This window comes from Streptomyces neyagawaensis (genome assembly GCF_023516595.1).
Lineage (GTDB): Bacteria > Actinomycetota > Actinomycetes > Streptomycetales > Streptomycetaceae > Streptomyces > Streptomyces neyagawaensis.
Genome location: NZ_JAMGBG010000051.1, coordinates 1 through 55,900, shown reverse-complemented (window position 1 = coordinate 55,900; position 55,900 = coordinate 1). Strand labels below are relative to the sequence as shown.

At 72.0% G+C, this 55,900-nt stretch carries 53 protein-coding genes (1 of these 53 cut by a window edge); 26 read left to right on the top strand and 27 right to left on the bottom strand.

Translation table 11 applies throughout. The features are described 5' to 3' along the window. The 3 genes from M8J73_RS22775 to M8J73_RS22765 all read left to right on the top strand — a co-directional run. Window positions 1-218, top strand: the end of a protein-coding gene (locus tag M8J73_RS22775) for an SDR family NAD(P)-dependent oxidoreductase (RefSeq protein WP_055538591.1). It extends 475 nt beyond the left edge of the window; the window shows 218 of its 693 coding nt (coding positions 476-693); its start codon lies off the left edge, out of view; its stop codon occupies window positions 216-218. After that, window positions 218-1,297, top strand: a complete 1,080-nt coding sequence (locus M8J73_RS22770) for an S-adenosylmethionine:tRNA ribosyltransferase-isomerase (RefSeq protein WP_249828994.1) — start codon at window positions 218-220, stop codon at window positions 1,295-1,297. Before M8J73_RS22775 ends, M8J73_RS22770 begins: the two co-directional genes overlap by 1 nt. Window positions 1,298-1,601: 304 nt before the next feature. After that, a complete protein-coding gene (locus M8J73_RS22765; RefSeq protein WP_249828993.1) occupies window positions 1,602-2,315 on the top strand; it encodes a transglycosylase SLT domain-containing protein in 714 nt (237 codons plus the stop codon). A gap of 85 nt (window positions 2,316-2,400) precedes the next feature. On the opposite strand, the gene M8J73_RS22760 is transcribed toward M8J73_RS22765, so the two are convergent. Continuing rightward, a complete protein-coding gene (locus tag M8J73_RS22760; protein ID WP_055543282.1) occupies window positions 2,401-4,920 on the bottom strand; it encodes an ABC transporter ATP-binding protein/permease in 2,520 nt (839 codons plus the stop codon). Window positions 4,921-5,161: 241 nt separating this feature from the next. Here M8J73_RS22760 and M8J73_RS22755 point away from each other — a divergent pair, with 241 nt between their 5' ends. Then, window positions 5,162-7,321, top strand: coding sequence for a streptophobe family protein (locus M8J73_RS22755; protein WP_249828992.1), 2,160 nt, complete (start codon window positions 5,162-5,164; stop codon window positions 7,319-7,321). Between the two features lie 588 nt (window positions 7,322-7,909). Then, window positions 7,910-9,121 carry a phosphoserine phosphatase SerB gene (gene serB, locus M8J73_RS22750; RefSeq protein ID WP_055537679.1) on the top strand — a complete coding sequence of 404 codons (1,212 nt, stop codon included), beginning with the start codon at window positions 7,910-7,912 and terminating at the stop codon, window positions 9,119-9,121. A gap of 171 nt (window positions 9,122-9,292) precedes the next feature. On the opposite strand, the gene M8J73_RS22745 is transcribed toward serB, so the two are convergent. The 4 genes from M8J73_RS22745 to M8J73_RS22735 form a co-directional block, all read right to left on the bottom strand. Then, window positions 9,293-9,811, bottom strand: a complete 519-nt coding sequence (locus M8J73_RS22745) for a SixA phosphatase family protein (protein WP_055543430.1) — start codon at window positions 9,809-9,811, stop codon at window positions 9,293-9,295. Window positions 9,812-9,908: 97 nt separating this feature from the next. Next, window positions 9,909-10,133 (bottom strand): hypothetical protein, encoded by a 225-nt coding sequence (locus M8J73_RS22740; RefSeq protein WP_055543429.1) that lies wholly within the window; start codon window positions 10,131-10,133, stop codon window positions 9,909-9,911. A 239-nt stretch (window positions 10,134-10,372) separates the two neighbouring features. After that, complete coding sequence (locus M8J73_RS44875; RefSeq protein ID WP_099968646.1) at window positions 10,373-10,489, bottom strand: SGM_5486 family transporter-associated protein; 117 nt, start codon at window positions 10,487-10,489, stop codon at window positions 10,373-10,375. A 63-nt stretch (window positions 10,490-10,552) separates the two neighbouring features. Next, the gene (locus M8J73_RS22735) at window positions 10,553-12,064 is read right to left on the bottom strand and encodes a CynX/NimT family MFS transporter (RefSeq protein WP_249828991.1); all 1,512 of its coding nucleotides are present in this window, start codon (window positions 12,062-12,064) and stop codon (window positions 10,553-10,555) included. Between the two features lie 91 nt (window positions 12,065-12,155). Between M8J73_RS22735 and M8J73_RS22730 the strand changes: the two genes are divergently transcribed. Next, on the top strand, window positions 12,156-12,821 hold the full coding sequence (locus tag M8J73_RS22730) for a FadR/GntR family transcriptional regulator (RefSeq protein WP_055539937.1): 666 nt from the start codon (window positions 12,156-12,158) through the stop codon (window positions 12,819-12,821). 63 nt (window positions 12,822-12,884) lie between these two features. Here M8J73_RS22730 and M8J73_RS22725 read toward each other — a convergent pair whose 3' ends face one another. The 3 genes from M8J73_RS22725 to fabG all read right to left on the bottom strand — a co-directional run bounded on the left by M8J73_RS22725 (window position 12,885) and on the right by fabG (window position 14,921). Further along, window positions 12,885-13,268, bottom strand: a complete 384-nt coding sequence (locus M8J73_RS22725) for a hypothetical protein (RefSeq protein ID WP_055539938.1) — start codon at window positions 13,266-13,268, stop codon at window positions 12,885-12,887. 160 nt (window positions 13,269-13,428) lie between these two features. After that, the gene (fabI, locus tag M8J73_RS22720; protein ID WP_055539939.1) at window positions 13,429-14,196 is read right to left on the bottom strand and encodes an enoyl-ACP reductase FabI; all 768 of its coding nucleotides are present in this window, start codon (window positions 14,194-14,196) and stop codon (window positions 13,429-13,431) included. A gap of 5 nt (window positions 14,197-14,201) precedes the next feature. Continuing rightward, window positions 14,202-14,921, bottom strand: a complete 720-nt coding sequence (gene fabG / locus M8J73_RS22715) for a 3-oxoacyl-[acyl-carrier-protein] reductase (protein ID WP_055539940.1) — start codon at window positions 14,919-14,921, stop codon at window positions 14,202-14,204. Window positions 14,922-15,161: 240 nt separating this feature from the next. Between fabG and M8J73_RS22710 the strand changes: the two genes are divergently transcribed. From M8J73_RS22710 to tyrS, 3 genes are all read left to right on the top strand, one after another. Further along, on the top strand, window positions 15,162-16,685 hold the full coding sequence (locus M8J73_RS22710) for a TldD/PmbA family protein (RefSeq protein ID WP_055539941.1): 1,524 nt from the start codon (window positions 15,162-15,164) through the stop codon (window positions 16,683-16,685). Then, complete coding sequence (locus tag M8J73_RS22705; RefSeq protein ID WP_055539942.1) at window positions 16,682-18,085, top strand: TldD/PmbA family protein; 1,404 nt, start codon at window positions 16,682-16,684, stop codon at window positions 18,083-18,085. Before M8J73_RS22710 ends, M8J73_RS22705 begins: the two co-directional genes overlap by 4 nt. Window positions 18,086-18,161: 76 nt before the next feature. Next, the gene (tyrS, locus tag M8J73_RS22700; RefSeq protein ID WP_055539943.1) at window positions 18,162-19,430 is read left to right on the top strand and encodes a tyrosine--tRNA ligase; all 1,269 of its coding nucleotides are present in this window, start codon (window positions 18,162-18,164) and stop codon (window positions 19,428-19,430) included. 98 nt (window positions 19,431-19,528) lie between these two features. Here the strand turns inward: tyrS and M8J73_RS22695 are convergent, their stop codons facing one another. Beyond that, window positions 19,529-19,807 carry a GlsB/YeaQ/YmgE family stress response membrane protein gene (locus M8J73_RS22695; protein WP_055539944.1) on the bottom strand — a complete coding sequence of 93 codons (279 nt, stop codon included), beginning with the start codon at window positions 19,805-19,807 and terminating at the stop codon, window positions 19,529-19,531. Window positions 19,808-20,054: 247 nt separating this feature from the next. Between M8J73_RS22695 and M8J73_RS22690 the strand changes: the two genes are divergently transcribed. Both M8J73_RS22690 and M8J73_RS22685 read left to right on the top strand, forming a co-directional pair. Beyond that, window positions 20,055-20,441, top strand: a complete 387-nt coding sequence (locus M8J73_RS22690; RefSeq protein WP_055539945.1) for a DUF3099 domain-containing protein — start codon at window positions 20,055-20,057, stop codon at window positions 20,439-20,441. A 208-nt stretch (window positions 20,442-20,649) separates the two neighbouring features. Next, window positions 20,650-20,898 (top strand): hypothetical protein, encoded by a 249-nt coding sequence (locus M8J73_RS22685; protein ID WP_055539946.1) that lies wholly within the window; start codon window positions 20,650-20,652, stop codon window positions 20,896-20,898. A gap of 46 nt (window positions 20,899-20,944) precedes the next feature. Here the strand turns inward: M8J73_RS22685 and moaA are convergent, their stop codons facing one another. The 3 genes from moaA to M8J73_RS22670 all read right to left on the bottom strand — a co-directional run bounded on the left by moaA (window position 20,945) and on the right by M8J73_RS22670 (window position 24,105). Beyond that, complete coding sequence (gene moaA / locus M8J73_RS22680) at window positions 20,945-21,934, bottom strand: GTP 3',8-cyclase MoaA (protein ID WP_055539947.1); 990 nt, start codon at window positions 21,932-21,934, stop codon at window positions 20,945-20,947. Between the two features lie 192 nt (window positions 21,935-22,126). Beyond that, complete coding sequence (locus tag M8J73_RS22675; protein WP_055539948.1) at window positions 22,127-23,752, bottom strand: monocarboxylic acid transporter; 1,626 nt, start codon at window positions 23,750-23,752, stop codon at window positions 22,127-22,129. Beyond that, window positions 23,749-24,105 carry a DUF485 domain-containing protein gene (locus tag M8J73_RS22670; protein ID WP_055539949.1) on the bottom strand — a complete coding sequence of 119 codons (357 nt, stop codon included), beginning with the start codon at window positions 24,103-24,105 and terminating at the stop codon, window positions 23,749-23,751. The genes M8J73_RS22675 and M8J73_RS22670 overlap by 4 nt, the downstream gene beginning before the upstream one ends. Before the next feature lie 388 nt (window positions 24,106-24,493). Between M8J73_RS22670 and M8J73_RS22665 the strand changes: the two genes are divergently transcribed. From M8J73_RS22665 to M8J73_RS22650, 4 genes are all read left to right on the top strand, one after another. Further along, window positions 24,494-26,029, top strand: coding sequence for a S8 family serine peptidase (locus M8J73_RS22665; protein ID WP_055539950.1), 1,536 nt, complete (start codon window positions 24,494-24,496; stop codon window positions 26,027-26,029). Window positions 26,030-26,117: 88 nt separating this feature from the next. Continuing rightward, window positions 26,118-27,635, top strand: coding sequence for a S8 family peptidase (locus M8J73_RS22660; RefSeq protein ID WP_055539951.1), 1,518 nt, complete (start codon window positions 26,118-26,120; stop codon window positions 27,633-27,635). 179 nt (window positions 27,636-27,814) lie between these two features. Then, on the top strand, window positions 27,815-29,299 hold the full coding sequence (locus M8J73_RS22655) for a CoA transferase (RefSeq protein WP_249828990.1): 1,485 nt from the start codon (window positions 27,815-27,817) through the stop codon (window positions 29,297-29,299). Between the two features lie 217 nt (window positions 29,300-29,516). Beyond that, window positions 29,517-30,590: a CopD family protein gene (locus M8J73_RS22650; RefSeq protein ID WP_372503996.1), complete on the top strand. Its 1,074-nt coding sequence runs from the start codon at window positions 29,517-29,519 to the stop codon at window positions 30,588-30,590. Between the two features lie 113 nt (window positions 30,591-30,703). On the opposite strand, the gene M8J73_RS22645 is transcribed toward M8J73_RS22650, so the two are convergent. Together M8J73_RS22645 and M8J73_RS22640 are read right to left on the bottom strand one after the other, a co-directional pair. Further along, window positions 30,704-31,438 carry a lysoplasmalogenase gene (locus M8J73_RS22645; RefSeq protein WP_055542719.1) on the bottom strand — a complete coding sequence of 245 codons (735 nt, stop codon included), beginning with the start codon at window positions 31,436-31,438 and terminating at the stop codon, window positions 30,704-30,706. Beyond that, a complete protein-coding gene (locus M8J73_RS22640; protein ID WP_055542720.1) occupies window positions 31,435-32,403 on the bottom strand; it encodes a sterol desaturase family protein in 969 nt (322 codons plus the stop codon). Before M8J73_RS22640 ends, M8J73_RS22645 begins: the two co-directional genes overlap by 4 nt. A 187-nt stretch (window positions 32,404-32,590) precedes the next feature. On the opposite strand from M8J73_RS22640, the gene M8J73_RS22635 reads away from it, so the two are divergent. From M8J73_RS22635 to M8J73_RS22620, 4 genes are all read left to right on the top strand, one after another. Next, a complete protein-coding gene (locus M8J73_RS22635; protein ID WP_249828989.1) occupies window positions 32,591-35,671 on the top strand; it encodes an NACHT domain-containing protein in 3,081 nt (1,026 codons plus the stop codon). A 35-nt stretch (window positions 35,672-35,706) separates the two neighbouring features. Then, on the top strand, window positions 35,707-36,699 hold the full coding sequence (locus M8J73_RS22630; protein ID WP_055542432.1) for a DEDDh family exonuclease: 993 nt from the start codon (window positions 35,707-35,709) through the stop codon (window positions 36,697-36,699). 80 nt (window positions 36,700-36,779) lie between these two features. Then, a complete protein-coding gene (locus M8J73_RS22625; protein WP_079049939.1) occupies window positions 36,780-37,013 on the top strand; it encodes a metallothionein in 234 nt (77 codons plus the stop codon). A 106-nt stretch (window positions 37,014-37,119) separates the two neighbouring features. Then, window positions 37,120-37,935, top strand: a complete 816-nt coding sequence (locus M8J73_RS22620; protein ID WP_249828988.1) for an SURF1 family cytochrome oxidase biogenesis protein — start codon at window positions 37,120-37,122, stop codon at window positions 37,933-37,935. A 206-nt stretch (window positions 37,936-38,141) separates the two neighbouring features. Here the strand turns inward: M8J73_RS22620 and M8J73_RS22615 are convergent, their stop codons facing one another. The 3 genes from M8J73_RS22615 to M8J73_RS22605 form a co-directional block, all read right to left on the bottom strand. Beyond that, complete coding sequence (locus M8J73_RS22615; RefSeq protein WP_055542311.1) at window positions 38,142-38,339, bottom strand: CstA-like transporter-associated (seleno)protein; 198 nt, start codon at window positions 38,337-38,339, stop codon at window positions 38,142-38,144. Beyond that, a complete protein-coding gene (locus M8J73_RS22610; protein ID WP_055542310.1) occupies window positions 38,336-40,492 on the bottom strand; it encodes a carbon starvation CstA family protein in 2,157 nt (718 codons plus the stop codon). Before M8J73_RS22610 ends, M8J73_RS22615 begins: the two co-directional genes overlap by 4 nt. A 73-nt stretch (window positions 40,493-40,565) precedes the next feature. Next, on the bottom strand, window positions 40,566-40,826 hold the full coding sequence (locus M8J73_RS22605; RefSeq protein WP_055542309.1) for a DUF3311 domain-containing protein: 261 nt from the start codon (window positions 40,824-40,826) through the stop codon (window positions 40,566-40,568). A gap of 222 nt (window positions 40,827-41,048) precedes the next feature. Here M8J73_RS22605 and M8J73_RS22600 point away from each other — a divergent pair, with 222 nt between their 5' ends. From M8J73_RS22600 to M8J73_RS22580, 5 genes are all read left to right on the top strand, one after another. Beyond that, the gene (locus tag M8J73_RS22600) at window positions 41,049-42,590 is read left to right on the top strand and encodes a sodium:solute symporter family protein (protein ID WP_055542308.1); all 1,542 of its coding nucleotides are present in this window, start codon (window positions 41,049-41,051) and stop codon (window positions 42,588-42,590) included. Continuing rightward, window positions 42,587-43,240: a SigE family RNA polymerase sigma factor gene (locus tag M8J73_RS22595; protein WP_372503994.1), complete on the top strand. Its 654-nt coding sequence runs from the start codon at window positions 42,587-42,589 to the stop codon at window positions 43,238-43,240. The genes M8J73_RS22600 and M8J73_RS22595 overlap by 4 nt, the downstream gene beginning before the upstream one ends. Beyond that, a complete protein-coding gene (locus M8J73_RS22590) occupies window positions 43,237-43,530 on the top strand; it encodes a hypothetical protein (RefSeq protein WP_249828987.1) in 294 nt (97 codons plus the stop codon). Before M8J73_RS22595 ends, M8J73_RS22590 begins: the two co-directional genes overlap by 4 nt. 90 nt (window positions 43,531-43,620) lie before the next feature. After that, window positions 43,621-45,417 (top strand): glycoside hydrolase family 15 protein, encoded by a 1,797-nt coding sequence (locus M8J73_RS22585; protein WP_249828986.1) that lies wholly within the window; start codon window positions 43,621-43,623, stop codon window positions 45,415-45,417. A gap of 4 nt (window positions 45,418-45,421) precedes the next feature. After that, window positions 45,422-46,177, top strand: coding sequence for an SDR family oxidoreductase (locus M8J73_RS22580; protein ID WP_055543054.1), 756 nt, complete (start codon window positions 45,422-45,424; stop codon window positions 46,175-46,177). 56 nt (window positions 46,178-46,233) lie between these two features. Here M8J73_RS22580 and amaP read toward each other — a convergent pair whose 3' ends face one another. The 5 genes from amaP to M8J73_RS22555 are packed head-to-tail and all read right to left on the bottom strand — an operon-like array spanning window position 46,234 to window position 48,593. After that, window positions 46,234-46,812, bottom strand: coding sequence for an alkaline shock response membrane anchor protein AmaP (amaP, locus tag M8J73_RS22575; RefSeq protein ID WP_249828985.1), 579 nt, complete (start codon window positions 46,810-46,812; stop codon window positions 46,234-46,236). Between the two features lie 4 nt (window positions 46,813-46,816). After that, window positions 46,817-47,515, bottom strand: coding sequence for a DUF6286 domain-containing protein (locus tag M8J73_RS22570; RefSeq protein ID WP_055540849.1), 699 nt, complete (start codon window positions 47,513-47,515; stop codon window positions 46,817-46,819). Further along, window positions 47,512-47,886, bottom strand: coding sequence for an Asp23/Gls24 family envelope stress response protein (locus tag M8J73_RS22565; RefSeq protein ID WP_055540850.1), 375 nt, complete (start codon window positions 47,884-47,886; stop codon window positions 47,512-47,514). The genes M8J73_RS22570 and M8J73_RS22565 overlap by 4 nt, the downstream gene beginning before the upstream one ends. Continuing rightward, entirely contained in the window at window positions 47,883-48,068 is a 186-nt protein-coding gene (locus tag M8J73_RS22560; protein WP_055540851.1) for a hypothetical protein, read from the bottom strand. The genes M8J73_RS22565 and M8J73_RS22560 overlap by 4 nt, the downstream gene beginning before the upstream one ends. A 30-nt stretch (window positions 48,069-48,098) precedes the next feature. Next, entirely contained in the window at window positions 48,099-48,593 is a 495-nt protein-coding gene (locus tag M8J73_RS22555; RefSeq protein ID WP_055540852.1) for an Asp23/Gls24 family envelope stress response protein, read from the bottom strand. A gap of 85 nt (window positions 48,594-48,678) precedes the next feature. Between M8J73_RS22555 and M8J73_RS22550 the strand changes: the two genes are divergently transcribed. Continuing rightward, window positions 48,679-49,431 (top strand): hypothetical protein, encoded by a 753-nt coding sequence (locus M8J73_RS22550; protein WP_055540853.1) that lies wholly within the window; start codon window positions 48,679-48,681, stop codon window positions 49,429-49,431. 51 nt (window positions 49,432-49,482) lie between these two features. On the opposite strand, the gene M8J73_RS22545 is transcribed toward M8J73_RS22550, so the two are convergent. From M8J73_RS22545 to M8J73_RS22535, 3 genes are all read right to left on the bottom strand, one after another. Next, window positions 49,483-50,274 carry an enoyl-CoA hydratase/isomerase family protein gene (locus tag M8J73_RS22545; RefSeq protein ID WP_055540854.1) on the bottom strand — a complete coding sequence of 264 codons (792 nt, stop codon included), beginning with the start codon at window positions 50,272-50,274 and terminating at the stop codon, window positions 49,483-49,485. Window positions 50,275-50,391: 117 nt separating this feature from the next. After that, complete coding sequence (locus M8J73_RS22540) at window positions 50,392-50,613, bottom strand: helix-turn-helix domain-containing protein (RefSeq protein WP_006123601.1); 222 nt, start codon at window positions 50,611-50,613, stop codon at window positions 50,392-50,394. Between the two features lie 360 nt (window positions 50,614-50,973). Continuing rightward, window positions 50,974-52,572, bottom strand: coding sequence for an ABC-F family ATP-binding cassette domain-containing protein (locus tag M8J73_RS22535; RefSeq protein WP_055540855.1), 1,599 nt, complete (start codon window positions 52,570-52,572; stop codon window positions 50,974-50,976). 269 nt (window positions 52,573-52,841) lie between these two features. On the opposite strand from M8J73_RS22535, the gene M8J73_RS22530 reads away from it, so the two are divergent. Further along, window positions 52,842-53,255, top strand: coding sequence for a VOC family protein (locus M8J73_RS22530; RefSeq protein ID WP_099968682.1), 414 nt, complete (start codon window positions 52,842-52,844; stop codon window positions 53,253-53,255). 250 nt (window positions 53,256-53,505) lie between these two features. Here M8J73_RS22530 and M8J73_RS22525 read toward each other — a convergent pair whose 3' ends face one another. Next, on the bottom strand, window positions 53,506-54,912 hold the full coding sequence (locus tag M8J73_RS22525; protein WP_249828984.1) for a hypothetical protein: 1,407 nt from the start codon (window positions 54,910-54,912) through the stop codon (window positions 53,506-53,508). 219 nt (window positions 54,913-55,131) lie between these two features. Further along, window positions 55,132-55,900, bottom strand: a 769-nt coding sequence (locus tag M8J73_RS22520; RefSeq protein WP_249828983.1) for an alpha/beta hydrolase family protein, incomplete at its 5' end; no start/stop codon positions are given.

Below are 55,900 nucleotides of genomic sequence, written 5' to 3'. Positions count from 1 at the left end.
TGGACCATCTGTCGGCGGTGCTGGCCGTGGAGGAGCCGGGGCTGCGGGTGTGGGCGGTGGATCCCGGCGACATGGGGACCGATCTGTACGCGGCGGCCGTGCCGGACGACGGCGGTCCGCGGCCGCGTCCGGAGAGTGTGGTGCCGGCGTTCCTGCGGCTGGTCGAGGTGCGGCCGGCCAGCGGCCGGTACGGGGCGGCGTCCCTGCTGGGGGCGTGATGACGACGGCGCTGAAGGTGCCCGGCGACCGGTCTGCGCGGGTGCCGGTCGAGCAGCGTGGGCCGGGGCTGGACCGGGATTCCGTACGGCTGCTGGTGTCGCGCGGTACGGAGGTGTCGCACCACGCGTTCGTGGAGCTGCCGCGGCTGCTGCGGGCCGGGGACCTGCTGGTGGTGAACACGTCGTCGACGCTGGCGGCGGCCGTCGACGGCGTGATCGGGCACACGCGCGTGGTGGTGCATTTCTCCACGCGGGGCGATGACGGGCGGTGGGCCGTCGAGCTGCGGGACCCGGACGGCAGGGGCACCACACGCGCGCGTGCGGGTGGTCCCGCGGGGGCGGTGGTGCGGCTTCCCGGGGGTGCGGGGCTGGTTCTGGAGGAGCCGCTGAGCGGGCGGGGCGGGCGGCTGTGGTGGGCGCGGGTGTCGTCGCCGGACGTCCTGGGGCTGCTGCGGGAGCGCGGGCGGCCCATTCGGTACTCCTACACGGAGCGGGACCAGCCGCTGTCCGTGTACCAGACGGTGTTCGCGCTGCCGTCCGAGGACGGGGCGGGCAGTGCGGAGATGCCGAGTGCGGCGCGGCCCTTCACTCCGCAACTGGTGGCGGAGCTGGTGAGCCGGGGGGTGCAGTTCGCGCCCGTCACCCTGCACACGGGGGTCGCGTCGGCGGAGGCGCACGAGCCGCCGTACCCGGAGCGGTTCGCGGTGCCGGAGGCGTCGGCGCGGCTGATCAACGCGGTCGGGGCGGGCGACGGGCGGGTGGTCGCGGTGGGGACGACGGCCGTGCGGGCCGTGGAGTCCGCGGCCGGCGCCGACGGTGTCGTACGGGCCGGTGAGGGGTGGACGGATCTGGTGGTCACCCCGGAGCGGGGGGTGCGGGTGGTCGACGGGCTGGTGACCGGGCTGCACGAGCCGGAGGCGTCGCATCTGCTGATGCTGGAGGCGGTGGCGGGGCGGGCGGCGGTGGAGCGGGCGTACGAGGAGGCGCTGGCGGGGGACTACCTGTGGCACGAGTTCGGCGACGTGCATCTCATCCTCCCCCCGGAGATACCTCACCTTGCGCATTGCGCCAGCAACTGAACGTGAAGACGCCGCGTTGGCGATGTGAGGCCGCACATAGGGCCCACATCACGTACGAAGCTCCCTAGGAGATGGATACGCCCGGTTTGAGCGGGACAGACGGGTTATTCTGTCCCGTTTTGCCGCTTCCGCGTCCACTAAGCGGCATCGTAGGTCACACCTTTGCCACGCGATTTTGCGGCCGCTAAGAATTGCTTCCGTCGCTCGGCGCCGTGGGTTTCCGCCCACGGCGCTTGTGCTGGAAAAGCAATGTCCCCACCCGGCCGAGAGCGACCTCCGCGCTATTCGAAGAGGTCCATCACCCATGTCGCTGAACGCCAAGAACCCCGGTCACCGTCCCGTGCTGTCCAAGGCCCACAAGCTCTCGTTCGCCGGAGTGGCCGCCGTCGGCGCCGCCGCCGTCGCGTTCTCGCTGGTGCCGGCCGAGGCTCAGACCGCCACGAAGACGGTTTCCGCGGCGCCGGTGGCGTTCAGCCAGAGCCCGGCCCAGACGGTCAAGGCGAGCGTCGTCGACCAGGCGGCCGACGCCCAGAAGAAGGCCGCCGTGGTCGCCGCGCAGCAGAAGGCCGCACAGCAGAAGGCCGCGCAGCAGAAGGCCGCGCAGCAGAAGGCCGCGCAGGAGCGTGCGAAGAAGGAGGCCGCGAGCCGGTCCGCCAAGCGCGCCGCGCAGGTCAAGGCCGCCGCGGCCAAGAGCTACCCGAACAACCTCGACGGCTGGATCCGCGAGGCTCTCGACATCATGAAGAAGCACAAGATCCCGGGCACCTACCAGGGTCTGCACAAGAACATCATGCGGGAGTCCTCGGGCAACCCGCGGGCCATCAACAACTGGGACATCAACGCCCAGAACGGCGTCCCGTCGATCGGCCTGCTCCAGGTCATCAAGCCGACCTTCGACGCCTACCACGTCCCGGGCACCGCGTGGAGCCAGTACGACCCGGTCGCGAACCTGACGGCCGCCGCGAACTACGCGGCCGACCGCTACGGGTCGATCGACAACGTCAACAGCGCTTACTGAGGTCGGCGCGGACCCCGGTGAAGCGTCGAAGGGCGGCACCCCCTGGTGGGGTGCCGCCCTTCGGCGTGTGTGCCGGTGCCCTCGGTTACTTCCGCATGACCTCGGGCTCGTGGCGGCGCAGGAAGCGGGCCACGAGGATGCCGCAGACGACGCCGATCAGGACCAGGGCGATCATGTCGAAGGCGTAGACGCCGGCCGTGTGGTCCCACAGCGGGTCCGTGTCGCCGGCCTCCTTGGGCGGGCTGATGTTGTTGAAGTCCAGCGTGGCGCCGGCGGCGGCGACCGCCCAGCGCGACGGCATCAGGTACGAGAACTCGTTGACGCCGGGGCTGCCGTGCAGGGCGAAGAGGCAACCGGTGAAGACGACCTGGACGATCGCGAACATGACCAGCAGCGGCATGGTCTTCTCGGCGGTCTTCACCAGCGAGGAGATGACCAGGCCGAACATCATCGACGTGAAGCCGAGGCCCATGATCGGGATGGAGAGTTCGAGCATCACGGCGACCTTGCCCTCGCCGAGGATCAGGGCCTCGTCGGGGATGGTCCGGCTGGCGAAGCCGATCGCGCCGACCATGGCGCCCTGGAGCACGGTGACCGTGCCGAGGACGATGACCTTCGACATCAGGTACGCCGAGCGCGACAGACCGGTCGCCCGCTCCCGCTCGTAGATCACCCGTTCCTTGATCAGCTCACGGACGGAGTTGGCGGCGCCCGCGAAGCACGCGCCGACCGCGAGGATCAGCAGCACCGTGGTGGCGGTGCCGTTCGGGATGGGCAGGTTGGTCGCCGGGTTCACCTTCCTGACCAGCAGGTCCTTGTCCGGGTCGATGAGCAGGCTCACCGCGCCGAGGACGGCCGGCAGGATCACCGTCAGCGCCAGGAAGCCCTTGTCCGACACGATCACCGCGAGGTAGCGGCGGACGAGGGTGCCGAGCTGGGAGAACCAGCTCTGCGGCTTCGGCGGGCGCATCGACTGCGGCGGCGGCATGTGCACCGACTGCGGGGCGACGGCGTCGATGTCCGCGGCGTACATCTGGTAGTGCTGCGAGCCCTTCCAGCGGCCCGCCCAGTCGTAGTCGCGGTAGTTCTCGAAGGCGGAGAAGACGTCGGCCCAGGTCTCGTAGCCGAAGAAGTTCAGGGCCTCCTCGGGCGGGCCGAAGTACGCCACCGAGCCGCCCGGCGCCATCACCAGCAGCTTGTCGCAGATCGCGAGCTCGGCCACCGAGTGGGTGACCACGAGGACCGTGCGGCCGTCGTCGGCGAGGCCGCGCAGCAGCTGCATGACGTCGCGGTCCATGCCCGGGTCGAGGCCGGAGGTCGGCTCGTCCAGGAAGATCAGCGACGGCTTGGTCAGCAGCTCCAGGGCGACCGAAACGCGCTTGCGCTGGCCGCCGGAGAGGGACGTGACCTTCTTGTCCTTGTGGATGTCGAGCTTCAGCTCGCGCAGCACCTCGTCGATGCGGGCCTCGCGCTCGGCGGCCGTGGTGTCGGCCGGGAAGCGGAGCTTGGCCGCGTACTTGAGGGCCTTCTTGACGGTCAGCTCCTTGTGCAGGATGTCGTCCTGCGGGACCAGACCGATGCGCTGGCGCAGCTCGGCGAACTGCTTGTACAGGTTCCGGTTGTCGTAGAGGACGTCGCCCTGGTTGGCGGGGCGGTAGCCCGTGAGCGCCTTGAGCAGGGTGGACTTGCCGGAGCCGGAGGGGCCGATGACCGCGATGAGCGACTTCTCGGGGACGCCGAAGGAGACGTCCTTGAGGATCTGCTTGCCGCCGTCGACGGTGACCGTCAGATGACGGGCGGAGAAGGAGACCTCACCGGTGTCGACGAACTCCTCGAGACGGTCCCCGATGATGCGGAACGTCGAGTGGCCGACGCCCACGATGTCGTTCGGACCGAGGAGTGCCGTACCGCCCTTGGCGATCGGCATACCGTTGACGAACGTGCCGTTGTGGGACCCGAGATCGCGGATCTCGAAGCGGCCGTCGGGCGTCGCGTGGAACTCGGCGTGGTTCCGGGAGACCTGGAGGTCGGAGACGACCAGATCGTTCTCCAGGGCACGACCGATCCGCATCACCCGGCCGAGGGCCAGCTGGTGGAACGTGGTCGGGCTGCGGTCGCCGTACACCGGCGGCGCCCCCGCGCCACCACCGGGGCCCTGCTGCGGATGGCCCTGCTGATGCGGGACCTGGGGCTGCTGCGGCTGCTGCCAGCCCGCTTGTGGCGCCTGCTGCTGCGGCGCCTGCTGGGCGGCGTATCCGGCGCTCGCGCCCTGCGCGGCGTACGGCTGCTGCTGCGGCTGCGACACCGCCGCGGCCGTGCCGGAGAGGCTGACTCTCGGGCCGTCGGTCGCGTTGCCCAGGTGCACGGCCGAGCCGGGGCCGATCTCCAACTGGTGGATCCGCTGGCCCTGCACGAATGTGCCGTTGGTGCTGCCGTGGTCCTCGATCACCCAACTACGGCCGCTGAAGCTGATCGTGGCGTGGCGCCAGGAGACCCTGGCGTCGTCGAACACGATATCCCCCTGCGGATCACGTCCGAGGGTGTATGCCCTGGACGGATCGAGCGTCCAGGTTTGTCCGTTCAATTCCAGTACGAGTTCCGGCACTCCATGCCCCACTGAGTTGTCCCCCGAGTTACCCCCATCACAGGGAGTCTAGGGATGTCGAACATCGGGGGGAACTATTTCAGGCTCGACCCCTTGACCGAAAGTCGGGCCTTGTGAAGAGAACGTACGGGGGTGTCGCCCCGTCCCGTTGACGGGGTTGAAACCGGGCCGGAGAGTGGTAATCCCACGCGAGGGGGACATCAGCGGTGCAACGCCGCGATGCGGATCGGGGGGTCCGACCATGAGCAACCGGAGTGCCGGCCAGAGCGGGAGCGTGCGGTGGGGGGACGTCGTGTTCTCCGCGATCGCCGCCGTGAGCTGGTCGTTGATCGGGATGGCGGGCACGGCGGCACTCGGTCTGCATCTGCTGGAGGCCGACTCCGCGGGCGAACTCGGGCCCATGACCGCGGCGCTCGTGGCGCTCGGGGCGGGTGGGTCGGTGACCCCGTCCGGAGATGTGTCCGTCTTCGGCCTGGAAGGGGCCCAGGCCACGACCGCGATCGAGATCACGCCACTGGGTGTCGGCCTCGTGGGGGCGCTCCTGCTGGCCTGGTTCTTCCTGCGCTCGTTGCGCGGCGCGGGAGTTGTCGTCACCGCGGCCGAACTCCTCGCGCGCGTGGGCGCGGTGGTCGTCCTGTTCGCGGCGCTGATGGGCGGTCTGGCCTACGCCGGCCAGGCCGTGATCACCCTGGACGGCGGCGACCTCGGCCTCGACGAGCTGCCCGGCGGCGGTGACCTCGGCGGCGTCGAGATCCCCGGGCTCGGCGACATCGGGGACATCGGCGGCGGCCTGCTCCCGGACCGGCTCGGCGATCTCGCCGGCGCCGACGCGCAGGTGGGGTTCACCGTCGACGCGGCGCCCACGGTGCTGGGCGGCCTGCTGTGGTGCCTCGGGGTGCTGCTGGTCGCCCTGCTGGCCTCGCGCCGCACCCCCCTGCCGCGGGGCCTGGACGCCGTGCACCGGGTGGTACGGCCCGCCGTGTCCGCGGTGGTGACCGTACTGCTGGTGGCGGTCGCGGCGGGGCTCGCGGCGGCGGTGTACGCGGCGGCCGGGGACCCCCACCCGAGGCGGATCGCGGGCGCGGCCCTGCTCGGAGCGCCCAACGGCGTCTGGCTCGGCGTCCCCCTCGGCCTGTTCGTCCCCTGGGACGGCAGGGCCACGGGAGCGCTCGCGAACCTGCTGCCCGACCCGCTCGACGCGCTGCTGCGCGTCGACGCGCACGAACCCGTCACCCTTGGCCGCCTGGCCGAACTGGACTCCAGGGTGTGGCTGTTGGGCGTGGCGGCCGCCCTGATGATGCTGTACGCGGGGGCACTGACCGCCGTGCGTACGCCTTTCGCCGGGCAGGCGTCTCCTCCGACCGCAGGGGGTGCGGATGGTGCGGGTGCACGGGGCGGGGGCGCGCTCGGGTTCGCGGGGCTCTGCGCACTTCGGCTGGGCATCGCGACGGCGGTGGCGCTCCCCCTCCTTGTCCTGCTGACGGAGGTGTCGGTGGACGCGTCGCTGGCCGTGCTCGGCTTCGACGCGTTCGACGCGGGCATCGAGCTGCACGGGCGGGCGGCGACGGCCCTCGTGCTGGGCGCGGCGTGGGGTGCGGGCGCGGGCGCCGCGGGGGCGCTGCTGGCGTGCGCCACGGGGGCGGCGGGGCGCCGGGCCGCTCCCCTGGCCCTCGGTGCGTTTTGTGCGGCACCGGCTGCCGGGTCCTCCCCCTCGCTGGTCTCCCCGTCGGGCCCGTACACGCCGGGTACGCCGTACCGGCCGCCGAACCCGGACACCAACCCCTATCTACGGGTGCCGGAGGGGCTGCTGGGGGCCGGGCAGGGTGAGGGGCGACGGGGCCTAGGTGAGGGGCGAGGAGATGGGCGGGGGGCTTCGGAGGCGTCGGGACCTGGTGGGAGCGGGCGGGGCGTGACCGGGCGGGGCGGGGAGAACCGGGGGACGGGGAGCGGGCGAGGAGCGGCAGGGGCAGACCGGGGTCCAGCGGGGGAGCAAGGGGAGCAAGGGGCTGCCGGGCGGGGTGGGGAGAACCGGGGTGCGGGGAGCAGGCAAGGAGCGGGCGGGGCGGACCGGGGTACGGGCAGCGGCGGTCCGGGGCCCGAGGAGCGACGGCCGCCCGATGTGCACGGCGCGCCCACGGTGGCGAGGCGGTTCACGCCGCCGCCTCGACGGCCGGGGCAGCGGCCGGGCACGGGTACGGGTACGGCTACGGGTACGGGGGCAGGGCGGCCACCGTCGGGCGCGGGGTCAGGGTCAGGGGCAGGGGCCGGTAGCGGGTCGGGGTCGGGTAGCGGTTCGGGGGCCGGGCGGTGGCCTGCTCCGCCGCCGCCACCGGACGACGGGCCGCCGCCTCCACCTCCACCGCCCCCTCCGGCGCCGGGGGCCGGGCCGCGGGGCCGGTGAGGGGCTCGGTCCGGAGGCCGCCGGGGGCAGAGCCGCGCTCGTCGAGGAGCCCTGCGCGGAGGGCGCCGGGGCACGGCCGTAAGTTCGTCGAGAGGCTCTGCGCGGAGAACGCCGGGGGCAGGGCCACAAGGTCATTGAGGGGCTCGGCACGGAGGGCGCCGGGGCCAGAGCCGCAGGCTCGTCGAGAAGCTCGGCACGGAGGGCGCCGGAGCAGGGCCGCAGGCTCGTCGAGAAGCCCCGCGCGGAGAACACCGGGGCCAGGGCCACAAGGTCATTGAGGGGCTCGACGCGGACGGCGCCGGGGCAGAGCCGCAGGCTCGTCGAGAAGCTCTGCGCGGAGAACGCCCGGGTCAGGGCCGCAAGGTCATTGAGGGGCTCGACGCGGAGGGCGCCGGGGCAGAGCCGCAGGCTCGTCGAGAAGCTCTGCGCGGAGGGGGTCCGCGCCGGTGGAACGGGGCATTCCGGTGTCGCCCCGGCGCTTCGTACACGATCCGGGTCCCTTTCAGTCATTGGTAACCCAGAGTTCTCCGTCCGCTGGGCGGACCTCTGGGGCGCGGGGCGCGGGGTGCCGGATACGGTTGGACCATCATGAGCGCTTCGCAGACCTCCTCTGACGTCCCCACTCTCCTCGTCAAGATCTTCGGCAAGGACAGGCCGGGCATCACCGCCGGGCTGTTCGACACCCTTGCCGCGTACTCCGTCGACGTGGTCGACATCGAGCAGGTCGTCACCCGTGGCCGGATCGTGCTGTGCGCCCTGGTGACCGTGCCTCCGGCCGGTCAGGAGGGCGATCTGCGGGCCACCGTCCACGGCTGGGCGGAGTCCATGAAGATGCAGGCGGAGATCATCTCCGGCCTGGGCGACAACCGGCCCCGCGGTCTCGGCCGCTCGCACGTCACCGTGCTGGGGCACCCGCTGACCGCCGAGTCCACGGCCCGGATCGCCGCGCGGATCACCGCGACCGGCGGCAACATCGACCGTATCTTCCGGCTCGCCAAGTACCCGGTGACGGCGGTGGAGTTCGCCGTGTCGGGCACCGAGCCGGAGAGGCTGCGCACGGCGCTGGTGACCGAGTCGGTGGCGCTCGGCGTGGATGTGGCCGTGGTCGCGGCGGGGCTGCACCGGCGGGCCCAGCGGCTGGTGGTCATGGACGTGGACTCCACGCTCATCCAGGACGAGGTGATCGAGCTCTTCGCGGCGCACGCCGGGTGCGAGAAGGAGGTCGCCGAGGTGACGGCCGCCGCGATGCGCGGCGAGCTGGACTTCGAGCAGTCGCTGCACGCGCGTGTGGCCCTGCTGGAGGGGCTCGACGCCTCGGTGGTGGACAAGGTGCGCAGCGAGGTGCGGCTCACGCCGGGGGCCCGCACACTGATCCGCACGCTGAAGCGGCTCGGTTTCCAGGTCGGTGTCGTCTCGGGTGGCTTCACCCAGGTCACGGACGATCTGAAGGACCGGCTGGGGCTGGACTTCGCGCAGGCCAACACCTTGGAGATCGTCGACGGCAAGCTGACCGGCAGGGTCGTCGGGGAGATCGTGGACCGCGCGGGCAAGGCCCGGCTGCTGCGCCGGTTCGCCGCCGAGGCGGGGGTGCCGCTGGCGCAGACCGTGGCGATCGGCGACGGCGCGAACGACCTCGACATGCTCAACGCGGCCGGTCTGGGCGTCGCCTTCAACGCCAAGCCGGTCGTACGGGAGGCCGCGCACACCGCGGTGAACTTCCCGTTCCTCGACACCGTGCTCTACCTCCTCGGCGTCACGCGGGAAGAGGTCGAGGCGGCGGACACGCACGACGAGCAGTGAGCGTCGGCGACGGCGGGTTGGCGACGCGGGACGGCGTGTGACGGCACGACGAAGGCCCGGCAGCGCAGCGCTGCCGGGCCTTCGTCGTGCCGTAGCCGTAAGCCGTATGCCGTGAGCCTGGGTCCAGGGGCGTGCCCGGGGTGCCCCGGGTGCCGGGGTGGCCCGGGCCGGTTACTCCGTGGGGGCCCAGTAGTCGACGAGGGTGCCGACGCCCGGCTCCAGACTCTTCCAGGAACCCTCGAAGGTGATGACGGCGTAGGCGGCAGCCGGGAAGTCCCGACGGCTCATGCGCTCGCGGGCGTCGCCCTCGGCCTTGCCCGCGAGGATCTCGGCGAGCGCGTGGACGCCGGGGTTGTGGCCGACCAGGAGGACGGTCTGCGCGTCGTCCGGGGTCTCGTTGAGCAGGGCGATCAGGTCGCCGGGAGAGGCCTCGTAGATCCGCTCCTCGTAGACGGTTTTCGGTCGCTCGGGCAGCTCGTGGACGGCCAGCTTCCAGGTCTCGCGGGTCCGGACGGCGGTGGAGCAGAGGGCAAGGTCGAAGGAGATGCCACTGTCGGCGAGCTTGCGTCCGGCGACGGCGGCGTCCATTCGGCCCCGGTCGGCGAGGGGCCGCTCATGGTCGGACACCTGTGGCCAGTCGGCTTTCGCATGCCGGAAGAGGACAATCCTGCGGGGTTCTGCGACGCTCATGGGTCCCAGCTTCGCACGAAACAGGCCACGGGGCGCAGGGAGTTGAAGTGCGGATATCCGCGACCTGTGTACGTGCCGCCGTGGGCTCGGCCGAGCGTCACGGGACGAGGGCCGTCAGGAGCCCCTGTATGCGCTCGAAGACATGGGCGACCAGGGGCTCGCCGCTCGCGGCGTGGGCGTCCGCGGGGTTGAGGATCAGCAGCAGGAGGGTGACGAAGCCGAGGGCGGGCAGGGCGAGGGCCCACCAGGGAAGGCGGATGTCCATGCCGCCCGCGGGTGCCGGGGCCGCCGGGTGGGGTCGCGTGTGCGTACGGGCCGACATGCCGCCTCCGAGGTCTTCGCGTCGTCGGTGGCCGCTCCTCCGTAGGGTCCTCGCGAGTCCCCCGCGGCCACACTTCGAAGCTACGGAATCCGGGCGGCACGGCCTATCCGGTGATCCACCCACTTCACCCTGAGACTCACCCCCTAGGGGATGGGGGGTTAACCCCACCATGGGGATGGGGCGCGGTGACATTCACGGGTGGGCGTGCCGCGGGCTGCGCGGGGACGCGCGCCCGGGGGTCACGGGGAGGCGATCGCCGCGATGATGCCGATGACGATGAAGATGGCGAGGAACGAGCCGAAGACCACGAGCATCTTCTTCTGGCCGTTCTGGGGATTCGGGTCGAGCACGGGCATGCGCCCAGTCTCGCACCACGCCGCTCCGCGCTGCTCACGGGGTGGGCCTGGACTCCCTCCCCGCTACCCGGCCGTCGCGGTCGTCTCGTCCTCGATCATGCGGTCGCGGCCCGCCAGGGCGCCGACCGCGATCTGCGGGACCATCAGGGCCGCCATGAGGGCCAGGGGCAGGCCCCAGCCGCCGCTGTGCTGGTAGAGGACGCCGACGAGGAGCGGGCCGGGGATCGAGATCAGGTAGCCCGTGCTCTGCGCGAACGCGGACAGCTTGGCGACGCCCTCTCCGGTCCGGGCCCGCATGCCGACCAGGGTGAGCGCCAGGGGGAAGGAGCAGTTGGAGACGCCGAGCAGCAGCGCCCACACCCAGGCGCCGCCGGCCGGGGCGAGGTACAGACCGGCGTACGAGAGGAGCCCGCAGAGGCCGAGGGCGACCGCGATGGGCCCCTGGTGGGGCAGCCGGGTGGCCAGCCGGGGAATCACGAAGGCCAGCGGTACGCCCATCACCATCGTCACGGCGAGCAGTACACCGGCCGTGTCCGCGGGGACCCCGGCGTCCCGGAAGATCTGCGGCATCCAGCCCATCGTGATGTAGGCGGCGGTCGCCTGGAGCCCGAAGAACACGGCGAGCGCCCAGGCGGTACGGCTGCGGGCGATACGCGGCGCGGCGCCGTCCTCCGGCCCGGAAGCCGAACCGCCCCGGCCCACGGCCCCGGGTGCCTCCCGGCGCACGGAGCCTGTTCCGGCCACCGCGTCCTGACGCGCGGACCGTGATCCGACGGCCGCGTCCCGACGCGCGGACCCCGAGCCGACACCCCCGTCCCCACGCGCGGACCCCGAGCCGACACCCCCGTCCCCACGCGCGAGCCCTGAGCCGACCGCCGCGTCCCCGCCGGCACCCTCGGCCGCACGCCCCGTGCCCCGCGCGCCCCCGGTCCGTACGAACGGCAGCCACGGCAGTACCGCCACCGCCGCGAGGGTCGCCCAGGCGGTGAGGCCGGTCTGCCAGGTGCCGCCGAGCGCCTCGGTCAGGGGGACGGTGACGGCCGCCGCGGCGGAGGTGCCGAGGGCGAGGGCCATGGAGTACAGGCCGGTCATGGAGCCCACCCGGTCGGGGAACCAGCTCTTGACGATGACCGGCATGAGGACGTTGCTGACGGCGATGCCCATCAGGGCGAGGGCGCTCGCGGCCACGAATCCGGCGGTGGTGCCGGTGTAGGGCCGGACGGCCAGCCCGGTGGCGATCGCGGCCATGCCGGCGCACACCACGGCGGCGGGACCGAAGCGGCGGGCCAGCCGTGGGGCGAGGCTCCCGAACACGGCGAAGCAGAGGGGCGGTACGGAGGTGAGGAGTCCGGCGACGCTGCCGCTCATGCCGAGTCCGTCGCGCACCTCTTCCAGGAGGGCGCCGAGGCTGGTGATGGCGGGCCGGAGGTTGAGGGCGGTCAGGACGATGCCCAGGATCATCAGCCGGGTCGTCCACGCGCGCGTGCCCGGTCGCCGCCGTGCGCCGGGCGACTCGATCCGGTCGGGTACACGGTGGGACACGGACATCGTCCTCAGGGTTTCCTCGCTCGCCATGCCTTACATCATAGAATCATAGGATGATTGGTTGTCGAGCCTCGCGACGGGGCGGCCACGCCCTTCGTCCCGGACTGTGCGAAGGTGTGCCATGCCCTTGAGTCATCCCCGCCGTTCGGCGCTGTCCGAGCAGGTCATCGCGGCGCTGCGGAACCAGATCACCTCGGGCGAGTGGCCGGTCGGCTCCCGCATCCCGACCGAGCCCGAGCTGGTCGAGCAGCTGGGCGTCGCCCGGAACACGGTCCGCGAGGCCGTCCGCGCCCTCGCGCACAACGGTCTGCTGGACATCCGCCAGGGCTCAGGCACCTTCGTCGTCGCGACGAGCGAGCTGGCGGGGGTCATGCACCGCCGCTTCGCGGACGCCGACCCCCGGCACATCGCCGAGCTGCGCTCCGCCCTCGAGTCGAGCGCCGCGAAGCTGGCCGCCGAGCGGCGCACCGAGAAGGACCTGAAGCAGCTGGACGCGCTCCTCGCCCGGCGTGAGGAGGCATGGGCCTCCGGCGACACGGAGACCTTCGTGTCGGCCGACGCGACCTTCCACCTGGCGGTCGTGGCCGCGTCCCACAACGACGTCGTCACGGCCGTCTACGCGGACCTGGGCGAGGTCCTGCGGGACTGGCTGCGCGACGACGTCGGCACGAAGCTGACGCCGGAGGCGTACCTGGACCACGCCCGGCTCGTGGACGCGATCCGCGCGGGCGACGCGGAGTCCGCTGCGGCGGAGGCGGCCGGCTATCCGTTCCACTGCCGCCCCTGAGCGACAGTCGTCCGGCCTGTCGCCCCTGAGGGGCAGTCGTCCGGCCTGCCCGCCCCTGGGGGGTCAGTCGTCCGGCCGCTGGTGGCTGAACCACACGGCGCGGACCTCCTTCCAGCAGCGCCCGGTGAACCGCACCGTCTGCGCGGGGCCCGTCTCGACGGGGGCGCCGTCGCTGTCGATGTCCCACCAGCGCGCGCACTCGATGTGCAGGCGGACCCGGTCGGGGTCCGGATAGGGGTTGAAGCAGTACCCCACCACCCGGGAGCCGACGACCGTGTAATTGCAGGCCGCCCCGAAGGGGTCGGGACGGTCGGCCGTCACACGCGCGTGCCGTGGTCCGGTCAGGTTCCGGGTCTCCACGCGCGCGTTCGGGATCGCTTCGTACGGAAGGGACAGTACGAGAGCCAGGGCGACGGCCACGGGGGCGAAGCTGCGGGACAGACGCACAAGGGAGACCTCCTCGGCCGAGCGGCTGAGCGGTGTACGTCCAGCGTGCGCGGCACCCGGCCGGTACGGCCCGTCGGATGGGCCGAACGGGGGATGCGCGAAGGGCCCGTGTCCCGGTGGACACGGGCCCCTCGACCCGACCGTCAGGCCGCGGGTGGCGTCACGCGCCGATCGCGTGCAGCCCGCCGTCGACGTGGATGATCTCGCCGGTGGTCTTCGGGAACCAGTCGCTGAGCAGGGCGACGACACCGCGGCCGGCCGGCTCCGGGTCCTTGAGGTCCCACTCCAGGGGCGACCGGTGGTCCCACACGGCGGCCAGCTCGCCGAAGCCCGGGATGGACTTGGCGGCCATGGAGGCGAGGGGGCCGGCGGAGACCAGGTTGCAGCGGATGTTCTGCTTGCCCAAGTCGCGCGCGACGTAGCGGCTTGTGGCCTCCAGGGCGGCCTTGGCCGGGCCCATCCAGTCGTACTGCGGCCAGGCGAACTTCGCGTCGAAGGTGAGGCCGACGACCGAGCCGCCGTTCTGCATCAGCGGCAGACAGGCCATGGTCAGCGACTTCAGGGAGTACGCCGAGACGTGCATGGCGGTCGCGACGGACTCGAACGGCGTGTTGAGGAAGTTGCCGCCGAGCGCGTCCTGCGGGGCGAAGCCGATGGAGTGCACGACGCCGTCGAGGCCGCCGAGCTCCTCACCGACGACGTCGGCCAGGCGCCCGAGGTGCTCCTCGTTGGTGACGTCGAGCTCGATGACCTTGGTGGGCTTCGGGAGCTTCTTGGCGATGCGCTCGGTCAGCGTGGGCCGGGGGAAGGCGGTGAGAATGATCTCCGCGCCCTGCTCCTGGGCCAGCTTGGCGGTGTGGAAGGCGATGGAGGACTCCATCAGCACACCGGTGATCAGGACGCGCTTGCCCTCGAGGATTCCGCTCATGGTGATCAGTGACCCATTCCCAGTCCGCCGTCTACGGGGATGACGGCTCCAGTGATGTAAGAGGCGTCGTCCGAGGCGAGGAACCGCACCGTCGCGGCGATCTCCTCGGGCTGCGCGTACCGGCCGAGCGGCACCTGCGAGACGATGCCCTCGCGCTGCTCATCCGTGAGGACCTTGGTCATGTCCGTCTCGACGAAACCGGGCGCGACGACGTTGAAGGTGAGGTTGCGCGAGCCCAGTTCACGGGCGAGGGACCGCGCGAAACCGACCAGGGCGGCCTTGGAGGCGGCGTAGTTGGCCTGGCCGGGCGAGCCGTAGAGGCCCACGACCGACGAGATCAGCACGACGCGGCCCTTCTTGGCGCGCAGCATGCCGCGGTTGGCGCGCTTGACGACACGGAAGGTGCCGGTGAGGTTGGTGTCGATGACCGAGGTGAAGTCCTCCTCGGACATCCGCATCAGGAGCTGGTCCTTGGTGACGCCGGCGTTGGCGACGAGGACCTGGACCGGACCGTGCTCGGCCTCGATCTCCTTGTAGGCCTGCTCCACCTGCTCGGAGTCGGTGATGTCGCATTTGACCGCGAGGCAGCCCAACTCCGCGAGGGCGGCCGGCGGCTCGCCCGAGCGGTATGTGTAGGCGACCTTGTCGCCGTTCTCGGCGAACGCGCGGGCGATGGCGAGGCCGATGCCCCGGTTGCCTCCGGTGACGAGAACCGAGCGGCTCAACGGATCACCCTTTCCATAGCGGTCTGCACACCTGCCCGATTGCCTGGACGGCAGGCGCCTTCCTCGAAAACCTATCGGTCGGGCCCGTCGCGCGGGCATTCGGGCACTGACAGTGGCGTGGGGGACTCACTGTGGGGTCCCTACAGAAAGCCGTCGTGGTCGGCACGGAAAGATGTGGTCCGGGTGCCCGCGGGCGCGACATGATCGGATCCGACAGGCCACGACAGCAGGGAGACCTCGGTGCCTCATTCCATCGACGAAGCCTTCACGGCACTGCCGCTGAGGGCCCTGGCCGACGCCGCGCTCGCACGCGCGCGTGCGCTCGGAGCCCAGCACGCGGACTTCCGGTTCGAGCGGGTGCGCAGCGCCTCCTGGCGGCTGCGGGACGCCAAGCCCGCCGGTTCGTCGGACACGACCGACCTCGGGTACGCGGTGCGCGTGGTGCACGGCGGGACCTGGGGGTTCGCCTCCGGGGTGGATCTGACGATGGACGCCGCAGCGAAGGTCGCCTCGCAGGCGGTGGCGATGGCGAAGCTGTCGGCGCAGGTCATCGAGGCGGCCGGGTCGGACGAGCGGGTCGAGCTGGCGGACGAGCCCGTGCACGCGGAGAAGACGTGGATCTCCTCCTACGAGATCGACCCGTTCACCGTCCCCGACGAGGAGAAGACCGCCCTGCTCACGGACTGGAGCGCGCGGCTGCTGGCGGCCCCCGGGGTCAACCACGTCGACGCCTCGCTGCTCACGGTGCACGAGAACAAGTTCTACGCGGACACCGCGGGCACCGTGACCACGCAGCAGCGCGTCCGGCTGCATCCGTCGCTGACCGCCGTGTCCGTCGACGAGTCCAGCGGTGAGTTCGACTCGATGCGGACCCTGGCGCCACCGGTCGGCCGGGGCTGGGAGTATCTGACGGGCACCGGCTGGGACTGGGACGACGAGCTGGCGCGGATCCCCGAGCTGCTCGCGGAGAAGATGCGGGCCCCGAGCGTCGAGGCGGGCCTCTACGACCTCGTCGTCGACCCGTCGAACCTCTGGTTGACCATCCATGAGTCCATCGGCCACGCCACCGAACTGGACCGCGCGCTCGGCTACGAGGCCGCCTACGCCGGCACGTCCTTCGCCACCTTCGACAAGCTCGGCAAGCTCCGGTACGGCTCCGAGCTGATGAACGTCACCGGCGACCGCACCGCCGAGCACGGCCTCGCGACCGTCGGGTACGACGACGAGGGCGTCGCGGGCCAGTCCTGGGACCTCGTGAAGGACGGCACCCTCGTCGGCTACCAACTGGACCGCCGTATCGCCCGGCTGACGAAGCTCGGCCGCTCCAACGGCTGCGCGTACGCCGACTCCCCCCGGCACGTGCCCGTGCAGCGCATGGCCAATGTGTCCCTCCAGCCGGATCCGGCCGGGCTGTCCACTGAGGATCTGATCGGCGGAGTCGACCGCGGCATCTACGTCGTCGGGGACCGGTCGTGGTCCATCGACATGCAGCGGTACAACTTCCAGTTCACCGGTCAACGGTTCTTCAGGATCGAGAACGGGCGGATCACCGGGCAGCTGCGGGACGTCGCCTACCAGGCCACGACGACCGACTTCTGGGGTTCCATGGCGGCCGTGGGCGGGCCCCAGACGTATGTCCTCGGCGGTGCGTTCAACTGCGGCAAGGCCCAGCCGGGCCAGGTCGCCGCGGTCTCGCACGGCTGCCCCTCCGCCCTGTTCAAGGGCGTCAACATTCTGAACACCACGCAGGAGGCAGGTCGATGAGCGCGCCCGTCAACAAGGCACACAAGCCGCACGAGATCGTCGAGCGTGCTCTCGAACTGTCCCGGGCCGACGGGTGCGTGGTCATCGCCGACGAGCACTCTTCGGCCAACCTGCGCTGGGCGGGCAACGCGCTGACCACGAACGGGGTCACCAGGGGGCGGTCGGTGACCGTCATCGCCATGGTCGACGGCAAGGAGGGCACCGCCTCCGGTGTCGTGTCCCGCTCGGCCGTCACCGCCGAGGAACTGGAGCCGCTGGTACGGGCCGCCGAGGAGGCCGCGCGGGGGGCCGGGCCCGCCGAGGACGCCCAGCCGCTGGTCACGGGCGTGCAGCCGTCCCCCGACTTCACGGAGCCGCCCGCGGAGACCTCCTCCGCCGTGTTCGCCGACTTCGCCCCGGCGCTCGGCGAGTCCTTCGCACGCGCGCGTGCGGGCGGACGCGAGCTGTACGGCTTCGCCAACCACGAGCTGGTCACCAGCTATCTGGGCACCTCGACGGGGCTGCGCCTGCGGCACGACCAGCCGAACGGCACGCTGGAGCTGAACGCCAAGTCCCCGGACCGTACGCGCTCGGCGTGGGCGGGCCGCTCCACGCGGGACTTCAAGGACGTCGACCCGGCGGCCCTGGACGCGGAGCTGGCCGTGCGGCTCGGGTGGGCCGAGCGGCGGATCGAGCTGCCCGCCGGACGGTACGAGACGCTGCTGCCGCCGACAGCGGTGGCCGACCTGCTGATCTACCAGATGTGGTCGGCGTCGGCGCGGGACGCCGCCGAGGGCCGGACCGTGTTCAGCAAGCCCGGTGGCGGCACCCGGATCGGCGAGCGGCTCACCGACCTGCCGCTGTCGCTGCGCAGCGACCCGTTCGAGCCGGGGCTGGAGTCGGCGCCCTTCGTGCTCGCCCACTCCTCGGGCGGCGACAGCTCGGTGTTCGACAACGGGCTGCCGCTGAAGGCGACCGACTGGATCCGCGAGGGCGAGATCGCGCATCTGCCCACCACCCGGCACAGCGCGGGCCTGACCGGTCTGCCGGTGGTGCCCGCCATCTCCAACCTCATCCTCGACGGCGGCGAGGACCGCTCCCTGGAGGAGATGGTCGCGAACACCGAACGCGGGCTGCTGCTGACCTGCCTGTGGTACATCCGCGAGGTCGACCCGGCGACGCTGCTGCTGACCGGGCTGACCCGCGACGGCGTCTACCTCGTGGAGAACGGCGAGGTGACGGGCGAGGTCAACAACTTCCGGTTCAACGAGTCGCCGGTGGACCTGCTCGGGCGGGCCACCGAGGCGGGGCGCACGGAGAAGACCCTGCCGAGGGAGTGGAGCGACTACTTCACCAGGGCGGCCACTCCCGCGCTGCGGGTGCCGGATTTCAATATGAGCTCTGTCAGCCAGGGCGTATAACCTCGTAGTCGTTCGTGGTCGGCCGCCCCTCGGCCGCCGGCCACCATCCGAAGATCATCGAGGAGACACGAGAACCGTGACGGACATCGTCGACGAGCTGAAGTGGCGGGGGCTGTTCTCCCTGTCCACCGACGAGGACGCTTTGCGCAAGGCTCTCGCGGACGGTCCCGTCACGTTCTATTGCGGTTTCGACCCGACCGCGCCGTCCCTGCATGTGGGGCACCTGGTGCAGGTGCTCACCGTGCGCCGGCTCCAGCAGGCCGGCCACCGGCCGCTGGCGCTGGTGGGCGGTGCGACGGGTCTGATCGGCGACCCCCGCCCCACGGCGGAGCGCACGCTCAACGACCCGGAGACGGTGGCCGGCTGGGTCGGCAGGCTGCGCGCCCAGATCGAGCCGTTCCTGTCCTTCGAGGGTGAGAACGCGGCCGTCATGGTCAACAACCTCGACTGGACCGAGGGTCTGTCCGCGATCGAGTTCCTGCGGGACATCGGCAAGCACTTCCGCGTCAACAAGATGCTGACGAAGGACTCGGTGGCCCGCCGCCTGGAGTCCGACCAGGGCATCAGCTACACCGAGTTCAGCTACCAGATCCTCCAGGGCATGGACTTCCTCCAGCTCTACCGGAGGTACGGCTGCACGCTCCAGCAGGGCGGCAGCGACCAGTGGGGCAACCTCACCGCCGGCCTGGACCTGATCCACCGGTTGGAGCCGGGCGCCGAGGTGCACGCGCTGGCGACGCCGCTGATGACCAAGGCGGACGGCACCAAGTTCGGCAAGACCGAGGGCGGCGCCATCTGGCTCGACCCGGAGATGACGACGCCGTACGCGTTCTACCAGTTCTGGCTGAACGTGGACGACCGGGACATCACCCGGTACATGCGCATCCTGTCCTTCAAGTCCCGTGCGGAGCTGGAGGAGCTGGAGCGGCAGACGGAGGAGCGGCCGCAGGCCCGTGCCGCGCAGCGCGCGCTGGCCGAGGAGCTGACGACGCTGGTGCACGGGGCCGACCAGACGGCCGCGGTGATCGCCGCGTCGAAGGCGCTGTTCGGCCAGGGTGAGCTGGCGGAGCTGGACGAGCGGACGCTGGCCGCGGCCCTGTCCGAGGTGCCGCACGCCAAGGTGGCCGAGCTGGCGCCGGTCGTGGACCTCTTCGCCGAGGTCGGGCTGGTGCCCAGCAAGTCCGCGGGGCGGCGCACGGTGAAGGAGGGCGGGGCGTACGTGAACAACGTGAAGGTCACCGCCGAGGACGCCGTGCCGGCGGCGGAGGACCTCATCCACGGGCGGTGGCTGGTGCTGCGGCGCGGGAAGAAGAACCTGGCCGCCGTCGAGGTGACCGGGGCCTAGAGCTGGGAGGCGTGGGGGCGGAGCGACCGCGGGGTCGCTCCGCCCCCACGCACCTCTTGCGCGGCAGACCGGCCTCGGCTTCGCGCGGCGGGCGTCCCTCAGGCTCGGTGTTTCCGCTTGCCGACCGTCGACATGTAGAGGCTGTCGCCCAGGTACACGATGGCCACTGCGGCGATCACCTGGAAGATGTGGCGGCTCCAGTCGATGCCCTTGGTCTCCTCGACGCCGAAGCCCCGCGCGATCGCGTTGCCGACGACAGCGCCCAGCATGCCGAAGATCGTCGTCAGCCAGAGCGGGCTGTGCTGCTTGCCCGGAATGATCGCCTTGGCCAGCAGGCCCAAAACGAGGCCCACGATGATCGCCCACAACCAGCCCATGGCTGCCTCCTCGTACGGCTCGACGTGAGCTGTACGGCCAGTGTCGGCCCGCCTCCTCTACGCCGCATGTCGGGCGGTGCCCTACGCGGGGCGGCGCATTTCGTCCCGTCCCGGCGGGAGGAGACCCGGTCTCCCAGGCGGCGCAGGCGCGGCGTAACGTGGACAGGGACCGGTCCGCCGTTCACCGTGCGGGACCGGCAGGGGAACGGGCCAGGGAGCGTCCGATACAGGCGGGTGGTGGAGCGCGATGCGGAAGCAGAGCAATGTCGAGGTCTTCCGGATCACCGGCGCCCGGCAGGGGCTCGCCGACGACGTCCGGGGCAGGCAGCGACGCTACGTCATCTCGATGTCGGTCCGCACGCTCTCCGTGATCGCCGCGGCGGTCCTCTGGAACGTGGAACGGCACGTCGCGGTCGTCGCACTGGTGCTCGGGTTGGTTCTGCCGTACATCGCCGTGGTGATCGCCAACGCGGGCCGCGAGAACGCGCCCTCGCTGCCGTCGACGTTCATCGCCCCGCCGGTGCGGCCGATGATCACGCCGCCCCCGGCCGAGGGGTCCGCGGAATCCTCCTCGGAAGACGACCCGGCGGACTCCGCGGGCCGTCACCGCAGTGAGCCGCGCGAGCACGCCTGAGCGCCGGGGATCCGCTCGAAGCGGAATCCCTCCGACCATGAACCTCAAGAAAAGCTCAGATCAATCATGTAGTTCCTGTGCCGGGCAGAGGGTTACCCGTGACATACTTCGTACGCGCTCCGCATCCCCCGTCGGAGCGACAGACCGACGCCGGGCAGCTCCCCCCGTGGCTGCTCGGCGTCGCCTTTTGTGCGGCTAGGGTCGACGGGTGAACATTCTCGACGTCCCCGGTTCCGAGCCCGGCTCCCCCACCTCACCCGTCTGTTCCGCGAAGGGCTGTCGTGCCGACGCGGTCTGGGTGCTCGCCTGGAACAACCCCAAGCTGCACACGCCGGAGCGGCGGAAGACCTGGCTCGCGTGCGAGGAGCACCGGGAGCATCTGTCCCAGTTCCTCGGTGTGCGCGGGTTCCTCAAGGACGTCGTCACGCTGAAGGAGTGGGAGGACCGCGCCTCGTAGGCGCGGAGCGCTCATCCTCCGATCGCGGACATCCTCCCGATCGCGCTCATCCTCCGATCGCGGACATCGGCCGATCGGGCTGGACGAAGGACGGGTCGTCCAGGCCGGCGCCCGCCTTCTTGCCCCACGTCGCCACACGCCAGATGCGGGCGATCTCCTCGTCGGGGGCGCCCGAGCGCAGGGCCGCCCTGAGGTCGGTCTCCTCGCGGGCGAACAGACAGGTGCGGACCTGGCCGTCGGCGGTGAGGCGGGTGCGGTCGCAGGCGGAACAGAACGGGCGGGTGACGGAGGCGATGACGCCCACCCGGTGCGGGCCGCCGTCGACGAGCCAGCGCTCCGCCGGGGCCGAGCCGCGCTCGTCCTGGTCCTCGGGGGTCAGGTCGAAGCGGGTGCGCAGGGAGGTGAGGATGTCGCCGGCGGTGACCATGCCGTCGCGCTTCCAGCCGTGCTGCGCGTCCAGTGGCATCTGCTCGATGAAGCGCAGCTCGTAGTCGTGCTCGACGGCCCAGGCGAGGAGGTCCGGGGCCTCGTCGTCGTTGAGGCCGGGCATCAGGACCGAGTTGACCTTGACGGGGGTCAGACCGGCCTCGCGGGCCGCTTCGAGGCCCTCCAGGACGTCCTTGTGGCGGTCCCGCCGGGTGAGGGTCTTGAAGACGTCGGCGCGCAGGGTGTCCAGGGAGACGTTCACCCGGTCCAGGCCCGCCGCCTTCAGGGCCGTCGCCGTGCGCTTCAGGCCGATGCCGTTGGTGGTGAGGGACATCTGGGGGCGGGGCTCCAGCGCCGCCACGCGCTCCACGATGCCGACCAGGCCGGGGCGCAGCAGCGGCTCACCGCCGGTGAAGCGGACCTCGGTGACGCCGAGGGTGGTGACGGCTATGTCGATGAGGCGGACGATCTCGTCGTCGGTGAGCAGATCGGGCTTGGCCAGCCACTGCAGGCCCTCCTCGGGCATGCAGTAGGTGCAGCGCAGATTGCACCGGTCTGTCAGCGAGACCCTGAGGTCGGTGGCCACTCGGCCGTAGGTGTCGATGAGCACGTGGGCCCCCTCCCGCGCCGGATCAGTCGTTCCCTGACATCTGCGAGCCTACGTGACACCGGTGACGACATCACAGGCCCGATCCCACCAGACACGGCGAGGGGCCGCCGTAGATCCTTACGACGACCCCTTCGCGACGCGGGCGTGACAGGCGCGGTGCGGCACACGCAGTGCGGCGGCTCCCGGCGGGGGCTAGTGCGCGCCGGTGCCGGTGAGGGAGCGGACCTCCAGCTCGGCGTACTTGGCCTCGTCGGGCTTCTCCTTGGACAGGACGGTGCCGAGGAAACCCATGAGGAAGCCGAACGGGATGGAGATGATGCCCGGGTTCTTCAGCGGGAACCAGTGGAAGTCGGCGTCCGGGAACATCGCCTTCGGGTCGCCGGAGACGACGGGCGAGAACAGCACCAGGCCGACGGCGACGATCAGACCGCCGTAGATCGACCACAGCGCGCCCTGGGTGGTGAACCGCTTCCAGAACAGGCTGTAGAGGATGGTCGGCAGGTTGGCGGAGGCCGCGACCGCGAAGGCGAGGGCGACCAGACCGGCCACGTTCAGGTCGCGGGCGAGGGCGCCGAGGCCGATGGAGACGATGCCGATGAAGACGGTCGCCCAGCGGGCCGCGCGGACCTCCTCGGCGCCGGACGCCTTCCCCTTGCGGATGACGTTGGCGTAGATGTCGTGTGCGAAGGAGGACGACGAGGCGAGGGTGAGGCCGGCGACCACGGCGAGGATGGTCGCGAACGCCACCGCCGAGATCGTGGCGAGCAGGATCGCGCCCCAGGCCGAGTCGACACCGCCCAGGTGCAGGGCGAGCAGCGGGGCCGCCGTGTTGCCGGACGGGTTGGAGGCGATGATCTCCTTCTGGTCGATCAGCGCGGCGGCGCCGAAGCCGAGGGCGATGGTCATCAGGTAGAAGCCGCCGATGATGCCGATGGCCCAGTTGACGGACTTACGGGCGGCCTTGGCGTTGGGCACCGTGTAGAAGCGGATCAGGATGTGCGGCAGGCCGGCGGTGCCGAGGACCAGGGCGATGCCGAGGGAGATGAAGTCCAGCTTGGAGGTGCCGGTCGCGCCGTACTGGAGGCCGGGCTCCAGGAAGGCGGCGCCCTTGCCGCTGTTCTCGGCGGCGGTGCCGAGCAGATCGGAGATGTTGAAGTTGAACTTCAGCAGCACCAGGAACGTAATGAGGAGCGTGCCGCCGATCAGCAGCACGGCCTTCACCATCTGGACCCAGGTGGTGCCCTTCATTCCGCCGATGGAGACGTAGACGATCATCAGGACGCCGACGAGGGCGACGATAAGGATCTTGCCGGCGTCGGAGGTGATGCCGAGGAGCAGGGAGACGAGGACGCCCGCGCCCGCCATCTGGGCCAGCAGATAGAAGATCGACACGACGATCGTGGACGTGCCGGCGGCGGTGCGCACGGGGCGCTGGCGCATGCGGTACGCGAGGACGTCGCCCATGGTGTAGCGGCCGGAGTTCCGCAGGGGCTCGGCGACCAGGAGCAGGGCGACCAGCCAGGCGACCAGGAAGCCGATGGAGTAGAGGAAGCCGTCGTAGCCGAAGAGGGCGATCGCGCCCGCGATGCCGAGGAACGACGCGGCGGACATGTAGTCGCCGGAGACGGCGAGGCCGTTCTGGAAGGCGCTGAACTGGCGGCCGCCCGCGTAGAAGTCGGCGGCGTCCTTGGTCTGGCGGCCGGCCCAGACGGTGATGGCGAGCGTCGCGAGGACGAACAGCCCGAACAGGGTGATGATGAGCGGCCGGTGCTCGCTGGCCTCGTTGGCCGCGAGGACTGTCTGCTGAACGGGGCTCATGCGCCGCCCTCCATCCGGGACTTGATCGCCTCGGCCTTGGGGTCGAGCTTCGCGGCGGCGTGCCGCGAGTACCACCAGGCGATGAGGAACGTGGTGACGAACTGGGCGATGCCGAGGACGAAGGCGATGTTGACATTGCCGAGGAGCTTGGTCCCCATGAAGCCGCCGGCGTAGTTGGAGAGCAGGACGTACAGCAGGTACCAGGCGATGAAGGCGACGGTCAGCGGGAAGGCGAACGACCGGTAGGAGCGGCGCAGTTCACCGAACTCGGCGCTCTCCTGGACGGTGGTGAACTCCTCGGCCGAGGGGAGATGGTGTTCTGCCTTCGCGGGGGGCGGTGCGTCGGTTGCCACGGAGTCTCCTCGCGTATCCGCCGCGGTCGCGACGGTGGATGGGGACGATTTCGCCGTCGGATCGGGGGACGGGTCGATTACGGACATCTGATCGGCTCTGTTCCTAGCGGTGATGGGGCGCACGATCGTGCTCGGGCTCCCTGCTCAACGTCACGGCGGCACGAGAGGACCGGTTCAACCGTCTGTCGTTCTTTCGAAAATCGATTCGGCGACGGATCGACACAGGCGTGTCGATAAGGGATACCCCTCTACTTCGCTCGCGGTCCCCTCAAGTCATTGCTGGCCAGGGACGGCGGGGGATAGCTTCGGTGCGCACCACCAAGTCATGTACCTGCCCAGGCACTCGTGTGCCCTGGGCCGGTTTCTTTGAGGATGATGTGGAGATCCCATGGCTCATCTGCGTTCCCGCCGGCGGCTCGCGCTCGCGGTACCGGTCGCTCTTTCGCTGACCGCTTCACTCGGTTTCCTGCCGGGTGTCGCCTCGGCGGCGCCGCTCGCCGCACCCGCCACCGCGACCGCGACCGCGGAGGGCCCGAACCTCTCGTACGTCGTGAACACCCGGACCGACAGGTACACCATCGCCTCGGTGCAGAAGGCGATCGCCGCGGCGGGCGGCAAGGTCGTCATCACGTACGACCGGATCGGTGTGATCGTCGTCCACTCGACCAACCCCGAGTTCGGCGCGACGATGCGGGCCACGCGCGGTGTGCAGTCGGCCGGTCTCACCCGCACCGCGCCGCTGGCGCCCGCGGGGACGACGGACGAGGGCGCCGTCGACGTCCTGACGGACGCGGAGGCGGCGAAGGTGAAGGCCGCCTCGGCCGACATCCCCGACGCCGAGCCCCTTGAGGCCGACCAGTGGGACCTGCGCTCGATCGGCGCCGACAAGGCCGCGAAGATCAACGACGGCAGCAAGAGGGTCACGGTCGCCGTCATCGACACCGGCGTCGACGACACCCACCCGGACCTCGCGCCGAACTTCTCCAAGTCCCAGTCGGCGAACTGCGACGGCGGTGTCGCGGACACCAGCGAGGGCGCCTGGCGGCCGTACACCGTGGACGACTACCACGGCACGCATGTCGCCGGTGAGATCGCCGCGGCCCGCAACGGCGTAGGCGTCGCCGGTGTGGCACCCGGCGTCAAGGTCTCCAGCATCAACGTGACCGACAAGAAGAGCGGTCTGTTCTACGCGGAGAGCGTCGTCTGCGCGTTCGTGTTCGCCGCCGACCACGGTGTGGAGATCACGAACAACAGCTACTACGTCGACCCGTGGCTCTACAACTGCATGGAGGACCCGGACCAGAAGGCCATCGTCGACGCGGTCAACCGGGCCCAGCTGTACGCCCAGAAGAAGGGCACGCTGAACCTGGCGTCGGCGGGCAACTCCAACCACGACCTCGCCTCCGACGCGATCGCGGACGCCACCAGCCCCAACGACACCACTCCGGTCTCGCGCACCATCGACCCGAGCGAGTGCTTCGACGTGCCCACCCAGCTGCCGGGTGTCGTCACGGTGAGCGCGACCGGCGTGAAGAACGAGAAGTCGTACTACTCGACGTACGGCAACGGCGTCGTCGACATCGCGGCGCCGGGCGGCGACCGCCGTTACCAGCTGCCGGACACCCCGTCGAAGGACGGCCGCATCCTGTCCACGCTGCCGGAGGGCAAGTACGGCTTCCTCCAGGGCACGTCGATGGCGGCGCCGCACGCCTCCGCCGTGGCCGCCCTGCTGAAGTCCACGCACCCGTGGGCGTCCCCGAAGCAGCTGCAGTGGCTGATGAAGGCCCAGGCCGACAAGCAGGCCTGCCCGACGACGTACGACCAGAACGGCGACGGCACGCCGGACGCCGTCTGCGAGGGCGGTCCCCGCGCCAACGGCTTCTACGGGCACGGCATCGTCAACGCCCTGAAGGCCGTCAAGTAACCCACCCCCGGGGCGGACCGGCACCCCGAGGGGAACGGTTTCCCGCACAGCTCGTACCGCTCATCACGCGAAACGAACTGGAGACAGCATGACAGCGCTCACTCAGCGCTCGCGTCGCCTGGCGGCCATCCCCCTGGGGATGGCCCTGGCTACGGCAGTGGTCGTCGTACCCGGTGCCACGGCCTCGGCGGCAGAGGTGACCGCCGGGGCCGCGGCCGACGCGACACAGCTCAGCTACGTGGTCAACGTCCGCCCCGGTCACGGCCCGTCCGCCAAGGTGAAGGAGGCCATCACCGAGGCGGGCGGCACGATCGTGACGTCGTACGACAGGATCGGCGTCATCGTCGTCCACTCGGCGAACGCCGACTTCGCGCCCGCGATCCGCCGGGTGCGGGGCGTGGAGTCGGCCGGTGCCACCCGCACCGCGCCGCTGCCCGCGCAGTCCACCACCGATGTCGGCACCCCCAAGGTGCTGACCTCCGAGGAGATCGCGGCCGCCGACGCCGCTGCGGGCCAGGACCCGCTGGAGTCCTTGCAGTGGGACCTGCCGGCCATCAAGGCGGACAAGGCCCACGAGGTGTCCCTGGGCAGCCCGGACGTCACGGTCGCCGTCATCGACACCGGCGTCGACGACACCCACCCGGACATCGCGCCGAACTTCGACCGCAAGGCGTCGGTCAACTGTGTCTCGGGCAAGCCCGACACGACCGACGGCGCCTGGCGGCCGGGGCCCACGGAGAGCCCCCACGGCACGCATGTGGCCGGGGAGATCGCCGCCGCCAAGAACGGCGTCGGCGTCACCGGTGTGGCACCGGGCGTGAAGGTGTCCGGCATCAAGGTGTCCACGACGGCCGGCTTCTTCTACACGGAGGCCGTGGTCTGCGGCTTCATGTGGGCCGCCGAGCACGGCGTGGACGTCACCAACAACAGCTATTACACCGACCCCTGGTACTTCAACTGCAAGAACGACCCGGACCAGAAGGCGCTCGTCGAGGCCATCACCCGGGCGTCCCGGTACGCGGAGAAGAAGGGCACGGTCAACGTCGCTGCGGCCGGCAACGAGAACTACGACCTCGCGGCCGACGAGATCACCGACCCGACGTCGCCGAACGACACGACGCCGTCGGACCGGGTGATCGACCCCTCGAAGTGCCTGGACATCCCGACCCAGCTGCCCGGTGTCGTCACGGTCGCCGCGACCGGCGCGAAGGGCGTCAAGTCGTCGTTCTCCAACCACGGTCTGGGCGTCATCGACATCGCCGCGCCCGGCGGCGACTCGACCCGTCTGCAGACCCCGGCGCCGCCCGCCACCAGCGGCCTCATCCTGGGCCCGCTGCCCGGTGGCCGGTGGGGGTACATGGCGGGCACGTCGATGGCGTCCCCGCACGTCGCGGGTGTCGCCGCCCTCATCAAGTCGACGCACCCGTACGCGCCGGCACCGCTCGTGAAGGCCCTGCTGTACGCGCAGGCCGACGCGACACCCTGCACGGACCCGTACGACCTCGACGGTGACGGCAAGGTCGACGCGGTGTGCGAGGGGCCGAAGAACTACAACGGCTTCTACGGCTTCGGCACGGCGGACGCGCTGGACGCGGTCACCAGGTAGAAGATCACCCACGAGAAGGTCAGCAAGGCGAAGCTCCCCTCCGGGGAGCGTCAGGGCCGGGCGGTGTGGTACCGCCCGGCCCTTCCGCTGCCCCGATACGCGTGTTGATCCCGTCAACACCGCACAGTGGGCCCATGACAGACATGGGTGCGGGTGTGAGCGGGGGCAGAGGTGCGGGCATGGACGTGAGCCTGGCGTCGGCGTGGGCGGCGCTGGGCGGCGAACCCGGCCTGCTGCCACGGGTGTCGACGGTCGTACGGGAGGGGGCACTGCCCGCTCGCCTCCCGGTACGGGAGCTGGCGCGGGCCTGTGTGGGCGTGTGCGCGCTGGCCGCCGCCGAGTTGGGCGCGCGGCGGGCCGGGCTCAGGGAGGTGCCCCGCGTACGGGTGGACGACGGGGCGGTGGCCACGGCCTTCGTCAGCGAGCGGCATCTGCTGATCGACGGGCGGGCGCCGGTCGCCTTCGCACCGCTGTCGCGTTTCTGGCGCACGGCGGACGGCTGGGTGCGGACGCACGCCAACTACCCGCACCACCGGGAGCGCCTGCTGTCCGCGCTGGGGCTGCCCGAGGGTGACGCGACCGCCGTCGGGGCGGCGCTCGCCGAACGGTCGTCGCTGGAGATCGAGGAGACGGTGTACGCGGCCGGGGGTCTCGCGGTCGCGCTGCGGACGCCGGAGCAGTGGGCGGCGCACGACCAGGCCGCGGCGGTGGCGGCCGGGCCGCTCGTCGAACACGACCGGGCGGACACCGCGCACGCGCGCGTGACGCCACGTTCGGACGCGCCGGAGGCCGCGGCGGTGGCTACGTCGGTGGCTGCGGTTTCGGCCTCGTCGGGTGGGGCCCCGCTGCTTCCCGCCGCCGGAGTCCGGGTTCTCGACCTGACCCGGGTGATCGCGGGCCCGGTGGCCACCCGCACGCTCGCCCTGCTGGGCGCGGACGTGCTGCGCGTCGACCCGCCGGGGACACCCGAACTCCCCGACCAGCACATCGACACCGGCTTCGGGAAGCGGTCGACGGCACTGGATCTGACCCGCGCCGCCGACCGGCGCGTCTTCGAGGAGCTGCTGTCCGGCGCGGACGTCGTCGTCACCGGGTACCGGCCGGGCGCGCTGGACCGGTTCGGCCTCTCCCCGCAGGCGCTGCTCGCCCGGCGGCCCGGCCTCGTCGTGGCGCAGCTGTCGGCGTGGGGCCCGTACGGGCCGTGGGCGGGGCGGCGGGGCTTCGACAGCCTCGTCCAGGTGGCGACCGGGATCGCCGTGGTCGAGGGGTCGGCGGAGCGGCCGGGCGCGCTGCCCGCGCAGGCCCTCGACCACGGAACGGGGTATCTGCTGGCGGCGGCCGTGCTGCGGTCGCTCACCGAGGGGGCGGCGGACGGTCACGGACGAGTCGTACGGCTGTCGTTGGCGCGGACGGCGGCGTGGCTCCTGGAGAGTGCGGCGCGGCGCGGGGAAGGGCCGCGCGGGGAGGGTCGGCGAGGAGAGGTGCTGCGCGCCGGTGTCGGTGGGGGCGAGGCGTTCGACGGGGTGGAGGTTCGGCTCGCCGAGCGGGACAGCCCCGTGGGGCGGCTGCGGTACGCGCTGCCTCCGGTGTCCTTCGAGGACGGCCCGGGTGACTGGGCTCGGCCGCCGGGGCCCTGGGGAGCGGACGAGGCCAGGTGGGGATGAGGCGCCCGGTGCGGACAGCGGTGGCGTGAGGGCACGAGAGGGCGGCGCGCGCCTGAGGCGTGCGCCGCCCTGGTGCTTCTGTGCGCGTGCGCCGTCCTGAGAGAGCGGCCGCCTCGGGTCGTACAGATGGGTGGAATGTCGAACTGCCGGAGGTTTTCCGGTACTTGCCCAGTTCTGGTGCGACCGGGGGCGACCGGGGGACTTTTCGGGGGTGAGCCTGACGAGACGGAGGGGGGAGGAGAGCGGGGCGCGGGAGACCGAGCGGCCGCCCGCCATCGGCATCGGCGCCGGGGAACGATCTTCCGGACCGCGGCCCCTGGGGTGGGTGCCGACGGGCGCCGGTCGGGCGGTCGGGCTGCTTCTGCTGGTGGCCGTGGGCGCGCTGATCCCGCTGTTCGGGCCGCGTGTCGCACTGGACGGCACCGGTGAGGCCGGGGCTCCCGGGGCGGGCGGGGTCGCTCTCCTGCGGACCGTGCTGCTGGCCGCGCTGTGCGTACCGGTGGGCGAGCTGTTCGTCGTGTGGCTGGCCCGGCGGCTGCCCGGCGGCCCCCGACAGACGTCACGCGGCTGGGCGGCGGGGGCGGCGGCCGCCGGTTGCGTGGCCGCGCTGGGGCTGGCCTCGGTGGTGGCGACCGGCAACCTCGTACCGGACTCCCCCGCCGACATCGACGTCGGCGGCCTCTACGCGACGCGGGACGGCCGGCTCGCCCTGCTGGAGGTCAACGCGTTCGCGGCGGTGGCCCTGTGCGCCCGGTCCCGTCACCCGCTCACCCAGGGGGTGCCGCTGACGGCGATCGTCGTCGCGGAGGCGTTGCGGGCGCACCCCACCGTCGAGGACGACCCGCTCGTCGGCACGGCCCTGACGTTCGTCCATCTGCTGTGCGCGGCCCTGTGGGTGGGCGGACTGCTGTCCGTCCTGCGCACCCTGGGCACGCGCGCGTGGCGCGCGACGGCGGGGGCGGGCGCGGCGCTGCTGGGCCTGTACGCGCGTGTGGCCGCCGTTCTGCTGGCCGCCGTGACCGCCACCGGGTCGTGGAGCACGCTCCGACGGATGCCGCCGGGCACGGTCCTCGACCAGCTGACGGAGACGGCGTACGGGCGGGCCCTGCTCGCCAAGGTGCTCCTCATGGCCGCCGTCGCCGCGCTCGCCCTGCGGGCCCGGCTGCGGCTGCGCCACGTGACCGACCCGCTGGACGCCTGCGCTCCCGCCCGCGCGGAACTGGTGGTCCTGGGTGTGGTCGTGGCGGTGTCCGGCCTGCTCACCGCGCTGCCGGTACCGATCCGGTGGTGAGTGCCGATGCCGGGTGACAGCGGGTGAGCACCGGCGGTGGGCGCCAACGGGCGAGTCACCGGTGGGCGAGCGGGCGGCAGCCGGTGCGTGCCAGTGGCGGGGCCTGACGTCGCTCAGGGCGTCGCCGGAACCGGCCCGCCACCGGTGGGCGCCGGCAGCGCGGCCTCCAGGGTCCGCAGGACGCCCCGGGCCAGCAGGTACTGGGCGGCGATGTAGGTCAGCATGATCCACAGGTCGGGGCGGGGGAGCTGCGGCCACTCGGCGACCCCGGTCGCGATGAGCATGTCCGACAGCACGAAGAGCGCGCCGCCGGCCCCGGCGACGGCACCAAGCCGTGCGGCGGAGCACGCCATCGCGGTCAGCAGCGCGCTGTACCCGGCGACGGGCACGCGCAGGTCCGCCGGCAGACCGGGCCACAGGCTCGCCACGGCGACGACGAGGGCGAGCGCGTACACGGCGGGCAGCCGGAGGGCACGCGCGCGTGACGCCCACTCACCCACCGCGGGTGAACCCTTGTCCGCGGCGTGGTGCGGGGCGCTCGCCTGCCGGGCCCGCTTTCCGAAGAGGACGAGGTAGCAGACGTGACCCGCCGCGAAGCAGCCCATCCCGGCGAGGAAGGCGGGCTCGGCGTCCGAGAGGAGGAGGACGTCCCCGCCCCAGCCGCACAGGAGCGCGGCGATCAGCAGCCGCGGGCCGCCGCGCGTGTGGGCGTACGCGGCGAGCAACGGCATCAGCAGCGGTTTGGCGACCATGTGCCCGGGGGTGAACCCGGCGGCGAGGGAGCCGAGGTCGACGGCGGCGGCGAGCCCGAAGGCGACGAGGAGGGTCCGTCCGCTCGGCCCTCTCACGCGGCCGTCTCCGTGACGGCCGTCTCCGTGGCCGCCGGCTTCTCCCCGACGGCCGACTTCTCCCCGACGGCCGACTTCTCCCCGACGGCAGGCTTCTCCCCGACAGCAGGCTTCTCCGCGACGGACGCGCGCCGCGCCGCCGGCCCCCAGCCGGGGCCCCGGAAGACCCGCCCGGCCCGCTCGCTCCAACTCCGCGCCGCCCTCAGGTCCTTGGCGATGGCGACGTACTCGTGGGTGGCGACCCGCAGCGGGTTGTAGGTGCCGATGTTCTTGGTCAGGCCGTAGACGGGCCGCTCGGTCTCCGCGACGAAGGAACCGAACAGCCGGTCCCAGACGATGAGGATGCCGCCGAAGTTGCGGTCGAGGTAGCCGCCCTGGGAGGCGTGGTGGACCCGGTGGTGCGAAGGCGTGTTGAACACGAACTCGAACGCCGGGTGCAGCTTGCCGATCCGCTCGGTGTGGATCCAGAACTGGTACACGAGGTTGGCCGACGAACAGAACGCGAGCGCCGCCGGGTGCACGCCCAGGGCGATGAGGGGGACGTAGAAGGGCCACACGGTCCAGGTGGTCCAGGGCTGTCGCAGCGCGGTGGTGAGGTTGAACTTGCGGCTGGAGTGGTGCACGACGTGGCAGGCCCACAGGATCCGCACGACGTGGTGGCCCCGGTGCGACCAGTAGTAGAAGAAGTCCTGCGCGAGCAGCATCAACGGGACCGTCCACCACAGCACGGGCACCCGCAGCGGGGTCAGCTCGTAGATCGCCGTGTAGAGGGCGACGATCGGGATCTTCCACAAGAAGTCGAACACGAGACTTCCCAGTCCCATGCCGACGCTCGTCGCGGCGTCCTTCGCCTCGTACCCGGCGGCATCCTCGTCCGGATGGAGCCGGTAGCTGATCACCTCAATCACGGTGAGCAGCACAAACGCGGGTATCGACCACAGCACGACATCGGGCAGGTTCGGCATGTGGGCACCGTAGAACCGCTGGTGAGCTGGGGCTAGACGTTGTTACTGACAAGTATTACCGGTGGTACGCGCTTGCTTCTTGGCGTCCTCCACCAATCCTGTGGGCAGGGTCAGGGCGGCGGCTCGCGGCGACCCCCGAAAAGGGAGCCGTCGATCATGCGTGCGGGGTGGCGACGGGGAGGGCACGATGCAGGGGATCGAGGTGGTACTGGCCCGGCTGGCGGCGACAGTGGTGTCGTCCCTGGCCAGGTCGGCCCTCGCACCGAGGCCGGGCGCGGGGCTGGTCCCCGACCCGGTCCGAGCGCTGCCGAAGCCGCCCTCCCCGGACAGGCTGGCCCGGGTGCTGGCCGACCGGCTCACCGCCGGATACGGCACCCTGCCCGAGCACGAGCGGCTCGCGGCGGTCGCGGCCGTGCAGGACACCTTCGCCGCCGCCGACGTCACCGCGGACCGGCTGTTCGCGGTCGACCTGGACCCCGAGCGCCTGCGCAGCGAGGTGCGCGCACCCGACGCGGGACTGTCCTCCCGGGCCCTCGGCCTCTACGACGAGCTGCTCGGGCTGTGCTGCGCGCACCTGGTCGAACAGCTCACCGCACAGCCGTCGTTCGCGGCCAGGGCCGCGGTGGAGCACACCCGCCGCTCGGGCCGAGCGGAGGGCCTGCTGCGCGACCTGGCCGCCGCCCGCCCCCCGGCCGTGGCCCTCGACTTCGAGCAGCGGTACGCGGACTTCGTCGCCGAGACGCAGTCCCGCCTGGAACTCTTCGGCATCACCCTCGGCGATCGCCGCCGCGCCGAGTGGCCGCTCGACACGGCGTACATCAGCCTCATGGTGAGCGGTGACCGCCCCGGCGACCCGGCCCTCGACGGCCTCGCCCCGCCCGGTGCGACGCCGGCGGCCCTCAAGGTGGAGCAGGCGCTGGCCGACTGCGAACGGCTCGTGCTGCGCGGCCCCGCCGGGTCCGGCAAGTCCACCCTCGTCCAGTGGCTCGCGCTGAACGCTGCCCGGCGCGGCTTCGGCCCGGAGCTGGCGGCGTGGAACCTGTGCGTGCCGTTCGTCCTGCGCCTGCGGTCGTTCAACACCCCCGCGGGCCTGCCGACCCCGGAGGACTTCCTGTCGGCCTCCGGGGTGCCGCTGCGCGCGCCCGACGGCTGGGTCTCGGAACTCCTCGCCTCCGGGCGGGCGTTGGTGCTGGTGGACGGCGTCGACGAAGTGCCCACCCGGTTACGCGGCCGCACCGAGAGCTGGCTGAAGGCCCTGATCGCCGCGTACCCCGAGGCGCGTTACGTGGTGACGACCCGCCCCTCCGCCGTCCCGGAGAACTGGCTGACCAGCCATGGCTTCACCGCGCATTCCCTGCTTCCGATGGAACGCGACGACATCCGGGCGTTCATCGGCCACTGGCACGACTCGGCACGCCTGGAATGTCCGTCCGGCGCCGAGCGGGAGCTGCTCGACACGTACGAGACGGGGTTGAACCAGGCCGTCACCTCCCGCCGCGACCTCGCCCGGCTCGCCACCAACCCCCTGATGTGCGCGCTGCTCTGCGCCCTGAACCGCGACCGCCGCATGCGGCTGCCCCGCGCCCGCAAGGAGCTGTACGACGCCGCGCTCGACATGCTCCTGGTCCGCCGCGACACCGAGCGCGAGATCACGTCGGTGGAGGGTGTGCAGCTGTCGCGGGACGAACAGACGGCGCTGCTCCAGCGCCTGGCGTACTGGCTCATCCGCAACGGCCAGGTCGAGGCGTCCCGCGAGGACGCCGTCGCGATGCTCGACGCCTGGCTCGACGCGATGCCGCAGGTCCGGGAACAGGGCGACGCCGAGCAGGTCTTCTCGCACCTCCTCATCCGCAGCGGGCTGCTCCGCGAGCCCGTCCCCGGCTCCGTGGACTTCGTCCACCGCACCTTCCAGGACTATCTGGGCGCCAAGGCGGCGGTCGAGGCCCGCGACTTCGGCGTCCTGGTGCGCCACGCCCACGACGACCAGTGGGACGACGTGGTGCGCATGGCCGTGGGGCACGCGCGCGTCGACGAGCGGGGGCGGCTGTTGCGGCAGCTGCTGCGCCGCGCGGACAAGGCCCGCGCCCACCGGGAGCGGCTGACCCTGCTGGCCGCGGCGAGCCTGGAACACGCGCCGGAGCTGGACCCCGGGGTGCGGAGGGAGGTGGAGGAGCGGACGGCGGAGCTGATGCCGCCGGGTTCGCCGGAACAGGCCGACGCGCTGGCGAAGGTGGGCGAACTGGTGGTGGAGCTGCTGCCCGCGCCGGAAGGGTTGAGCGCGCGGCAGGCGGGGGCCGTGGTCCGCACCGCCGGGCGGGTCGGCGGTCCGGCGGCCCTGGAGGTCATCTCACGGTTCCGGGCGGACCGGCGTACGGCGGTCTGCTCCGAGCTGGGTTCCGCGTGGTCGGCGTTCGACACGGAGGAGTACTTCGCAGCGGTCCTGGACGGTGCCGGCACCCGAATGCTGACCGTGGAGACGAGGGAGCAGATGGCCCTTCTGCGACGTCTGCCACAATTGACCACCCTGACCGTGACGGGTGACCACGGCTTTCCGGACGCCGTTCTCGACTGCTCCGGGCTGAGAAACCTACAACTCGTACGCAATGGGCAGGTTCGCGACCTCTCCCCCCTGAGCGGGCTGCCCATGTTGGACATGCTGACCCTCGACGGCTGCTCTTCCCTCACCGACCTGCACTCGCTGAGCGGGCTTCCCCTGAGCACGTTGTCCCTGTACCGGCCTCCCGGGCCGCTCTCCCTGGCCCCCTTGGCCGACCTGCCCAACCTCCGGCACCTGACCTTCGCCTTCAGGGCAGCGGAGACCACCCTCACCGACATGCCGTTCATCCGACAGCTCACCAGCATCGGGTTCTTCAATCAGGCTGCGGCCACCAGGCTGTCCGGCTTGGAGGCCATGACGTCGCTGCGCTGGCTCGCGGTCAACGAGGAGCATCAGTGGCGGGACTTCCTCGCGGCCGGGGTCTTCTCTCCCCTGGAGACACTCCAGGTCATCGATGTATCTCACATCGACCTTGCCGACACATTGCCGCATCAAGGGCTGGTCGAGATCCTGCTCAGCCATGTCGACCACGTGGACAACTTCGCGGCTCTCGCCCAACTGCCCGCCCTCGAACGACTCAAGCTGTATCGCTGCGGCCTCGTCGACCTGACGCCTCTGGCCTCCCTGGACCAACTCCGCGTCGGGCTCCTCGACTGCGCCCCACCCCTCGGCACCGACCTCTTCCCCCCGGACCGTCTCACCGTCGAGTAACGAGCTGTCAGTCGTGGCCCGTATCCTCAGGGACCATGCTTGATGACCTTTCGACCGCGGCGTCGCAGGCTCCCTGGCCGGTCGCGTATCCGCAGGGATACGCGGTTGTTGACGTGGAGACGACCGGGCTCGCCCGGGACGACCGGATAATCTCCGCGGCTGTGTACAGACTGGACGCGCGCGGCGAGGTCGAGGACCACTGGTACACGCTGGTCAACCCGGAGCGCGATCCGGGACCGGTGTGGATCCACGGACTGACGAGCGACGTGCTCGAAGGGGCGCCGCTGTTCCGGGAGATCGCCGAGGAATTGTCCTCGCGGCTCGCGGACCGCGTACTCGTCGCGCACAACGCGGTGTTCGACTGGTCGATGCTCGCGCGGGAGTACGCGCGCGCCGAGACCGAGGCTCCGGTGCGCCAGCGGCTGTGCACGATCGCGCTGTCGAAGGAGTTGGAGCTGCCGCTGCCCAACCACAAGCTGGAGTCGCTCGCGGCGCACTTCGGCGTCGTACAGCAGCGCGCCCACCACGCGCTGGACGACGCGCGGGTGCTGGCGGAGGCGTTCCGGCCCAGTCTGCACGCCGCCGCGAGCCGGGGCGTGCGGTTGCCGCTGCTGGAGTGCCGGCCCCTGACCGAGTGGTCCGCCTCCCCGACGATCGGACGGCAGGCGTCCGGCGGCTACTCCTCCGGCGGGTACCGGGCGGGCAGTTGGCGGCCCTCGCGCAAGCGGCCCCCGTGCCCGTACCCCAACCCCGGCCGGTACGAAGAGGGCAAACCTCTCAAGCAGGGCATGCGGGTCGCGTTCTCGGGGGACACCTCGGTCGAGCGGGAGCTGCTGGAGGACCGTGCGGTGGAGGCGGGTCTGCATGTGGCGACGAGCCTGTCGCGGGTGACGAGTCTGCTCGTCACCAACGACCCCGACTCGGGCACGTCCAAGACGGTCAAGGCACGGCAGTACGGGACGCCCGTGATCGACGAGGCGGCGTTCGGGCAGCTGCTGCGGGACGTGGAGCCCGCCGCCGAGGGGTGAGACGGGCGTACGGGTGATTGGCGGGCGACTCGCCCGCCGTCCGCTCGCCCGTGCCGCGTCGGCGCCGCACCCTGTGGCGCATGGCACGTTGCGAAGTCTGCGGAAACGACTACGGCATGACCTTCGAGGTGCACGCGCAGGGCGCGGTGCACGTCTTCGACTGTTTCGCCTGCGCGATCCACCGGATGGCCCCGATCTGCGAGCACTGCCGGGTGCAGATCATCGGCCAGGGCGTCGAGGTCGAGGGCCACTGGTACTGCGGCGCCCATTGCGCGCGGGCCGAGGGGAGGGTGGGGATCGTCGACAAGGTCTGAGCCGTCCCGCCGGGCGACGGCCGCCCCGACCCCCGAGGCCGTGCCCGGCCGGCCCGAGCGTGTACCCGCCCGAACACGCCCCACGACCGAGTTGTACGGTCGTGGGGTGTACCGCTTCCTGTTGTCCCGGCAGTGGGTGATCCTCACGCTGCTCGCGCTCGTCCTGATCCCGACGATGGTCAGGCTGGGCTTCTGGCAGATGCATCGGTACGAGGAGCGCTCCGCGCGGAACCAGCTCGTCGCCGACGCGCTGGCCGCGAAGCCGGTACCCGTGGAGCGGCTGACGTCCCCCGGGCACACGGTCACCAGCTCCGAGCGCTACCGGACGGTGACCGCGCGGGGCCGGTTCGACACCGACGACGAGGTCGTCGTCCGCCGCCGCACCAACGCCGACGACGAGGTCGGCTTCCACGTCCTGACGCCGTTCGTCCTCGACGACGGCAAGGTCCTGCTCGTCAACCGCGGCTGGATCCCCGCGGACGGGCCCAGCCAGACCGCGTTCCCCAAGATCCCCGCGCCTCCCGCCGGTGAGGTCACCGTCACCGGGCGGCTGATGCCCGACGAGACGACCGAGGCCAGCGGGATCAAGGACCTCAAGGGGCTGCCCGACCGGCAGATCATGCTGATCAACAGCGGGCAGGAGGCGAAGCGCCTCGGTGCCCGGGTGCTCGGCGGCTACGTCGCGCAGACGGCGCCAAAGCCGAAGGGCGACACCCCGGAACCCCTCGGCAGCCCCGGCGACGAGAACGCCGCGCTGAACTACGCGTACGCCCTCCAGTGGTGGCTCTTCGCCGCGGCCGTTCCCGTCGGCTACGTCATCCTTGCCCGCCGTGAACGCCGCGATCGTGAGGCGGCCGCGGCCACGGCCACCGCCGAGCAGGCGGACGACGAGGAGAAGCAGACGACGCCCTCTCCGGCCTAGCCGCGCCTCGCCCGGCCTCGCCTCGCCGCTCCACTCGGTTAGGCAAGGGGGGCGCGCGGGTTCGTCGACGGGTGCGGGTGAGTGGGGGTTGTTCGCGCAGTTCCCCGCGCCCCTAAAAACCGCCGGGGCTGCGCCCCGCGCCCAGCCACTCCCCCACCCGCACCCGGCACCCGGCACCCCGCACCGAACACGCACCCAGTAGTGCGTCAGCAGCAGCGGCCCTCCGGTCGCTCCTCCCGGCGGCGGTGCCGCAGCGCGTCGTACTCCCTGCGGGTCGGGGCCGGCGCCCCGGCGTGCCGGTGGCGGTGCCGTTCGCAGTAGCGGTCGTACTCGGCCTCCCCCATCAGTTCCCGGAGGTACCAGCGCACGGTCCGTGCCCAGTGGCGGATGTTCGGGGCCGTCATCGGCGGGCCCCCACCAGGTCGTCGTCGGTCCGCTCGGGCAGGTCGTCGATGCGGGACTCGACGTAGGGCGCCTCGGTCGTCGGGAGTGGGGACGGGGAGCGTACGGCGCGGACGCAGACCACCGCGCAGTTGACGAGGACCGTGAGGACGAGGAGGAGGAAGATCGCCATGATCACGCCGTCGACCGTGTTGTTGAGGACGATGGTGTGCATGTCGTCCATGGTCGTGGCGCCGGGCAGGAGCTCGCCCCTGTCGATGGCAGCCGCGTACTTGTCGCGCAGGGCGAAGAAGCCGATCGCCGGGTTGTCGGAGAAGATCTTCTGCCAGCCGGCGGTGAAGGTGACCGCCACGTCCCAGGCCAGCGGGATGCCGGTGACCCAGGCCCAGCGGAGCTTGCCCGACTTGATCAGGACGGTCGTGGTGACGGCGAGGGCGACCGCGGCCAGCAGCTGGTTGGCGATGCCGAACAGCGGGAACAGCTGCTTGATGCCGCCGAGGGGGTCAGTGACACCGGCGTAAAGGAAGTAGCCCCAGGCGCCGACGACGAGGGCGCTGGTGATCCAGATGCCCGGCTTCCAGGTGACCCGGCCGATCGGCTTCCAGACGTTGCCGAGCATGTCCTGGAGCATGAACCGGCCCACGCGGGTGCCGGCGTCCACGGTGGTGAGGATGAACAGCGCCTCGAACATGATCGCGAAGTGGTACCAGAACGCCTTCATCCCGGCGCCGCCGAAGACCCCGGCGAAGATCTCCGACATACCGACGGCCAGGGTGGGCGCGCCGCCGGAGCGGCCGACGAGGGTCTCCTCCTCGACGGCCTTCGCCGCCGCGGTGAGCTGCTCCGGGGTGATGGTGAAGCCGAGGTTCTTGACCGCCTCGGCGGCGGTGTCGACGGTCGGGCCGAGCAGCGCGGCCGGGGAGTTCATGGCGTAGAAGAGGCCGGGCTCCAGGACGCACGCGGCGATCAGGGCCATGACGGCGACGAAGGACTCCGTGAGCATCGAGCCGTAGCCGATGAGCCGGACCTGGGACTCCTTGCGGATCAGCTTCGGGGTGGTGCCGGAGGAGACCAGGGCGTGGAAGCCGGAGAGGGCGCCGCAGGCGATGGTGATGAAGAGGAACGGGAAGAGGGAGCCGGCGAAGACCGGTCCGGCGCCGGTGTGGGCGAACTCGGTGACCGATTCGGCGCGGAGGTTCGGGGCGGCGATGACCACGCCGACGGCCATCAGGGCGATGGTGCCGACCTTCATGAAGGTGGAGAGGTAGTCGCGGGGCGCGAGCAGCATCCACACGGGGAGCACGGAGGCGACGAAGCCGTAGCCGACCAGGCAGAACACCAGGGTCTCGGGGCTCCAGACGAAGTACTCGGCGAGGGAGGAGTCCTGGATCCAGCCGCCGCCGAGGATGGCGAGCAGGAGAAGGGCCACGCCGAGGAAGCTGGTCTCGACGACCCGGCCGGGGCGCAGGTAGCGCAGGTAGAAGCCCATGAAGAGGGCGATGGGGATGGTCATGGTGACCGAGAAGGTGCCCCACGCGGACTCGGCGAGGGCGTTGACGACGACCATCGCGAGCACGGCGAGCAGGATGATCATGATGGCGAAGACACCGATCAGCGCGGCGGCTCCGCCCACCGTGCCGATCTCGTCACGGGCCATCTGGCCGAGGCTCTTGCCGTCCCGGCGCATGGAGAGGAACAGGACGATCATGTCCTGGACGGCGCCGGCGAAGATGACGCCCGCGATGATCCAGATGGTGCCCGGCAGATAGCCCATCTGCGCGGCGAGGACGGGACCGACCAGCGGACCGGCACCCGCGATGGCCGCGAAGTGGTGGCCGAACAGCACCCGCTTGTCGGTGGGGTGGTAGTCGACGCCGTCCTCCAGCCGTTCGGCGGGGGTGGCGCGGGTGTCGTCGACCTGGAGGACCCGGCGGGCGATGAACCGGGAGTAGAAGCGGTAGGCGATCGCGTACGAGCCGAGGGCCGCCACGACCAGCCAGACGGCGGAGATCTCCTCGCCCCGGGACAGGGCGAGCACGGCCCAGCCGAGGGCGCCGACGAGGGCGACGGTGATCCAGATCGCGAGGGATCTCGGTGACATCCGGGGCTTTTCCGGCGCGGTACGGCCGGATTCGGGCATGGCTGATGTGGGCATGGCGGCTCCTGACCTCAACGGGAGTGCGGGGAGAAGGGGGGAGAAGAGAGAGACGGAGGGAAGAGGGTGCGGCTCAGCGAGGGTGGTACCGACGCCGGGCCCGGTGCCGGTCCCGTTGTCCGTCTCGCTGTCGTTCCGTCAGCGCGTACGCGGCGAGCAGGCAGAGGCCGCATCCCGGCACCCAGGCGAGCTGGTACCAGTAGAAGAACGGCGTCCCGGCCAGTCGCGGCTCGGCACCGGCGTACCAGGGGACCCACAGCAGGCCCGCGGCGGGCGCGAGGAGCAGTACGGCGATCGCGACGCGCCGTAGCCGGTGGTGACCGGTCCGTGGCATGACCTGTGCTCCTCTCCCGCTTCCTGTGGGTCTGTGCAAGAGTTGCCCACCCGCTCGGATCGGTTGACAGCGAATTTCCACGAGATTCCGCGAAATTTCCTCCGGTCACCGGTCAACCGAAGCGGCGGTCCACGCAACTACCGCGTGAAGGCCCCCGGCGCGCCAAAGGCGGCGCGGCACCTCGGGACGGTGCGGGGCCAGGCACACCAAGGACGGTGAACCATGGCGGACGCTGCCATGACCGCGACGTTCCTCGCCGTGATCGGCGGAGCGTCGCTGCTCGCCGTGACCGCGCGCCGGCTGCGCCCCACCGACCGGCTGCCGTCCCTGGAGGGCTGGGCGCTGGCCGACCGCTCCCTCGGCCCGGTGTGGACCTGGCTGCTGCTCGGCGGCACCGTCTTCACGGCGTACACCTTCACCGCCGTGCCAGGGCTGGCTTACGGCAACGGGGCGCCCGCGTTCTTCGCGGTGCCGTACACGGTGATCGTCTGCCCGCTGGCCTTCGTGCTGCTGACCCGGCTGTGGGAGGTGGCCCGACGCCACGGCTATGTGACGGCGGGGGACTTCGTGCGCGGCCGGTACGGTTCGGCACCCCTCGCGCTGGTGGTGGCGCTGACCGGGATCCTCGCGACGATGCCGTACCTGGCGCTGCAACTGCTCGGCATCCGCGCGGTGCTGACGGCCGGGGGCGTCTACCCGAAGGGCGCGGCCGGCGATCTGGTGATGGTGGCGCTGTTCGCGGGGCTCGCCGTGGCGACGTACCGGCACGGGCTGCGGGCGCCCGCCGTGATCTCGGCGCTGAAGGCGGTGGCCGTCTTCGTGTCGCTGACCGCCGTGTGCTGGCTGGTCCTGCGCCGGTTCGGCGGTCCGGGCCCGGTCTTCGACGGGGCGGCGGAGCGGCTCGGCGGACCGGCCCTGCTCCTCTCCCCCGAGCAGCAGCCCGCCTACGCCACGCTCGCGCTGGGCTCGGCGCTCGCCCTGCTGATGTACCCGCACGTCCTGACCGCCGGGTTCGCCGCCGACGGCCCGCGCACCGTCCGCAAGGTCACGGTGGCCCTCCCCGCCTGGACCGGGCTGCTCGCCCTCTTCGGCTTCCTCGGGATCGCGGCGCTCGCGACCGGGGTGCGGGCACCGGAGGGCGGCGCCGAGGCGGCCGTCCCGATGCTGGTGGACCGGCTGATGCCGGGGCCGCTGGCCGGGCTGGTGTTCGGGGCGATCACCGTGGGCGCGCTGGTCCCGGCGGCGGTGATGTCGATCGCGGCCGCCACCGGCTTCGTCCGCAATGTGTACGTGGAGTACTTCCAGCCCACCGCCACACCGAAGCGGCAGGTGCGGATCGCCAAGGCGGTGTCGCTGACCGCGAAGGTGGGGGCGGTGGCGTTCGTGTTCGGGCTGCGCGACCAGGACGCCATCAACCTCCAGCTGCTGGGCGGGGTGTGGATCCTGCAGATCTTCCCTGCGGTGGCGGTCGGCCTCTTCACCGGGCGGCTGCATCCCCGGGCGCTGCTCGCCGGGTGGGCCGTCGGCATGGTGACCGGCACGTTCCTGGTGGTGCGGGAGGGGTTCTCCTCGATCGTGCTGCTGGGCGGCGGCTCGCTGGAGATCTACGCCGGTCTGCTCGCCCTCCTGGTGAACCTGACCGTGGCGGTGGCCGCCACCGCGGTCCTCGAACGGCTCGGCGTCCCGCGCGGCGCCGACGCGACCGACCTACCGTCCCGCCTGACCGTCAGGCGGCGCCCCGAGACGGGAGCGAGCAACCCGTGAGACGCAGACAGCACATACGCGTGCCGGTGCCCCCGCCGGCGGCCCCCGCCGACGGGCCGCGGGGAGGCGGCGTACGGCCCCCGGCGGCCGTCGAACCGTTGGTGCCGCGGCCGGCGTGTCCGGGCGAGCCCCTCGCTCCCGCCGCGAGCGACCCGGTCGATGTGGAGCGCGAGGCCGGTGTCGCCCGGCTGTTCGAGCTGCACTACTCCTCGATGCTGCGGCTCGCGGTCCTGCTGGGCGCCGACGACCCCGAGAACGTGGTCGCCGAGGCGTACTACCAGATCTACCGCAAGTGGCGGCGCCTGAAGGACGCCGAGGCGGCCGAGGCGTATCTGCGCTCCACGGTCTGCAACCTCACCCGGATGCGGATACGGCACCTCCAGGTCGTCCGCAGGCACACGGAGACCCCGCCGGACGAGGCGGTCGCCTCCGCCGAGAGCACGGCCCTGCTCCACGACGACCAGCGGGTGCTGATCGGCGCGCTCCAGCAGCTGCCCGCCCGGCAGCGGGAGGCGCTCGTGCTGCGCCACTGGCTGGGGCTGAAGGAGAGCGAGATCGCCGCCGCGATGGGGATCTCCTGCGGCTCGGTCAAGACCCACACCGCACGCGGCCTCGCCGCCCTGACCCAGGCGATGGAGGCCCGGCGATGAACGACACCACCGGCAACGACACCGGCCGGGACCGCACCGAGCGGGAACTGGAGCAGGCGCTCGCCGCGCTCGCGGGCGGCGTCCACGCGGCCCCCGACGCCTACCGCACGGCCCGCGGCGACTGGCTCCGCCGCGAACGCCGCCGCCGGCTCGTCCTCGCCGTACTGATCATGGTCGTGTTCGCGCTGGCCACGCTGATCGGCCTCTGGGTCCTCAACCAGACCCCGTCGAGCCCCGGCGTGATCTTCTCGGGGGTGGGCGGCACGACGGCGGGCACCGGGCCGGGCTGACCGCGGGGGGCGGCGACAGCACCGGGCGCCCGGCTTGCCGCATTGCATTCCGTGGGACTGATCATCCCCGGCTCAGGGAACCCGGGTTCCGTGCACCCCCGAATAGAGGACTACGCGCTGATCGGTGACCACCAGACGGCCGCCCTGGTGAGCAACCGGGGCTCGATCGACTGGCTGTGCCTGCCCCGGTTCGACTCGGCGGCCTGCTTCGCCGCGCTGCTCGGCACCGAGGAGAACGGTCACTGGCGGATCGCGCCGACCGGCGCCGGGACCTGTACACGCCGCGCGTACCGCAAGGACACGCTGGTCCTGGACACCGAGTGGGAGACCGACGACGGCGCGGTCCGCGTGACCGACCTGATGCCGCAGCGCGACCGCGCCCCCGACGTCGTCCGCGTCGTCGAGGGCCTGGCGGGCCGGGTGACCGTCCGCTCCACGATCCGCCTCCGCTTCGACTACGGCTCCGCCGTCCCCTGGATGCGCCGGTCCGACGGCCACCGGGTGGCGGTCGCGGGCCCGGACTCGGTCTGGCTGCGCAGCGAGCCCGAGGTGCGCACCTGGAGCGAGGACCGCGCCACCTACGCCGAGTTCACCGTGGAACCGGGCGAGAAGGTCGCGTTCGTCCTCACCTGGCACCCCTCGCACGAGCCGCGCCCCCGCCTGGTCGACCCGTACGAGTCGCTGCGCATGAGCGTGCACGACTGGCGGGCCTGGGCGGCGCACTGCCGCTACGACGGGCCGTACCGGGACGAGGTGGTCCGCTCCCTGATCACCCTCAAGGCCCTCACCTACGAACCCACCGGCGGGATCGTCGCGGCCGCCACCACCTCGCTCCCCGAGGAGATCGGCGGGGTGCGCAACTGGGACTACCGCCACTGCTGGCTGCGCGACTCCACCCTCACCCTCGGCGCCCTGCTCGCCTGCGGCTACCAGCAGGAGGCCGAGGCCTGGCGTGACTGGCTGCTGCGCGCCGTCGCCGGCGACCCGGCCGACCTGCGGATCATGTACGGCCTGGCCGGTGAGCGGCGCCTGCCCGAGTACGAACTGCCGTGGCTGGCCGGCTACGAGAACTCCCGCCCCGTCCGCATCGGCAACGACGCCATCCGGCAGAGGCAGCTCGACGTGTACGGCGAGGTCATGGACTCCCTTACCCTGTCCCGGAGTTCGGGTCTGCCCGCGAAGCCCCAGATGTGGCGGATGCAGTGCGCCCTGATGGAGTACCTGCGGTCGGTGTGGCGCGAACCCGACGAGGGGCTGTGGGAGGTGCGCGGGCCGCGCCGGCACTTCACGCACTCCAAGGTGATGTCCTGGGCGGCCGCCGACCGTGCGGTGCGCACCCTGGAGGACGACCCGGAGCTGTCCGGCGACCTCGACGGCTGGCGCGCGCTGCGGGACGAGATCCACCGCGAGGTCTGCGCCCGCGGCTACGACCCCGAACGCAATACGTTCACCCAGTCGTACGGCTCCCGCGAACTCGACGCGTCGCTGCTGCTCATCCCCCGGATGGGCTTCCTGCCGCCGGACGACCCCCGGGTCGTCGGCACCGTCGACGCGATCCGTGAGGAGCTGAGCCACGACGGGTTCGTACACCGCTACAGCGCCGACCATCTCTCCTCGACGGCGTCCGTGGACGGGCTGCCGGGCAGCGAGGGCACCTTCCTCGTGTGTTCGTTCTGGCTCGCCGACGCCCTGCATCTGACCGGCCGCACGAAGGAGGCCCGCGAGCTGTTCGAGCGGCTGCTGGGGCTCACCAACGACGTGGGGCTGCTCGCCGAGGAGTACGACCCCGTCGCGGGCCGCCAGCTGGGGAACTTCCCGCAGGCGTTCAGCCATGTCGGTCTGGTGGGCACCGCCCTCGCCCTGTTCGACGGCGACGAGGCAGGATAGGGCCATGGATCTTGGGCTGAAGGACCGTGTCTACATCGTCACCGGCGCGACCCGCGGGCTGGGCAACGCGGCGGCGCGGGAACTCGTCGCCGACGGCGCGAAGGTGGTCGTGACCGGCCGCGAGGAGGAGAGCGTGGCCGAGGCGGTGGCCGCGCTCGGGCCGAACGCGGTGGGGGTGGCCGCCGACAACGCCGACCCGGAGACCGCCGGCCGTCTCATCGCCGTCGCCCGCGAGCGGTTCGGGCGGTTCGACGGCGTCCTCGTCAGCGTGGGCGGGCCCCCGCCCGGGTTCGTCGCGGACAACACGGACGAGCAGTGGACCGCCGCGTTCGAGTCGGTGTTCCTGGGCGCGGTCCGGCTGGCGCGGGCCGCCGCCGCGGAGCTGGGCGAGGGCGGTGTCATCGGGTTCGTGCTGTCCGGGTCGGTGCACGAGCCGATCCCCGGTCTGACCATCTCCAACGGTCTGCGGCCGGGTCTGGCCGGCTTCGCCAAGTCGCTCTCCGACGAGCTGGGGCCGCGCGGGATCCGGGTCGTGGGGCTGCTGCCGGCCCGGATCGACACGGACCGGGTGCGGGAGCTGGACGGGATGTCGGCCGACCCGGAGGCCACCCGCGCCGCGCACGAGTCGCGGATCCCGCTGCGGCGGTACGGGCGGCCGGAGGAGTTCGGGCGGACGGCGGCGTTCCTGCTGTCCCCGGCCGCGTCCTATCTGACGGGCCTCATGCTGCCGGTCGACGGCGGCATGCGCCACGGCTTCTGACCCTCGCCGCGGGTTCGGTTCGGCGGGGGTTCCCGGTTCGTCGGGGTTTCGGTTCGTCAGCTGACGCGTTCCGCTCGGTGCTTGACGCCGCGCAGTCTGACCTCCGCCGGCAGCGCCGCCAGGCCCGCCGAGTCCCTGGCGTGCGCCACGGCCTCGGTGGTCAGGCGGTGCAGGGTGTCGGCGGGGTGCGCGTGGGGTTGGAGGCGGGCGCGGAGCCGGGCCTCGGGGGCGTTGCGGCGGCCGGTGAGATGGGCGTGGGCCCGTTCGACGCCGTCCAGCCGGGCGGCCTCCGTGGTCAGGACTCCCTCCAGGGCGCGGCCCCGCAGCAGCGCGCCCTCGCCGTCGCCGGTGTCGACGAGGACCTCGGTGAGCCGGTGGCGGCGCAGTACGGCGGTCAGCCACCACAGGGCGAGCAGCACCAGCAGGGCGAGCACGGCGATGACGGTGGGCCACCACCAGCCCTCGTCGCGCCACCGGGTGCGTTCGGCCTGGCTGAGCAGCACGTCGTGCCGCCCGTCGTGGATCCACCAGGAGGGCGGTTCCAGACCGAGCCCGACGGCGAGCACGGCACCTCCGAGCACGAGGAGCACCAGGCCGACGAGTCCGAGCAGCACCCTGTTCACGGTCCGCAGCATGGTGTCACCCCTTCCGGCCGGGGCGTCGTACATGCACGGACAGGGCGGGCGGCCGGGCGAGGCCCAGGCCCCGGATGCCGTCGGCGAGCGTGGCGTCGAGGTCGGCCCGGACCTCGTCGAGTTCCCGGAAGTGGGACACCGCGCGGACGTCGACCCTCTTGCGGCCGACGCGGACCCGTACGGACTGCACTCCGGACACCTCCATGGCCCGGTCGCGCAGCACCAGCGCGGCGGCGGGCCGGTGCAGGCCCGCCCGGACGTGGGGGTCGAGGCGGCGCATCGGCAGCACGTCCCGCAGACCGGGGGTGGCGGCCAGCACGAGCAGCCAGAGGCCGAGGAGGGCGGCGATCCCGGCGCCGGTCAGCACCCAGGCGTCGTCGAGGGGGCGTTCGGCGAGTTCCCTGGCCAGGGAGCGGCGCCAGGCCATGGCGGGCCGGTCGGCGCGGACGGCGGCGATGTCGTACAGGAGGAGGCCCGCGCCCGCGAGGATGATCAGGGCGAGGATGCCGGCGGGGACGCGGCGCGCGGACCAGAAGCGCCGCTCGCCCCCGTGCCCGTCCTCGACGGCGGTCGGCGGGTCGTAGGCGGCGGCCGACGCGGACTGGTCCGGCCCGTCCGGCCCCTGCCCAGGGGGTGTCTCGTCGGTCTTCTCCATGACGGGCAGGCGTTGCGTGCTGCCGTCGGAGCTCTGGGGTTCGCTCATCGCGTCCTCCCCTGTGCCGCGTCGTGTGCGTGCGCCAGGTGCAGCCGTTCGACCTGGACGGCCACGTCCGATACGTGCATTCCCGCCAACGTCCCTACCCGCTCCATGACACGGCGACGCACCGCAGCGCATTGGCCACCGATGTCGGAGGGGTAAGGGAGTTCGAGGGCGACGCGGACGCGCGCGGTCTCACGATGGACGACGACCGTCGCGTTGGGGGGCGCGGAGTCCGGCGGCGGTGCTCCCAGTGCTTCGCGCGCCGCCTGGCCGGCGATCTTCGCGACGACGCGGTCGGCGATGCGGGTCGCGCCACGTTCCGCGGGCGCGACGGACCGCGTCCCCGTGGCGCGGCCGCTGTCGGCGAGGGTCATCGGCGTCGGTCGTCACGGGGACGGAAGAGGTCGCCGAGGTCCAGGTCCCCCTCCAGAAACCGGCCGACGACGAAGCCGACGGCGCCCAGCGCCGCCACCAGCAGGAAGGCGCCGAATCCGCCGAAGTATCCGGCGAAGGCCAGCGCTATCCCGGCGATCATGCCGATCAGGGCCAGACTCATGCTGTGCTCCTAGGGGGTCGGGCGCTCCTGTCACTGCAGCCGGGTCTCCGACTCCTCCTCTTCTTCCTCCGGCAGCTTCACGTCGCTGACGGCGATGTTCACCTCGACGACCTCCAGGCCCGTCATCCGCTCGACGGCGGCGATGACGTTCTCGCGCACGGCGCGGGTGACGTCGGAGATGGACACCCCGTAGTCGACGACGATCTCCAGGTCCAGCGCGGTCTGCACCTCGCCGACCTCGGCGTTCACGCCCCGGGTGACGGCTTTCGAACCGCCGGGCACCCGGTCGCGGACGGCGCCGAAGGTCCGGGACAGCCCGCTGCCCATGGTGTGCACACCGAGTACGTCGCGTGCCGCGAGCCCGGCGATCTTCTCGACCACGCCGTCGGCGATGGTCGTGCGCCCCCGGGTCGCCGGATCGCCGCCGCCGCGCCGGACCGCCTTGCGGCCACCGATCTGTCCGGCGGCCGGGTCCTTGGTGGTGTCGGGGCCCTCCGTCCGGTTCCGCTCCGTCATGTCGCTCATGGCGCACGTTCCTTCCAGTTGTCCTCCTTGCCCACATTAGGTCGGGTTACCAAGCCTTGCGCCGGTAATGCGGCAGTCTGGAGGAATGACGGCGGACGGCTGGACCAACGCGGTACGACAGCAACTGGGCCTGGGCCGAGTGCTCCCCCTGGGCGGCCCGCACGACGGCGCGTGGATTACGGAGGAGGCGGTCGAAGCAGTGCTGCGGCGCGCGACGGCCTCGATGCGCGGGGTACGCCTCGGGACCCTGCGGATCGCGCTCGCCGAGCCGGACGGTGCGCAGGCCCCGGCCGTTCCGGCTCCTCCGAGCGCTCTCCCGCCGGGACCCCTGCGGGTCACGGCGGACTTCCTCGCCTCGGCGGTACCGCCGGCCGAGCCGTTCCCCGTGACGGCGGCCCGACTGCGGGCGGGTCTCGCCGAGGCCGCGGCGGAACGGCTGGGTCTCGCGGTGGCGGAGATCGATCTGCGGATGACGGATCTGCTGGGGGCCGACGAGCCCGGCGGTCCGCCCGCGCAGGGTGCGCCCGCGACGGATGTGCCGTCCGGTGACCGCGCTCCCGCCCGGCCGGTGCCGCCGGGTGACGGCGAGGAGTCCCGGGTGACCGCCGCGGCTCTGGGCGTTCCCGGGGTGAGCCGTCTGACCGGCGCCCTCGGCGGTCCGGGGCGCGCGGTCCACATCGACACGGGGCCCGCGCTGCCTCGCCGCCATGTTCGCGTCGAGCTGGCGGTGACGGAGGGCAGACGGGCCGTGGACGTCGCACGTGAGGTCCGCGCGAGGGTGGGCGAGGCACTCCCCGACCACCCGTCGGTGGCGGTCCTCGTCACGGCGGTCGAGTGAGTCGCCCGCGCGGTGGCCGAGTCGGCCATCGCCACGGCGCGTGTGTCGTCGTTACTCCGCGACGCCGGCGAGGTCCCGCAGGCGGCGGGCCTGGGCGGCCCGCTCCGCGGCGCGCTGCTCCTCGTAGTCCCGGCCGTCGGCACCGCGCAGCAGCGCCTTGGTCTCGACGACCGCGTCGCGCGGCGCGGCGACGAGCGCGGCGACCAGGTCGCGTACCGCGTCGTCCAGTTGGTCGGCGGGCACGGCGAGGTTGGCCAAGCCGATGCGCTGGGCCTCCTCCGCCTGGACAAAGCGTCCGGTGAGGCAGATCTCCAGTGCGCGGCCGTAGCCGACGAGGCTCACCAGCGGATGCGTGCCGGTGAGGTCGGGCACGAGGCCCAGGCTGGTCTCGAGCATGGCGAACTGCACGTCGTCCGCGACAACGCGCAGGTCACAGGCGAGCGCGAGCTGGAAACCCGCGCCCACGGCATGCCCTTGTACGGCAGCGACGGACACGATGTCGTTCCGCCGCCACCAGGTGAACGCCTCCTGGTATTCGGCGATGGTCGCGTCGAGCGCGGCGTCGTCACGACGCGCGAGGTCGATGAACGACGGTTCGCCCTCGATGCCCTCGGGCGTGAACATCTGCCGGTTGAGCCCGGCGGAGAACGACTTTCCCTCGGCCCGCAGCAGGACAACCCGGACGGAGCCCGGCAGCGACCGCCCGGCCTCGGCGAGCGCCCGCCACAGAGCGGGGCTCTGCGCGTTGCGCTTGGCCGGGTTGGTCAGGGTCACCGTGGCGATCGCGTCGTCGACGGTGAGCCGCACGCCGTCCTTGTCGAGCAGCGGTTCGAGCGAAGCCATGGGGCGCCTCCGATGGGTGCGGTCAGCAGAGCAGAGCTAAGTGACTGCACAGTAACCACCCGGCCGATCAGACAACCGACCGGGTGGCCACCATCGAAGCCGATGGGCCGCCCGGCGTCAGGCCGACGCGGCCTTCTTACCGCGCGTCGCGCCGCCACGCCCTCGAAGCGTGACGCCCGACTCGCTGAGCATCCGGTGTACGAAGCCATACGAGCGGCCGGTTTCCTCGGCCAGCGCCCGAATGCTCGCACCGGAGTCGTACTTCTTCTTCAGGTCTGCCGCGAGCTTGTCGCGCGCGGCGCCGGTTACCCGGCTGCCCTTCTTCAGAGTCTCGGCCACCCGGTCCTCCTCATGGGAAGTGCGCTCTGGTCTCCTCATGATCACCCCTCTGGCGCGTGATGGCCACCCATTCGGCAAGGTCCGTGGGACAAGCTTGTGACGACAGGAGCACGTCCCCACGAGTGGAACCTGTCATTCCGCACGGGCTTGTCCGTACGGCCGAACGAGTGGACTCGCGAAGCGGCAGGTCAGAGACGCGCGACGGCCGAGCCCTGCGCACAGCGGGGCTCGGCCGTGAGATTCGTGTACGACACACCTCGGTACGAGGAGATCTCACACAGATGATGGATCACCGATGGGCCGAATGATCCATAGGCCGTTGATCAACGGTTCGGCGGGACCTTCGGCGCCATGGACCGGTCAGGCGAGTGCCACCAGGTCGGCGTAGTCGGCACCCCACAGGTCCTCGACACCGTCCGGCAGGAGGATGATCCGCTCCGGCTGGAGCGCCTCCACCGCGCCCTCGTCGTGGGTGACGAGGACGACCGCGCCCTTGTAGGTGCGCAGCGCCCCGAGGATCTCCTCGCGGCTGGCGGGGTCGAGGTTGTTGGTGGGCTCGTCGAGCAGCAGGACGTTCGCCGACGACACCACCAGGGTGGCGAGGGCGAGCCGGGTCTTCTCGCCGCCGGAGAGGACACCGGCGGGCTTGTCGACGTCGTCGCCGGAGAACAGGAACGAGCCGAGCACCTTGCGGACCTCGACGAGGTCCATGTCGGGGGCGGCGGAGCGCATGTTCTCCAGGACCGTGCGGTCCGGGTCGAGGGTCTCGTGCTCCTGGGCGTAGTACCCGAGCTTGAGGCCGTGGCCCTCGATGACCTCACCGGTGTCGGGCTTCTCCACGCCGCCGAGCAGACGCAGCAGCGTGGTCTTCCCGGCGCCGTTGAGGCCGAGGATGACGACGCGGGAGCCCTTGTCGATGGCGAGGTCGACGTCGGTGAAGATCTCCAGCGAGCCGTACGACTTCGACAGGCCCTCGGCGGTGAGCGGGGTCTTGCCGCAGGGCGCGGGCTCGGGGAAGCGGAGCTTGGCGACCTTGTCCTGCATGCGCACCGCTTCGAGGCCGGCGAGGAGCTTGTCGGCCCGCTTGGCCATGTTCTGCGCGGCGACGGTCTTGGTGGCCTTCGCGCGCATCTTGTCGGCCTGGGAGTGCAGCGCGGCGGCCTTCTTCTCGGCGTTGGCGCGCTCGCGCTTGCGGCGCTTCTCGTCGGCCTCGCGCTGCTGCTGGTAGAGCTTCCAGCCCATGTTGTAGACGTCGATCTGGGCTCGGTTGGCGTCCAGGTAGAACACCTTGTTCACGACGGTCTCGACCAGGTCGACGTCGTGGCTGATGACGATGAACCCGCCGCGGTAGCTCTTGAGGTAGTCCCGCAGCCAGACGATCGAGTCGGCGTCGAGGTGGTTGGTCGGCTCGTCGAGCAGCAGGGTGTCCGCGTCGGAGAACAGGATGCGGGCCAGCTCGATACGGCGGCGCTGACCGCCGGAGAGGGTGTGCAGGGGCTGGCCCAGCACCCGGTCGGGCAGGTTGAGCGCGGCGGCGATGGTGGCGGCCTCGGCCTCGGCGGCGTACCCGCCCTTGGTGAGGAACTCCGTCTCCTGGCGCTCGTACTGCTTGAGGGCCTTCTCGCGGGTGGAGCCCTTGCCACTGGCGATGCGCTGCTCGTTGTCCCGCATCTTGCGGATCAGGACGTCGAGGCCGCGGGCGGACAGGATGCGGTCGCGGGCCAGGATGTCGAGGTCGCCGGTGCGGGGGTCCTGCGGGAGGTAGCCGACCTCGCCGGAGCGGGTGACGGTGCCGGCGGCGGGGATGCCGTCACCGGCGAGGACCTTGGTGAGAGTGGTCTTGCCGGCGCCGTTGCGGCCGACCAGGCCGATGCGGTCGCCCTTGGCGACGCGGAAGGTGGCGGACTCGATGAGGACGCGGGCACCGGCGCGCAGCTCGATACCGGAGGCGGAGATCACGGACAGACTCCAGGGCGGACTTGGGGTGGCGGGTGGGCGGCTGAGGACGTTCCCGCCGTCTAATGCGCGAGGAGAATGGCCATGGGCCGATTCTAACGGGGGGCAGCAAGCGGATTTCCGCCCGCGTCCCAAGGGATCACGTGGTCTCGGTCACCGCCCGCGCCCGGTCGCCGCCGCCCGACGGCCGTCGCCCGGCGGGGCGTTGTCGGTGCCGGGTGCCAAACTGGGCAGCGGTGTGCGTTCCGGGCGACAGAGAGGTCGTGATCGGTATGGCGGGCAAGAGCGAGGGACGTCCCAGCATCTGTCCGACACTGCTGTACACGGACGCGAAGGCGGCCGTCGCGCAGCTCACGGCGGGGCTGGGCTTCACGGAGCTGTCGGTGTACGAGGGCGAGGACGGCACGGTCCACCACGCCGAGCTGGCGCAGGGCGACGGTGTGGTGATGCTCGGCTCCCGGGGCACCGGCAGCGCCTTCGACGCGGCGATGAAGGGCGCGGGCCCCGCCGGGGTGTACGTCGTGGTGGACGACGTGGACGCCCACCACCGCCGGGCCGTGGAGCACGGGGTGGAGATCCTCATGCCCCCGACGGACCAGGACTACGGCTCACGGGACTACATGGCCCGGGACATCGAGGGCAACGTGTGGAGCTTCGGCACGTACGCCCCCGAGCTGGGCGGCTGACACCCGGCCCGGCCGGGCGGGGGCCGTGCGCTCCGCTGCGTCTCGGCCGCCTCCGGACCCGGCGGCATCAACCGCGTCCGGCCCGGCCCGGACGACCTCGGCTGAGCCGAGGCCGGGCGCGGCCTCCGCTCGGCGGACGTCGGCCCCGGCGTCGGCGCAGCCGTCGTTCGGGCCTGGCCAAGCGTCCTCCGCCCCGTTCTCCGCTCGGCGACTTCGGTCTCGCCGCCGCCCATCCCGACCCGGCCTCGGCTCAGCTGCCTCCGGTGTGGACCTGGAAGGCGGCGCGGCGGACGGCCTTGGCGAGGGCGGGGTCGGGGTGGGCTGCGGCGAGGGCGACCAGCACCTGGACGGTGCGGGGGTGGCCGATCGCACGGACCTCGTCGAGCAGCGCGGGGACGGTGGGCTGCACGGCGGACTCCAGGTGCCGGACGAGCAGCGGGGCCTCGCCGTGGTCGGCGACGGCGGCCGCGGTGTCCACCCAGAGCCAGGTCGCCTCCTCGCGGGTGAGCACCTCGTGGGCGTCCTCGGGGTCGGCGCCGTCGTGCTCGGCGAGCCAGAGCAGGGCGTAGGGCCGCAGTGGTGTCTCATCGGCGACGGTGCGTACATCGGGCTCGGCGGGGGCTCCGACGACGCGCAGTGCCTCGAAGGCGAGGCCCCGGATGAGGGCGTCCTCGCCGCGGGCGGCGTCGATGAGTTCGGTGACGGCGGCGCCGACCGTGCGCGCGGCGAGCCAGGCCCGGTACTCGGCGCGGGCCGCGTTCGGGCGGAGCTGGGCGCAGCCGCGGAGCATGTCCTCGGCGGAGACCTCGATGTTCCCGGCGGGGCTCTGCGCGGCGACGCAGATCTGCTCCAGCTTCACCCACACCGCCCAGCTGCCGAGCGGGGTGAGCGTGGCCTGCCCGTCGCCGTAGGTGAGGGCGCCGACGGAGGCGATGGCCCGCAGGGCCCAGTCGAGGAGCGGGGCGAGCGGGGTGTCCTCCGCGCCGGCCTCCGCGGGCTCGGCACCCGGCTCGGGCTGCGGGCCGTAGGGGATCTCGCAGCGCTCGGTGCGCAGCTCCGTGACTCTCTGCTCCAGGAGGTCGAGGAGCTGCTCCACGGGAACGGGCCCGGCGGAGAGCTGGAGGAACGACAGCACCTGCGGCATCGCCGAGACGACCTCGGCGACGGCGGCGGGCTCGCGGACCCCGGGCTCGGGGTGGGCGAGGGACCAGGCGTCGAAGAGGGCCACCCAGCCGCGCAGTACGGCACTGTCGTCGCGGTGCCAGGCGCGCAGCCGCCAGCCGGGGCGCGCGCTGTCGCCGTGCACCTCGACGAGACCGGCCAGGCGTGCCGTGTCCCAGTCGTGGCGGACCTGATCCGGGGTCAGCCCGAGGTCGGCGGCGGCCCGTTCGGCGGTCGCGTCGGAGAGGGTGCCCTTGCCGTCGGAGCCGGCGCCCTCGCGGCCGGGGCGCAGGGCGGCGTCGGCCCAGCGGGCGACACGGGCCGCGTCCGCCAGGACGGTGCGGGCCATCCGGGCCAGATCCGCGGGCGGCGGGGTGCCCTCCGGGGGCCGGGGGGCCGGACGGCGGCGCTGGGTCACTGCTGCTCGGGGAGCGGCGGCCAGGGTTCGCGGGCTGACGAGTCGGAGCCTGGAGTCGCGCGGATTACGGGACGTCACGGGGGCAGTCTTCCGGTTGACGGTCCGAAAACCCAAACGGAATGTCACAGCGGGCGACAGGGGTGGCCAACGCACGGGCTCCCCAGGGGCGTGACAGCGGCGGGGAGCGCCACCGCCGGACGCTAAGCGGAATGTGACGTACCTGTCTGGGCGTACCTGTCTTCGGGGCCCTCGGCGGGGCGCCGGAGGAGGGGGCGGGGCGGGACTTCAGGAAGGTCGCTACATCAGCGGTGTCAGGAAGCGGCGCAGGGTTTCCTCGTAGTGGGCCGGGTCGGCGTTCCACATGGCGGCGTGGGGGGCCTGGCGTACGGCGCTCAGGGTGACGCGGCCGGGATGGCGGGCGGCGAGTCGACGGGAGGCCTCCCAGGGGGCGACGACGTCGTCCGGGCCGTGGAAGATCAGTGCCGGTACCGGGAAGCGCGCCGGTTCGACCGCCGCCGCGCCACCCAGTCCCGTGCGTCCCTGGGCGGCGCGGACGGCGAGGGGCAGCAGGGCGGCCGGGGTGCGGCGGGCGGCGGCGAGGGCGCGCAGGGTGGCCGTCCAGTCCAGGACCGGCGAGTCCAGGACGAGCCCGGCGACGCGGTCGCGCAGCCCGGAGCGGACGGCGGCGCGCAGCACCATGGTGGCGCCGGTGGACCAGCCGTGCAGGACGACCTTCTCCGCGCCGAACCGGACCGCGTGGTGGATGGCCGCGTCGACGTCGCGCCACTCGGTCTCCCCGAGGTGACTCAGACCGTCCGGCGGGCGGGGTGCGCCGACGTCGCCGCGGTAGGCGAGGTCGAGCACCGGGAAGCCGTGGCGGTGCAGGAAACCCATGACGTTCATGGGGTGTTCGCGGGTGGCGCCCAGGCCGTGCACGGCGATCACCCAGGTGCTCCGGGCCCCGGGCACGAACCAGGCGGGCAGCGTGCCCAGCTCGCCGGGCACCTCGACGTCGGTGTGGTCGAGGCCGAGTGCGGTGCGTGGGTCGCCGATGTGGGTGTTGGGG

What these genes read in the sequence shown, in the direction of transcription:
- amaP (WP_249828985.1), bottom strand. Translation starts at nt 46,812, where the DNA reads ATGCTGCGGACCGTGAACAGGGTGCTGCTCGGACTCGTCGGCCTGGTG.
- M8J73_RS22590 (WP_249828987.1), top strand. Translation starts at nt 43,237, where the DNA reads ATGAACGACACCACCGGCAACGACACCGGCCGGGACCGCACCGAGCGG.
- M8J73_RS22555 (WP_055540852.1), bottom strand. Translation starts at nt 48,593, where the DNA reads ATGAGCGACATGACGGAGCGGAACCGGACGGAGGGCCCCGACACCACC.
- M8J73_RS22695 (WP_055539944.1), bottom strand. Translation starts at nt 19,807, where the DNA reads ATGGGCTGGTTGTGGGCGATCATCGTGGGCCTCGTTTTGGGCCTGCTG.
- fabI (WP_055539939.1), bottom strand. Translation starts at nt 14,196, where the DNA reads ATGAGCGGAATCCTCGAGGGCAAGCGCGTCCTGATCACCGGTGTGCTG.
- M8J73_RS22565 (WP_055540850.1), bottom strand. Translation starts at nt 47,886, where the DNA reads ATGACCCTCGCCGACAGCGGCCGCGCCACGGGGACGCGGTCCGTCGCG.
- M8J73_RS22690 (WP_055539945.1), top strand. Translation starts at nt 20,055, where the DNA reads ATGCGGAAGCAGAGCAATGTCGAGGTCTTCCGGATCACCGGCGCCCGG.
- M8J73_RS22740 (WP_055543429.1), bottom strand. Translation starts at nt 10,133, where the DNA reads ATGTCGGCCCGTACGCACACGCGACCCCACCCGGCGGCCCCGGCACCC.
- serB (WP_055537679.1), top strand. Translation starts at nt 7,910, where the DNA reads ATGAGCGCTTCGCAGACCTCCTCTGACGTCCCCACTCTCCTCGTCAAG.
- M8J73_RS22675 (WP_055539948.1), bottom strand. Translation starts at nt 23,752, where the DNA reads ATGAGCCCCGTTCAGCAGACAGTCCTCGCGGCCAACGAGGCCAGCGAG.
- M8J73_RS22625 (WP_079049939.1), top strand. Translation starts at nt 36,780, where the DNA reads ATGGCACGTTGCGAAGTCTGCGGAAACGACTACGGCATGACCTTCGAG.
- M8J73_RS22745 (WP_055543430.1), bottom strand. Translation starts at nt 9,811, where the DNA reads ATGAGCGTCGCAGAACCCCGCAGGATTGTCCTCTTCCGGCATGCGAAA.
- M8J73_RS44875 (WP_099968646.1), bottom strand. Translation starts at nt 10,489, where the DNA reads ATGCCCGTGCTCGACCCGAATCCCCAGAACGGCCAGAAGAAGATGCTC.
- M8J73_RS22630 (WP_055542432.1), top strand. Translation starts at nt 35,707, where the DNA reads ATGCTTGATGACCTTTCGACCGCGGCGTCGCAGGCTCCCTGGCCGGTC.
- M8J73_RS22580 (WP_055543054.1), top strand. Translation starts at nt 45,422, where the DNA reads ATGGATCTTGGGCTGAAGGACCGTGTCTACATCGTCACCGGCGCGACC.
- M8J73_RS22660 (WP_055539951.1), top strand. Translation starts at nt 26,118, where the DNA reads ATGACAGCGCTCACTCAGCGCTCGCGTCGCCTGGCGGCCATCCCCCTG.
- M8J73_RS22665 (WP_055539950.1), top strand. Translation starts at nt 24,494, where the DNA reads ATGGCTCATCTGCGTTCCCGCCGGCGGCTCGCGCTCGCGGTACCGGTC.
- M8J73_RS22560 (WP_055540851.1), bottom strand. Translation starts at nt 48,068, where the DNA reads ATGAGTCTGGCCCTGATCGGCATGATCGCCGGGATAGCGCTGGCCTTC.
- M8J73_RS22640 (WP_055542720.1), bottom strand. Translation starts at nt 32,403, where the DNA reads ATGCCGAACCTGCCCGATGTCGTGCTGTGGTCGATACCCGCGTTTGTG.
- M8J73_RS22550 (WP_055540853.1), top strand. Translation starts at nt 48,679, where the DNA reads ATGACGGCGGACGGCTGGACCAACGCGGTACGACAGCAACTGGGCCTG.
- M8J73_RS22705 (WP_055539942.1), top strand. Translation starts at nt 16,682, where the DNA reads ATGAGCGCGCCCGTCAACAAGGCACACAAGCCGCACGAGATCGTCGAG.
- M8J73_RS22615 (WP_055542311.1), bottom strand. Translation starts at nt 38,339, where the DNA reads ATGACGGCCCCGAACATCCGCCACTGGGCACGGACCGTGCGCTGGTAC.
- M8J73_RS22765 (WP_249828993.1), top strand. Translation starts at nt 1,602, where the DNA reads ATGTCGCTGAACGCCAAGAACCCCGGTCACCGTCCCGTGCTGTCCAAG.
- M8J73_RS22530 (WP_099968682.1), top strand. Translation starts at nt 52,842, where the DNA reads ATGGCGGGCAAGAGCGAGGGACGTCCCAGCATCTGTCCGACACTGCTG.
- M8J73_RS22635 (WP_249828989.1), top strand. Translation starts at nt 32,591, where the DNA reads ATGCAGGGGATCGAGGTGGTACTGGCCCGGCTGGCGGCGACAGTGGTG.
- M8J73_RS22755 (WP_249828992.1), top strand. Translation starts at nt 5,162, where the DNA reads ATGAGCAACCGGAGTGCCGGCCAGAGCGGGAGCGTGCGGTGGGGGGAC.
- M8J73_RS22655 (WP_249828990.1), top strand. Translation starts at nt 27,815, where the DNA reads ATGGACGTGAGCCTGGCGTCGGCGTGGGCGGCGCTGGGCGGCGAACCC.
- M8J73_RS22770 (WP_249828994.1), top strand. Translation starts at nt 218, where the DNA reads ATGACGACGGCGCTGAAGGTGCCCGGCGACCGGTCTGCGCGGGTGCCG.
- M8J73_RS22610 (WP_055542310.1), bottom strand. Translation starts at nt 40,492, where the DNA reads ATGCCCACATCAGCCATGCCCGAATCCGGCCGTACCGCGCCGGAAAAG.
- M8J73_RS22735 (WP_249828991.1), bottom strand. Translation starts at nt 12,064, where the DNA reads ATGGCGAGCGAGGAAACCCTGAGGACGATGTCCGTGTCCCACCGTGTA.
- M8J73_RS22730 (WP_055539937.1), top strand. Translation starts at nt 12,156, where the DNA reads ATGCCCTTGAGTCATCCCCGCCGTTCGGCGCTGTCCGAGCAGGTCATC.
- M8J73_RS22570 (WP_055540849.1), bottom strand. Translation starts at nt 47,515, where the DNA reads ATGAGCGAACCCCAGAGCTCCGACGGCAGCACGCAACGCCTGCCCGTC.
- M8J73_RS22605 (WP_055542309.1), bottom strand. Translation starts at nt 40,826, where the DNA reads ATGCCACGGACCGGTCACCACCGGCTACGGCGCGTCGCGATCGCCGTA.
- M8J73_RS22545 (WP_055540854.1), bottom strand. Translation starts at nt 50,274, where the DNA reads ATGGCTTCGCTCGAACCGCTGCTCGACAAGGACGGCGTGCGGCTCACC.
- M8J73_RS22600 (WP_055542308.1), top strand. Translation starts at nt 41,049, where the DNA reads ATGGCGGACGCTGCCATGACCGCGACGTTCCTCGCCGTGATCGGCGGA.